Here is a 54,742-nt window from a genome sequence, read left to right on the forward strand (position 1 = left end):
GGCCCCTACCCCACCGAGGAGCAGGTCGACCCGGACCTGATCAACGCGGGCAAGGAGACGGTCACGGTCCTGCCCGGTGCCTCCTTCTTCGACTCCTCCCTGTCCTTCGGCATGATCCGGGGCGGGCTGCTCCTGGTGGAAACCGCGCCCGGAGTGGGCGTCGAGGAGATCGTCGCCAAGACCTCCGCCAAGGTGCGTATCCCGCAGGAGATCCAGCCATGAAGCGTGTACATCGTCCAGGACGTCTGCCTCGGCAACGCCGACGGCGCCGGCGAGGACAACCGCAACGTCGCCCGCATGGCCTCACACTCCATCGCCGTGGCCGGCGGGGTGGAGTCGATGACCCGCGCCCCGTACGTGCTGCCGAAGCCGGACCGGGCCTTCTCCGCCACACGCACCGAGCTGTACTCGACCACCCTGGGCTGACCCCGCCGACAGGATCGGACCACGCGGTCGATCAGGACCTCGCCGCCGATCTCCAGGTTGGCCCGTCACTGCAACGCCTATGCCGCCGATCCGGAGAAGATCGGTGAGGGCGTCCCCATCATCGGCGCCAAGACCTGGACCGCTGGTTCCGAGGCCGCCGAGGGCGAGCTCATCATGGGGATGGGAATGACAGGAGCCGTCTACAGCCAGGGCGGCAGTTGCGGCAGGGGGGCGCCCGTGCCGGTGCGGAGCCGAGGTGACTCCTCTCCTCGGGTGAGCCAGCGTGCGAGGTCGGCGGCGGGGCCTTCCACGCACGTGACGATGTCGTCGTCGCCGTGCGTCTTGCGGTCGGTGGCGCGGACGTCGATGTTCACCGCCTGAACACCGCGGCGGCGGTCGAGCGCGTCCTCGATCAGCGCGTCGGTGAAGGAGTCCGGGAAGTCCCTGAAGTCACCGCCGGACGGCAGGTCGCAGGCGTGGATCCACACCTCGCGGCCGCGCAGCCAGGGAATGGTGGCCGCCGGGACCGTACGGCCCTGCGCGGTGACGACCGGAGCGTCCCACCGGTCGTCGGCGATCCGGTCGAGCTCGTGGGTCAGCCGGTTCTGTTCCTCCACGACGAAGTCCCGCAGCCGGGGTACCGGCCAGGCGGCCCCGGCCTCGATCTCCTCTGCCCGGGCGGAGGTGCTCGGGTACATGGGTGTCGGCTCGTCCGTCGCCGCCCAGTGCGCCAGGCGTGCCAGCGCCCGGGCGTTGTGGCCCAGGTGGGAGAGGAGGTGCCTGCCGGTCCAGCCGGGCAGGCGGCTCGGTCCCTCCAGATCCTTGTCGGGGAGCGGCATCAGGCAGGACTGGAAGTACTCGTGTCCTTGGGTCATCCATTCCAGGTACGTCGATGGTGTCGCCTTCGTCACGACGTCCCGTCCCTGCGTACCAGGGTGACCAGTTCGCCGATGCCCTCGACGCGCGTGACGACGGTCTGGCCGTCCTTGAGGTAGCGCGGGGGTTTGCGGGCGTGTCCCACTCCCCCGGTGGTACCGGTGGCGATCATGTCCCCGGGGTTGAGGGTGATCATGGTCGACACGTAGGCGACGAGGTCCGCGGCGTCGAAGAGCAGATCGCTGATGGTGGACTTCTGCACCACCTCGTCGTCGATGGCGCAGCTGATCTCGGCGTCGGCGGGCAGTTCGTCCGGCGTGACCAGGACGGGGCCGAGGGGCGTCGTGGCCTCCCAGGTCTTGCCCTGGAGCCACTCCCGGGTGCGGAACTGCCAGTCGCGCAGGGTCACGTCGTTCAGGACGGTGTATCCGGCGATGGCCGCCTGGGCCTCGGCCCGGCCGGCGCGCCGGACGCTGCGGCCGACGACCACGACGAGTTCGGCCTCCCAGTCCACCGCGTCGGACTCGGGCGGCAGCGTCAGCGCGTCGTTCGGGCCGATGAGCGCCTCGGGGAACTTGGCGAAGAGCGTCGGGTACGCCGGCAGGTCGCGGCCCATCTCCGTGATGTGGGTGCGGTAGTTCAGCCCCACGCAGACGATCTTCCCGGGGTGCGGGACGACCGGTGCCAGCCGGGACGGCTCGACCTGGAGGACCGGGCCGTCGGCCGCCGCGGCCACGGCCTGCCAGTCCTCGCGGCGGAGCAGTTCCCCCACGTCTCCGGGGCCGATGTCGACGTATCCGTCGTTCTCGACGCGCGCCGCGCGCAGTCCGTCCTCGGTGCGTATGGTCGCGAGCTTCATGCCTGGGTGCCTTCCTGGTGGGAGCGGTGGAGGTCGAGTCGTTCGAAGACGGGTGCGTCGGTGAAGCGGAAGAGGTCCATGCCGGTCTCGGTCGCGAGGGACAGGGGCTGCCAGGAGGGCACGACGAAGAGGTCTCCGCGCTCGACGGTCCAGCCGGCCGCGCCGACGGTGACCCGGCCGGAGCCGTCGAAGACCTGGAAGACCGAGGAACCGGTCTCCTGACGGGGGGAGGTCTCGGTGTGGGGAGCGAGCCGGTGGAACTCCGTGCGCAGGGTCGGCAGGACGTCGCCGCCCGTGGTGGGGTTGGTGTAGCGGACTGCGGCGTGGCCGGGCTCCACGGTCACCGCGTGGCCGTCGGCCTCGAGCGCCAGTTGCTCGGACAGCGCGTGGTCGGTGTACTCCCAGCGGTAGGCCAGCAGCGGGGTCGACGGGGTGGGCCGCAGGTGGGTCAGCGGTCGCAGGCCCGGATGCGCCCACAGCCGCTCGGAGCGCGAGTGTTCCGGTGCCTCGCGGGTCTCCACCTCGTCCGGGCCGAACTCGAAGAACGTCGCCTCCGTGTAGTGCTGGAAGGGGATGTCGAGTCCGTCGATCCAGGCCATCGCGCGGTCGCTGCGGTTGTGGTGGCCGTGCCAGTTCCAGCCCGCCTGCGGCAGGAAGTCTCCGCGCCGCATGGCGACCGGGTCACCGTTGACCACCGTCCACACCCCTTCGCCCTCGACCACGAACCGGAAGGCGTTCTGGGTGTGCCGGTGGACGGGGGCGTCCTCGCCCGGGTTGAGGTACTGGATCGCCGCCCACAGCGTCGGGGTGGCGAACGGCCGGCCGCCGAGGCCCGGGTTGGCCAGGGCCATCGCCCGTCGCTCGCCGCCACGGCCCACCGGGACCAGCTCTCCCGCCTGGGCCGCCGCCGGCAGCAGGTCCTGCCAGCGCCACAGGTACGGCAAAGCCTTCGACGACGGCTGCGACGGCATGAGTTCGCCGATCTCCGTCCACAGCGGAATCAGCAGCTGCTTCTCGAACGTGCGGTAGAGGGCCTCCAGCTCCGGGGTGCGCTCGGGCTGGTCGGCGGCATCGGTGGCCCGGACGCGCACCGGTGAGGTGACCTGTGTTGTCATGCGTGTTCTCCCGCGATCCTGGCGTCGGTGGCTTCCAGCCTGGCGTAATTCTGTTCGGCGGGATAACTTTTTCTGCTGTGAAGAACGAACCGCCCTACCCGATCGCGTCGGTGGACCACGCGCTCCATCTGGCGATCCTGCTCCAGCAGGAAGGCCCCCTGCGGGTCAGCGACGCCGCCGACCGGCTGGGGGTGTCACCGTCTACGGCGCACCGGCTGCTCGCGATGCTGGTCTACCGGGGGTTCGCCGAGCAGCGGCCCGACCGGCGCTACGAGGCCGGCGACGTGCTCCGCCCGGCGGCGGCCACGCAGGCACCGGTGGCGCTGCTGCGCGAGGCGGCCCTGCCGCACATGCGGGAACTCGTGGAGCGGGTGCAGGAGTCGGTCAACCTCATGGTGCTTGCCGGAGCCCAGACGCGGTTCATCGCCACCGCGGAATCCGCGCAGGTGCTGCGCGTGGGAAGCAGGGCCGGACGCGTCCTGCCCGCGCATCTCACCTCGGGCGGCAAGACCCTCCTCGCGGCCCTGCCACCCCACGAGGTCACGGCCCTGTACGAGGGTGACACCGAGGTGGACCTCCCCCGACTGCGTCGGGAACTCGCCCTCGTACGCAGACGCGGGTTCGCGATCAACGACCAGCGCACCGAGACCGGGCTCACGGCACTCGCCGTCCCGCTACGGGCCCCAGACGGTTCGCCCCTCGCGGCCATCGCCCTCGCCCTGCCGAGCGCCCGGTTCCACCGGGACCGGGTGACGGAGTGGGTGAGCGCCCTCTCCGCGACGGCGGCGGCGATCACGCGGGCGCTCGACTGAGGCTTTTCCTGCCAAGGAGACGGTATCCGGCCTCATACACATCATTCGCATGTCGATCATTGCGATGACAACCATCACGACTGGCGTCCCAGCCGAATCAGCCGCTCGTTCAGGCCGTCTCGGACACACGTCCGCGGAGGAGCCCCGATGAATGCTCAAGTCCCCCTCGGCAACGGCAGGCTCGGCGCGGCGGCTTGGGCGGCGAACGGCTTCACCGCCCAGTTGTACCGCGACGACACCTTCCCGGACCGGAAGTCACCGGGCTGGGTCACCATCCCCGGCCTGAGCAGACTCGCCGGCGCCGCCGACTGCACCAGCCGGCTCGACCTGTCCGACGGGACGAGGGCAGATCTGTCACGGCTGCCCGCCATGGAGAAGCAGGGTCTGCGGGTCATCGCCGCCGACACCCTCCTCCAACAGGGCGCTGACGCCGGTCTCCTCCCGCGCCCTGGTCGCCCTTCTCCGCCCAGCGGGTGCTTCCGGCCCCGGCCTCAGTGCGCTTCCGGTACCGCTCCTGGGCGGCGGTAGACGTACGGGGGCGGTACCTGGGAGGAGCTGTGGTCGGCGAGTGTGCGGATGATGTGGTGGTCGGGGGACAGCCCGCACGCCGGGTCGGTGCGGGCGGCGTCACCGGTGAGGGCGTATGCCTGGCAGCGGCAGCCGCCGAAGTCCTCCTCCCGGCGGGGACAGCCGCCGCAGGGGCCGGTCATCCAGCCGGTGCCGCGGAAGCGGTTGAAGGCCGCAGAGTGGTCCCAGATCCAGGCGAGCGAACGGTCCCGGACATTGGGCGCGTCGAGGTCGGGCACGGAGGCGGCGGCCGGGCACGGCAGGACGGTGCCGTCGGGTGCGACGGTGAGCGAGACCGCTCCCCATCCACCCATACAGGGCTTGGCGACGCCGTCGAAGTAGTCGGGGACGACCCAGACCAGGTCGATGAGCCCGGCCAGCCGCTCCCTCCGGCGTTCGACGGTCTCCCGAGCACGGACCAGCTGGTCGCGTGCGGGCAGCAGCGCGGCACGGTTGAGCAGGCCCCAGCCGTAGAACTGGGTGTTGGCCAGCTCGATGCGGTCCACGCCCCAGGTCACGCCCAGCTCGATGAGGTCGTCGACGGCGTCGAGGTTGTCACGGTGGAGAACCACGTTGAGGCCGAGGGGAAGCCCGGCCCGGCGGACGAGGGCTGCGGCCCGCTCCTTGACGGCGAAGGAGGACGGGCGTCCGGCGATCCGGTCGTTGGCCCGGGGATCCGCGTGCTGGACGGAGAGCTGGACACTGCGCAGCCCCGCATCACACAGCGCGCTCAGCCGTGCCTCGTCCAGGCCTGTGCCGCTGGTGACCAGTTGGGTGTAGATCCCGGCGGCCTCGGCGGCGGCGACGATCTGTTCCAGGTCGGGGCGCAGCAGCGGTTCGCCGCCGGAGAGATGGGTGTGCACGACGCCCAGCGCGCCGGCCTGGCGCATCAGGTCCGTCCACTCCCCGGTGCTCAGTTCACCCGAGCGGCGTGCCAGTTCCAGCGGGTTGGAGCAGTACGGGCAGTGGAGCGGGCACGCGTGGGTGAGTTCGGCGAGCAGGGCCCAGGGGCGGGCCGGATCCGCGGTGTCGGGAGTGGTCACTTGAGCCAGCCCTCCTGGTGCAGGCGGTCGAGAAAGGAGGGGACCTCGGTGGCCACCGGGGCGCCCGGGTAGCGCTCGGCCAGTTCGTCGACGATCGCGCGTACGGTGCGCGTGCCGTCGCACAGGCCGACGATCTGGCCGGCGTGTCCTTCGAGGACGACGACGCGTTCGGGCAGGAGCAGCAGGTCCGTGCCGCGCACACTGTCGTGCCGCAGCATCAGGGCAGGGGCGAGGGCGGGACGCCATGGGCTCTCGGACTCCGGCATCACCTGCGCCCCCGTAGGCCGTCCAGCTCCGGCTGATCGTCCCGGTCCTGCTGCCCGGGCTGCTGCACGGCGTCGAGCAAGGCCCACAGCACGTCGCACTTGAAGGTCAGCGCGGCCACGGCCTTCTGCTGGTCCTCGCGGGTTCGGGCCCACTCCAGGACGAGTGCGAGGGCCTCGCCGCTGTCGCGCCGCCCCTGGTCGACGCGGGTGCGGAAGTAGTCGAGCCCGGACTGCTCGATCCAGGTGTAGTGACGCTCGAAGGCGTCGATGCGCAGGCGCATCAGGTCGGGAGCGTTCAGCTCGGTGAGCGATGCCGCGACCGCCTCCAGCGGCGGGCGTAGGCGGCAGAAGTTGACGTAGCCGTCCACCGCCAGCCGCACACCCGGCAGTACGGACTCATTCGCCTCAAGGCACTCGCGGTCCAGGCCGGCCGCCTCGCCGAGCCGCAGCCAGCGCTCGATACCCCCCTCGCCCTCCCGGCGGCCGTCGTGGTCCTCGATCCGCCTCAGCCACATCCGCCGCAGCCGCGGGGAGTCCAGTTTCGCGGTGATCAGCGCGTCCTTGACCGGGATGTGCCGCTGGTAGTGGAAGCGGTTGGCGATCCAGCGGCGCACCTCCGCCGGGCTGAGGTCGCCTTCGTTCATGCGGACGTTGAAGGGGTGGCGGTCGTGGTACCGCTCCTGGCCCACCGCGCGCAGGCGGGCCTCGAACTCGGCGGGGCTCCAGGGCTCCGTCAGGGCGGCGAGTGCCGTGGTCACAGCTCGATCACCATCTCGTCGTCGGCCACCTCGATGCCCAGTCCCGCGAGCCGCTTGTGCTGCGCCGCGGTGGGATCGACGAGGGGATTCGTGTTGTTGAGGTGCGTGTACAGGCAACGGGCGGACAGCGTGGCGAGGATGCCGGCGGTGCCGCCCGGTCCGTCGATGGGCAGATGCCCCATGCCGGTGGCGGTGCGGGAGGAGATACCGGTGCGGCGCGGTTCCTCGTCGTCCCAGAAGGTGCCGTCGACGATGACGCAGTCGGCCTCGGCGGCGACCCGGTGCAGCGCGTCGGACCACGCGGCCACGGCCGGAGCGTAGACCGCCGACCTGCCGGTGGCCGGATCGTACAGGCGCAGGGCCACCACCCAGGCGTCGTCCTCGGGAGCGTCGGCGGTGTAGCGGGGGCGCTTGGCGGACACGGGGACGGCGCTGATCCGCACGCCTCGGCCGGGCGGACCGAAGGCGTCGCCGCTCAGCGGCCGCGTTCCGTGGCACGGCAGGTCGTGCCAGGTCAGAGCGGTGTAGGGGCCCAGTACATCGCCGAGGCGGAGGCGGTCGTTCAGCGCCTGGCGGACCGGGGCCGTGGCGTGGATCTCCAGGCTCTCGGCCTCACGCAGCCGCGCGATGCCCAGGGTGTGGTCGAGTTCGGCGTCGGTGAGGACGACTCCGGCGATCGGTGTCTGCCGGGGGCCGGGCCCCGGGTGGAGCGCCGGGTGGGCTTCGATCTGGTCGCCGATGTCGGGGGTCGCGTTGACGAGGTACCAGCGGCCCTCGTCCGTGCGGACCGCGAGCGAGGCGTGACGGCGGCGCCGCTCGGGACGCGCGCGTGCCCCGGAGCACCCGGGGCACGCGCAGTTCCACTGCGGGACGCCGCCGCCGGCCGCGGTGCCGAGCACCTGCAGCAGCATCGCGGCGGACTAGCGGGTGGAGACGAAGTAGGCGGTGACCTCCAGTGCGGTGTCGACGACCGTGTACCCGGGCGTCTGCCAGGGAGCCTTGTCGGTCTGCTCCGTGATGGTCCCGGCCGACTGCTCCGGCTGCTCGATGGTGTCGGTCATGGTGCGTACCTTCCTTTCGGGGGTGGTGACTTCACTCCTGCGTCAGGAGTCGGTCGAGGGGGGAGGTCACTTGGTACTGATCCTGAGGATGCGGTCCTTGTCGTCACCGCGGTCGGTCGTGGCGAGCCAGAGCTCGTCGGCGCCGGGGACCTTGGCGATGGCCCGCAGCCGGCCGTAGACGCCGTTGTAGTACGACTTCGCCGTTCCGACGTCCTTGCCGGTGCTGTCGATCGGCAACGCCCACAGCCGCTGGCCCAGCAGCGTCGAGACGTAGATGACGTTGCCCTGGATCGCGATCTGGGCGGGCACGCCTCCCTGGTCCGGATGCCAGACCTTCTTGGGGTTGGTCATGCCCGCCTTGGAGCAGGACCCTTCGCAGGTGGGCCAGCCGTAGTTCGCGCCCGGGGTGACCAGATTGAGTTCGTCCCAGGTGGACTCGCCGATCTCGGTTTCCCACAACCTGCCCCGGTCGTCCCAGGCGAGGCCCTGGGGATTGCGGTGGCCCATGCTGTAGACGCGGTTGCCGAACGGGTTGCCGGGCGCCGCGGCACCGCTCTTGGTGATGCGCAGGATCTTCCCGTTGAGCGAGTTCTTGTCCTGCGCGAGACGCTCCTTCAGGGCGTCGCCGACGCTGACGTACAGGTAGCCGTCGGGGCCGAAGGCGATCTTGCCGCCGTTGTGGTCCCCGCCCCGGGCGATTCCGCCCAGTACGACGGTGTAGCCGCTGAGGGAGGTGCCGTCGAAGTGCATCTTCGCGACCCGGATGTCGGAGGCGGCCGTGTGGACGAAGAAGACGTCCCTGTCCGTGGTGCCGTTCCAGGTCGGCGAGGGGGCCACGCCGAGCAGTCCGCCGCTTCCGAGCCGGCGGGTGGGAGAGGGGGCCACGGTGTTCGGCACCGTGCCCACCTTCTTCTTGGACCCGTCACTGTGCTGAACCCACACCGTGGACGTGCGACGCTCGGTCACCAGGGCCTTCTTCCCGCCGGGCAGGAAGGAGATGGCCCAGGGCCTCGTCCACTTGTCGGAGAGGACGGACACGCCCGACGGGGCACGGCTGTCGGCCCGGGTGACTGTCCCGTCCGTCGTCTGGGATGCGGTGTTCTCCGCTACCGCGATCGCCGACGCCGGCTGCAGGACGCAGGCGCCGAGAAGAGCGGTGACGGCAGCGATAGCGGCTCTGCCCGGACGGATCCGATGCAGCGCCGAATGCGCCAAGCGTGACATGTGATGCCTTTCCTGTCGTGAAGACGGCGGGCCGAAATGCGAGAAGGAATCCGCTGCCGAATCGAGAAAGAGCGCGATGGGCATGGCGATGACTCCTGCAAGCAGTATCGATCACCGAATTTCGCGAGGGCCACTTGGATTCCCCCATCCTGCTGACGGACCGACATCACCCGATGGTGACTTTGAGGATGAGGTCCTTGTCGGTGCCGCGGTCGCTCGTGCCCAGCCAGAGCTCATCGGCGCCGGGGACCTTGACGAGCGCCCGCAATCGGCCGTAGTCGCCGCCGTAGTACGACTTCGCGGATCGGACGTCCTTGCCGGTGCTGTCGATCGGCATCTTCCACAGCCGTCGGCCGCGCAACGTCGACGCGTAGATGTCGTTGCCGACGATCGCGATCTGGGCGGGCACGCCTCCCTCGCTCGGACTCCAGACCTTTTTCGGGTTCGTCATCCCGGTGGCGGAGCAGGACCCCTCACAGGTGGGCCAGCCGTAGTTCTGGCCCGGCTCGACGAGGTTGAGTTCGTCGAAGGTCTCGTGGCCGATCTCCGTCTCCCACAGCTGCCCGTCGCTGTCCCAGGCCAGGCCCTGGGGATTGCGGTGACCGTAGCTGTAGACGCGGGTTCCGAAGGGGTTTCCGGGAGCCGGAGCACCGGTCCTGGTGATGCGCAGGATCTTCCCGTTGAGCGAGTCCTTGTCCTGGGCGAGCTTCGGCTGTTGCGCGTCGCCGGTGGTGACGTACAGATATCCGTCGGGACCGAAGGCGATCTTTCCGCCGTTGTGCTGCGTGTCCCTGCGGATTCCGGTGAGTACGGGGGTGTAGTCGCTCAGGGATGTCCCGTCGAAGCTCATCTGCACGACACGGTTGTCGGCGGCCGTGGTCTCCATGAAGAAAACGGCCCGGTCCGTCGTGCCGTCCCAGGTCGGTGACACGGCGACGCCCAGCAGGCCGCCCTTGTCCTGCGTCTCCTTGCTCCACACCGCGTTGGGCACGGCGCCGACCCGCTTCTTGGATCCGTCGAGCGCGGCCGTCCAGACCACGCCGGTGTTGCGTTCCGTCACCAGCGCCGACTTGCCGTCCGGCAGGAAGGAAATGCCCCACGGCGTCGTCCACTTGTCCGACAGGGTGCTGACGGCCGACGGCGCGGCGACCTCACGGGGGGTGCCGACTCCGGTGTCTCCCGTACGGGGTGCGGACGGTACCGCGGCCGTCGCCGACGACGGGAGCAGGCCGCAGGTCGCAACGGCGGTGACGGCTGCGATCGCGGCCAGGCCAGGACGGATTCGCTCCAGCGCCGAATGCGGCGAGGGTGACATGGTGATGCCTTTCCTGTCGTGAGGGACGACCGGCCGCATTCCGAAAGGGGATCAGCCGTCGAATCCGATTCACAGGTGCCCGTTGCTGCGCCGCATCGTGATGCACCCTCGGAAAGAGAAAAGGGCGAGGACCGAGCGTGGCAATGCCTCCTGCAAAACATATTGGTTGCCAACAGTCACACAGGCCACACCTGGATTCGGCCATTTTGCTGAAGGACCCAACCACCGCGACACCAATGTCCTGTTCCGGCCGGCGGATCGTCTGCGACGGGACAGCGAAATGGATCGCCGCGAGGGAGTGAGTGTCTGCGGCGACATGAACTGTCCGGCGCGCGGGAGTTGCTCCGGCCACCGCTCCCACCAGGCCGCCGTGACTCCCGGGCATGACCGGCGCCCGGCTCGTACCGACCCTCGTCCGACGACCGCCCCTCGTCGCGGACGCCCGCATCCAGGCCGCCGACGGCTCCCATCTCTCGCGACCTCGGACCACTTGCCAATCACGGGTCCTCCATGAATAGAATTATGAACATAATCCAATGAGCTTGGGAGACCGTGATGACAACAACTGGGCCGGTGGCACTCGTGACGGGTGCGTCCTCCGGTATCGGAAAGGCCGCCGCGCTCGCGCTCGCCGCAGCGGGTTTCGAGACAGTGGGAACGAGCCGGAAGACATCGGGCGTCGGCCGTCGCGACGGCGTGACGTTCCTCGCCCTCGACGTGACGAGCGACGCGTCGGTGACTGCCGCGGTCGGCGAGGTGATCGACCGGTTCGGGCGGATCGACGTCCTGGTCAACAACGCCGGCATCGGCTCCTCGGGCGCCGACGAGGAGAACTCCGTCGCGCAGGCCCAGCGCGTCTTCGACATCAACGTCTTCGGCGTGATGCGCATGACGAAGGCCGTCCTGCCGCACATGCGCGCCCAGGGAAGCGGGCGCGTCATCAACATCTCGTCCATCCTCGGGTTCATCCCCCAGCCCTACATGGCCGCCTACGCGGCGTCCAAGCACGCGATCGAGGGGTACACCGAGTCCCTGGACCACGAGATCCGCGAGCACGGGGTCCGGGCCCTTCTCGTCCAGCCGGCCGGCACCAACACCTCGTTCGAGGCGAACGCCGTGGAGCCCGACATGCCCCTGCAGATCTACGCGGAGCAGCGGCGCATCGCCGACCAGGTGGCGGCGGCGTTCAACGAGGACGGCGACGACCCCGCCACCGTCGCGAAGGCGATCGTCGCGGCCGCCACCGACTCCAAGCCGAAACTGCGGTACGGCGCCAGCCGTAACGCCCGGCGCATCAGCGCGGCGCGCCGCATCATTCCCGCCAGGGCCTTCGACGGACAGATCCGCAAGATCAACAAGCTGGCCGGCCGCTAGGACCTGTCCGGCCGGTCATGCCGCAGACGCGGGGTGCGGCGCTGCACAGGCACCGGGGTTGCCTGCGACTTGACCGGACGGACAGGTCCTGGGCGTGTTGCGAGAGTCCCGCCTGCCCCTGTCGTCGCCTTCGTCCTCATTCCCGAGTGAGGGTGCCGGGGGCTCCGAGTGCCAACGTCGCCGCGCCGTGGGCGTGTTGGCTGTCGTGCCAGGGGCGTACGACCACCTTCACCCGGTGTGCCGCGGTGATCGGACTCGTGCGCATGGTGTCGAGGAAACCGGGTTCCAGGCCGGGCCACAGGGCGTGGTTCTCGCCGATGACGGCGATGGTGGGCGTGCCGAGGAGATTCACGACGCCGGCCAGGGCTCGGCCGAGGATCACTCCGATGTCGGCGAGGAGGGACAGCAGGCCCTGGTCCCCGGCGACCGCCCTGGTGCGGATCTCCGCGATGTCCGTGTCCTCGGTGGCGAGACCCCGGCGACGCGCCTCACGCAGGATGCCCTGGTCGTTGGTGAAGGTCTCCAGACATCCGCGGGCGCCGCAGCCGCACAGCACTCCCGTGTCGCGGACCGGGCTGTGGCCGAACTCGCTGGACAGTCCGCCGGGGCCCCGGTGTACCCGGCGCTCCAGTACCGCTCCGAGGCCCACTCCGTCGCCGAGCGCGAGGACGAGGAAGTCGTCGTACTCACGGCCCGCGCCGTAGAGGAGTTCAGCGGTGGTGCTGGCGATGAGGTCGTTGTCGACGAGTACGGGGAGCGGGAGCTGGTCGCGCAGAAGTCGGCCGAGGGGGAAGTCGGTCCAGCCGAAGCGGGGGGCGAAGCGGAGATAGCCGGTGTCCGGGTCGACGGTGTCGGGGGTGGCCACGCCGACGGCCTTGAGGCGCGGGCTCAGCGCGGGGTCGTCGAGGTAGCCGCGGATGATCCGCAGGAGCTGGGCGATCGGGTCGGCGGCGGGGGCGGGATCGAAGGGGTGGACGTCGGAGGCCTCCATCCGGCCGTCCAGGCCGACCACCACCGCGACCACATGGTCCGTGGCGATGCGGATGCCGAGGGTGGCGGCGGCTTCGGGGACGATCCGCAGGGGGATGCGGGGGCGGCCGACGGTGCCGGACTGCGGTTCGAGGGCCTGGAGGTAGCCGGCTTCCAGGAGTCGTCTGGTGTGTTCGTGCACGGTGCCCACGCCCAGCTGGAGCCACTTGGCGATCTGCCGGCGGTCCAGCGGTCCGGCCGTGGAGAGCAGCGCCAGGATCTCGACGCGGGTGATGTCACCCCGTTCGGCGGAAGTGCCGGTGGTGCGGCGGGTCGGGCGGGCGGTGGGTTGCTCGGCGGCACGGCGCGGATTCATCGGGTGTCTTTTCGTCCAATCCCTTGACAGTGCCACACGGCAAGCCTACGTTCGCGCTAATTAAATCGGCCCTGAGCTTATTGACTGGAGCAGCGATGGGCAAGACCCCGGGAAGTAGCAGGACAGGTACGAATCGGACGACAAGAGCCCTGGTCACGGGGCTCGCCACGGTGGTCATCGGGGCAGGCTGCGTCGCGTGCGGCAGCAGCGGTCAGAGCTCTGGCGGCAGCCAGAAAGCCAACGGCGAGGTCACGCTCACCTGGTCGATGTGGGCCTCCGGCACCGACGACCGCAACGCCTGGCAGAAGGTGGCGGACGAGGTCACCGCGGAGAACCCGAAGATCAAGGTCAAGCTGGACACCTCCCCCTTCGCCGACTACTTCACCAAGCTCGGCACCCGGCTCGCCGGAGGCAGTGCGCCCTGCATCGTCTCCATGCAGAGCCTGCGGGCCGGCGGCTACACCGACGGGATGCTGCCGCTGGACGATCTCATCGCCAAGAACAAGCTAGACATCGGATCTTTCGACAAGTCGATCATGGAGGGGTTGGCGCCCGGCGGGAAGCAGTACGCGCTGCCGTACGACTTCGGCTCGCTGGTGGTCACGTACAACAAGGACATGTTCAAGGCCGCCGGTGTGCCCGCGCCGAAGGTCGGCTGGAGCATGGCCGAGTTCGAGGCGGCGGCCAAGAAGCTGACCCGTGACGGCAAGTACGGGTTCGCGGCGTATCCGGTGGACCTGTACATGTTCCCGATGCTGCTCTCCCGGACGGGGGCCGAGCCCGTCGGCGAAGACGGCAAGCTGGCGCTCACCGACAAGTCCATGGTCAGCGCCTTCGACTGGTACACCGGTCTGTCGGCCAAGGAGCAGGTGGCACCCAAGGTGCCGGGGGTGGACGACGCCTTCCCCGACACGCAGTTCCTCAACGGGAACGTGGCGATGTCGGTCAACGGGCCGTGGTCGGTGCTCTCGCTCAAGAAGCAGGCCAAGTTCGACGTCGGCCTGGCGACCATCCCCGCCGGGCCGGACGGGACGAAGACGTACTCGGCCGGGTCGGGGTTCGGGATCTCCAAGTCCTGCAAGTACCCGGACCAGGCGTTCCAGGCGATCAGGACCATGACCAGCGCCAAGGTGCTGGGCGAGCTGGGTGCCCTGGGGCGGGCCTTCCCGGCGCGTACGGCCGTCCAGGACCAGTGGTACAAGAACGCGTTCGCCGGGGCGCAGGAGGTCATCGACGCGGCCAACAGGTCGGCGACACCGTTCAGGACCACCAAGAACTGGGATCAGGTGACCAAGCTGCTCTCCCAGTACGGGATTGAGGCGTTCAACGGTCAGGAGTCCGGTGCGAGCGTCCTGAAACAGGTCGAGCAGCAGGCGGGGACGGGCTGACGTGCGGTCCGACACCGTACTCCGGCCGCGTCAGCCGGCGGCGGCCGAACGCCCCACCGGGCACGCCCGACGTCGGCGGCGGCGCGGTGACGGGCGCGCCGCCGCCTTCTTCGCCTCACCCGGCCTGGCCGGGCTGACGCTGTTCACGCTGTTCCCCATCGTGATGTCGCTGGTGATCGCGTTCTTCAAGTGGCCGGCGACCGGCACCCATGAGTTCACCGGGTTCGGCAACTTCACGACGCTCGTCCAGGACCCGGTCTTCCGGCGGGCGCTGTTCAACACCGTGCTGTTCGTCGTGCTCTACGTACCGCTGAACCTGGTGGTGTCCCTCGGGCTCGCGGTGTGGCTGACGCCGCGGATCAGGGGGCAGCGGCTGCTGCGGGTGCTGTTCTTCCTGCCGGTGGTGACGCCGATGGTCGCCAACGCCATCGTGTGGCGGCTGATCTACCAGCCGGGCGGGCTGATCGACGGCACCGTGAAGGCGGCCACCGGCAGCCATGCGCCCAACTTCCTCGGCGAGCAGGGCTGGGCGATGGCGGCGGTCGTGGCGATGAGCGTGTGGCAGGGCTTCGGCTACAACATGCTGGTCTTCTCCGCGGCCCTCGACGCGATTCCTCAGCAGCTCGTGGACGCGGCGCAGATCGACGGGGCCGGGCCCTGGCGGATGTTCCTGCGGATCCGGCTGCCGCTGATCTCGCCGGCGCTGTTCTTCGCCACGACGATGACGCTCATCACCTCGTTCCAGGTCTTCACCCAGCCGTTCCTGCTGACGGGCGGCGGACCGGGTATCGACACGGAGACGCTGATGATGTTCGTCTACAACGAGGGGTTCTCCGTCTTCCAGTTCGGGCTCGCCTCCGCCGCCGCGTGGATCCTGTTCGTACTGATCCTCGGGGTCACGGCCGTGCAGTTCGCGGGTCAGCGCAGGTGGGTGAGTTATGACCTCTGAACCCATGCGGCCGTATGGCCGTGGGCCCGGCCGCGCGAGGCTCGTCGTATCGCATGTGCTCGTCTATCTCGTCGCCGCGGCCTTCGTGTCGCCACTCGTCTACATGGTCGCGACCTCGCTCAAGCCGGCCGACGAGGTGTTCGGCTCCCCACCCCGGTTGTGGGGCTCGGTAGCGCGCTGGGCCAACTACCAGGAGGCGTTCACCTTTCTGCCGTTGGGCCGGTTCGTCCTCAACGGCTTTCTCGTGGCCGCCTGCGGCACGCTCGTGGTGCTGGTGGCGTCGAGCATGTCCGCGTACGCCTTCGCCCAGCTGCGCTGGCGGGGCCGGGACGGGGTGTTCGTCACGTTCCTGGCGACGCTGATGATCCCTCAGGAGATCCTGGTCGTACCGATGTTCCTGCTGATGCGCTGGTTCGGCTGGGTCGACTCGTACCAGGCGCTGATCTTCCCCTGGGCGTTCACGGCCTTCGGTACGTTCCTGCTGCGCCAGTTCTTCCTGACCGTGCCGGCGGAGATCGGGGAGAGCGCGCGGATGGACGGCGCGGGCGAGTTGCGGATCTTCGCGCAGATCATGCTTCCACTGGTGCGCCCGGCACTGGCGGTGCTGGCGGTGTTCACCTTCATCAACTACTGGAACAGCTTCCTGTGGCCGCTGATCATCACCAACTCGGTGGACCAGAAGGCGACCGTCCCGCTCGGCCTCCAGCTGTTCTTCGGGCAGCAGGGCACCCAGTGGAATCTCGTCATGGCCGCGTCCGTGATCTCCATGGCGCCCACGACACTGCTGCTCATCGTCCTCCAGAAACACCTAGTCCGAGGGATCGCGACCAGCGGCCTCGGCGGCCGGTAACGGAGCAACGGAAGGGACCACCATGTCCAACGCCTCCCCCACGGGCGACCACGCCTGGTTCGCCGAGTCCCGCTTCGGGATGTTCGTCCACTGGGGGCTGTACTCGCTCGCCGCCCGCCACGAGTGGGTGAAGAACCGCGAGCGCCTCACCGACGAGGACTACCAGCCCTACTTCGACCACTTCGACCCCGATCTCCACGACCCCGACGAGTGGGCGCGGCTCGCCCAGGCGGCCGGGATGCGCTACCTGGTGATCACCACCAAGCACCACGACGGGTTCTGTCTGTGGGACTCCGCGCACACCGACTACAAGGTGACCAACACCCCGTACGGGAAGGACCTGATCGCGCCGCTGGTGAAGGCCGTACGGGACCGGGGCATCCGGATCGGCTTCTACCACTCGCTGCTCGACTGGCACCATCCGCAGTTCCCCGTCGACGGGCACCATCCGCAACGCGACGACGAGGAGTTCAAGGCGGCGAACGCGGACCGTGACATGACCCAGTACACCGACTATCTGCACGCACAGGTGCGGGAGTTGCTCACCGGGTACGGCCGGATCGACTATCTCTTCTTCGACTTCTCCTACGAGGGCAGGCCCGACACCTGGAACGGGAAGGGCCGTGCCGACTGGCGCTCGGAGGAACTGCTGGCCATGGTGCGGCAGTTGCAGCCGGGGATCCTGGTCAACGACCGGCTCGACATCCCCGGCGACTTTGTCACCCCCGAGCAGTACCAGCCCGACGCGCCCCTGCGCGCCGCCGACGGTTCACCGGTGCCGTGGGAGGTGTGCCAGACGCTCAACGGGAGCTGGGGCTACGACCGTGACAACCTGGACGACAAGTCGCCCGACCTGCTCATCCGGATGCTCGTCGACACCGTCGCCAAGGACGGCAATCTGCTGCTGAACGTCGGGCCGACCGGGCGGGGGCTGATCGATCCGCGCGCGGAGCGGACCTTCCGGGCCATCGGTGAGTGGACGCGGCTGCACGGCCGGGCGGTGTACGGCTGCGGGCCGAGCGAGTTCACGGCTCCGCCCGACTGCCGCTACACACAGCGCGGTGACCGGCTCTATCTGCATCTGTTCGCGTGGCCGTTCGGGCATCTGCAGCTTCCGGGGCTGGCCGGGCGGGTGCGGTACGCGCAGTTCCTCCACGACGCCTCGGAGATCGCCGTGCAGAGCATCGCCGAGGGGCAGGCGCCGGACACCACACGGATGTCCGCGCCGCCCGCGGGGACCCTGACGCTGCGGCTGCCGGTGCGGCGGCCGGAGGTGGAGGTGCCGGTCATCGAGCTGTTCCTGACCTGAGGGACGGCCGGCCCGAAGCCCGTCATCAGCCGTCGGCGGCACCCGTGCTCGGCTGTCGGTAGGGCCGCACCGCGCGGCGCGCTATGGCGAAGCGGTGTGTCTCCGACGGGCCGTCGTAGATCCGGAACGGCCGTACCTCCCGGTACAGGCGGGCCAGCGGGGCGTCGGCGGCCGAGATGCCGAGGGCGCCGCAGATCTGCACCGCCCGGTCGACCACCCGGTTCACCGCCTCCGCCACGAAGGTCTTGGACACCGAGGTGAGCTGCGAGGCGGCGGCGGAGCCGGTGTCCAGCTCCCAGGCGGTACGCAGGATCAGGGCGCGGCTCGCCTCGATGTCGATCTCGGAGTCGGCCAGCATCTGCTGGACCATGCCGAGGTCGCCCAGGGCCGAGCCGAACGCCATCCGGCTCCCCGCCCGCTCCAGCGCGACGTCCTGGGCGCGGCGGGCCGCTCCCAGCCAGCGCATGCAGTGGGTCATCCGGGCGGGACCGAGCCGGACCTGGGCACCTTGGAAGCCGTGGTCCACCGCGCCGAGCACCTGATGCTCCCCCACCACGCACTCCTCGAAGACGATCTCGCTGTGCCCTGCGAACAGCGACTCGTCGAGGGTCTCGATGTTCCGGACGATGCGCATGCCGGGCGTGCCGGCGTCGACCAGGAACATGGTGGCGCCGCCCGGGTCGCCGGGGCTGCCGGAGGTCCGGGCCATGACGATGGCGAAGCCGGCTCCCTGGGCACCGGTGATGAACCACTTGTGCCCGTCGATCCGCCAGCCGCCGGGAACCCGGGTCGCGGTGGTCCGCAGGGAGCGGGGGTCGGCGCCCGCTCCCGGAGCGGGTTCGGTCATGGCGAAGCAGGAGCGTGTGTCGCCCGCGGCGAGCGGGCGCAGGTACTTCTGCTTCTGTTCCTCGGTGGCCACCTTCTCCAGCAGATGCATGTTGCCCTCGTCCGGGGCCGCGCAGTTCAGCGCCAGCGGTCCGAGCAGCGAGTAGCCCGCCGCTTCGAACACCACCGCCTGCCCGCGCAGGTCGAGCCCGTGTCCGCCCCACCGCGCCGGTACGTGCGGAGCGAACACACCCGCGTCACGGGCGGCTTTCTGCAGGGTTTCCCGCACTGCCGCGGGGGCGTCGTGCACGGACCCGCCGCACTCGCGCTCGGCCGGAATGACCACCTCGCGCACGAACTCGGCCGTCGAGGCGGCAAGTTGAGCGACAGCCGGATCGACATCGAACTGGATGGGCACGGGGCCTCCCGCCGACAGGCGTACGGGCATCGGCTCCCGTCGCGTCCTAGAAACTGTATAGCGTCTTCAGTATCTTGCCGGGAAGCACCCCGGACGGGAAGCACCCGGCGACGGGAAGACGACAGGAGAAACACCCATGAGCCCGACCGTGAGCACCGACCCGGTCCGGATCGTCCGCCACCCCGACGGAGTCGTCGAGCTGAGGCTGGACGACTCCGGGCGGGGCAACGCCCTGGATCTGGGGACGGCCGAGGCACTGCGGGACACAGCCCGCGAGGTGGCCGCGGACCCGGGCGGCGCGGTACTGCTGCGGGCGGCGGGCGGCAGCTTCTGCGTGGGTGGTGACCTGCGCGCATTCGCCGGTCGTGGCGCGGAGACCGGCACCTACGTGCACGCCGTGGCGAGCGCCGCGCACGCCGCGGTACAGGCCCTGTACGAACTGCCGGTGCCGTTGGTGACCGCCGTGCGCGGCGCGGCAGCGGGCGGCGGGATCGGTCTCGCCCTCGTCGGCGACATCGTCCTGGCGGCCCGGTCCGCGCGGTTCCGGCTGGCGTACACGGCGATCGGGCTCACGCCCGACTGCGGGGCGTCATGGTTCCTTCCGCGCCTGGTGGGCCCGCGCAGAGCGGCGGACCTGATCCTGACCAATCGGGTCCTGACCGGCGACGACGCCGAACGGTGGGGCCTGGTGTCGCGGTGCGTGGACGACGAGGAACTGGACGACGCGGCACACCGGACCGCGGCCGAACTGGCCGCCGGCGCCACCGGCGCCCTGCGCGCCGCGAAGGGTCTGCTGCGCGTCGGCGCCGGTGACGAGCTGCGCCGCCATCTCGCCGAAGAGGCGCGGTCGATCGCCGCCCTGGCGGACGGCCGGGAGGCACAGGACCGCATGGCGTCGTTCCTCGCCCTGCGGGGCCGCCCGAGGACGGATGACAGCCGGGGCGAGGCCAGGGAATCGGAAAGTGTTTCTTGAGTTCCTCTTCACTAACCAACCCGCCGGGGCGTAACCTCCGGGCAACACAGAACCGAGGAACCGGTCACCACAGAACCGGGGAAAAGGTGTGGCGATGCAATCTGCTGCCGTGGACCTTCCGGACGCATCCGACGAGCCCCTCACGGAAGCCGTCGTCGACCTCGTTCTGCGTGGTATGTGGCGCGGTCGGCCGGAGTCCGAGCACGGTCCGCTGGTCGACGCCGGGCTGGCGATGGTGAAGGGGCCGGTGGTGCTGCCGACCGAGCGTGCCAAGGCCGCCGCCGCGCAGATCCTGCGGGTTCCCGCCGGCTCCGAGCAGGAGGAGCGGATCACCGCGGCGTACGAGGCGTTCCTGCCGGTCAACCGGAAGATCCGGGACGTGTGCACGGCTTGGCAGTGCCGCCCGGACGGCACCGCCAACGACCACTCCGACGACGTCTACGACGCCGGGGTGCGCGAGTCGCTGGAAGACGTGCACGAGGCCATCCAGCCCGTGCTGCGCCGACTGGACCGGGTGCTCGCGGGCAGCGGACAGTACCTGACGGCCCTGGAGGACGCCCTCGACCGCTTCGACGACGGCGCGCCGGCGTGGCTGGCCTCGCCGCTGTGCGACTCGTACCACACCGTGTGGATGCGGCTGCACCAGGAGCTGCTGCTGGTGCTGGGGATCAGCCGGGCCGAGGACGAAGTCCGTGAAGAGGAGCTGGTCACCGGGGGCCGGGGTTGAGCGTCACCAACCGCGAGGCGGGCCCTCTCACACAGTCCGAGGCTCCCTCCGCCGCCCCCGGCCGGATCCTGGTGCCCTACGGGCAGGGACGGATCCGGGGCCTCGACGCCGACGAGCTGGGCGCGCACGGCGCGGCGATGGACCGGCTGGTGGCCCTCGGCCTGCCCGTCGTGCCGGGGCTCACCGTGCCCGCCGGCGCCGCCGCGTCGCTGTGCGAACCCGACACCGCCGAAGCCGCCGTGGCCCTGGTCGAACAGCTCTCGGGGCGGCGCATCGACGACACGGCCCGGCCGCTGCTGCTGCGCCTGTCGGCAAGCGCGCCGACCGAGATCGCCGGACTGCCGCCCGACCTGGCCTGTCTCGGTATCACCCCCTCCCGTGCCGACGACCTGTGCGCCGTCATCGGGCGAGCGGACGCGCTGCACGAGGTGTGGGCCGCCACCGTGCGGATGATCGCCGAGTACGCCCTCGACGTGCCCGCCGCGGTGCTCGACGACGCCCTCCTGGACACACCCGGGCCGCGGGCACGGGTGGAGGTGCTGCTGTCCCTGGTGGCGGAGCACGGCTCCCGGCCCTTCCCCGACGACCCGGCGCAACAGCTCGCACTGGCCGCCCGTGCCCTCCTCGGCCGCTGGGACTCGCCGCGTGCGCGCAGGTCCCGCCGGGCCCAGCGGCTCCCCGCCGAGCTGGCCGTCGCCCTGCATGTGCAGGCCCTGCGCATCGGCCCGGCGGACCACTCGGGCTACGGCACGGCGGTCAGCCGCGATCCCGAGACCGGCCGCCTCTCCCCACAGGGCTCCTTCTTCCGGGGTGTGCGCCGCAGCGCCCCGCCGCCGCACCCCGGTGAACCGCTGGACCGGCTCGCGGGCGGCACCGCGCTCCTGGAGCACTCCCTGCTCACCCTGGAGCGCCATCTGCGCGCGCCGGTGTCGGTCGACTTCGAGGTGCGCGACGACGAGATCTCCCTGCTCGCCGCCTCGGCGCAGCTCCGCCCGCCGCTTCGGGCCTCGGTGTGTCTGGCCGCGGACCTGGCCCGGGACGGGGCGCTCGGCCGCGAGGAGGCCGTACGGCGGATCACACCCGCGCAGGTGCAGGAACTGCTGCACCCCCAGCTCCGGCTGACCGGCGGGGAGGAGCTCCTGGTGCAGGGGCTGCCCGCATCGCCGGGGGCGGCGACCGGAGCGGTCGTGCTGTCCAGTGAACGTGCCCTCGAACTGGCCGCGGACGGTACTCGGGTGGTGCTCGTGGCCGCCGAGACGACCCCGGCGGACGTCCCCGGGATGCTCGCCTCCGTCGCCGTGCTGACCGGCAGCGGCGGTATCGCCTCGCATGCCGCCGTGGTGGCGCGGGGCGCGGGCAAGCCCGCGGTGTGCGGCGCCGAGGGGCTGCGCGTGGACCCGGCCACCGGGACGGTTCGCTTCGGGGAGCGGGTGGTGCGCGAGGGCGACCCGGTCTCACTGGACGGCCGTACCGGCGCCGTCTACGCGGGAACGCTGAGCGTCAGTGTCGCCGGACCGCCCCCCGAACTGTCCACCCTGCTGGAGTGGGCGGACGGCGTGCGCCGGCTGGGTGTGCGGGTCAACGCCGACACGGCCGCCGAGGTGGAGACCGCCCTCGCCCTGGGGGCGGAGGGTGTCGGGCTGTGCCGTACGGAGCACCAGTTCCTCGGCGAACGGCTGCCGCTGATCCGCCGGGTGCTGCTGGCCGCCGACCCGACCGCCCGCGACGAGGCGCTGGTGGCGCTGGAGCGCGCCCAGCACGAGGACTTCACGGCGCTGCTGACCGCCGTGGGCAACCGCCCGGTGACCGTACGCCTGCTGGACGCCCCGCTGCACGAGTTCCTGCCCGCCCCCGGTCAGGCCCTGGACGCGGCCGAGGAGCAGCGGGCCGCCGAACTGCGTGAGGCGAACCCGATGCTCGGGCTGCGCGGGGTACGGCTGGCGCTGCTGCACGAGCGGCTCTACCCGGCGCAGGCGGAGGCGCTGTTCACCGCCTGGGCCGAGGTCGCCGCCACCGGCGTCCGGCCGGAGCTGGAGGTGATGATCCCGCTGGTCAGCATGCCGGAGGAACTGGCAGCCGCGGCCGCGTACGTACGCGGTGCCGCCGACGCGGTCGCCGCCCGCACCGGGGTGGAGGTGCCGTACCGGCTCGGCACGATGATCGAGACCCCGCGCGCCGCGCTGCTGGCCGGCGAACTCGCCGAGCACGCCGAGTTCTTCTCCTTCGGCACCAACGACCTCACCCAGCTCACCTACGGGTTCTCCCGGGACGACGTCGAACGCCAGGTGCTCGCCAACTACCAGGAGCGCGGGTTCCTGACCGCCAGCCCGTTCGCCCGGCTCGACCCGCACGGGGTGGGCGCCCTGGTCCGCCTGGCGGCCGAGCGGGCACGGGAGGTACGGCCCGGCATCAAGCTGGGCGTGTGCGGTGAGCACGGCGGGGACCCCGAGTCGATCGCCTTCTGCGACGACCTCGGTCTCGACTACGTCTCCTGCTCCGCGCACCGCGTGCCGGTGGCCCGGATGGCGGCAGCACACAGTGCCCTGCGGAAGCGGCGCGACGAGAGCGGGAGCACACGATGACAAGCACCGCGACCGACGGCACGGCCCTGTCGGACACCGAGCTGGAGGATCTGCGCGAGACCGTTCGGTCGGTGTGCGCGGACGCCGGCGGCACCGCCGCGGTACGCCGGCTGTCCGAGGAGGCCCCCGGCATCGACGCCGGGTTGTGGGACGCCCTCGGCCGGCAGGTGGGCCTCGCGGCCCTCGGCCTGCCCGAGTCGGCGGGAGGCATCGGCGGCCTCGCCGGGATCGCCGTCGTCTGCGAGGAGTTGGGCAGGACACTGGCACCGGTACCGCTGCTGTCCTCCACCGTGCTGGCCGGACAGGTGCTGGCCGGCTGCGGTACGGCCGACAGGACGCTGGCCGACCTGGCGGAGGGAACCGTGCATGCCCTGGCGGTGGCCGCGCCCGACGGGACGTGGCGGGCCGACGCCGTGCCGGTGGCCGTCTCCTGGCAGGGCAGTGTCCCCCTGCTGGACGGCACCACGCCGTTCGTCCTCGACGGCGCCGACGCCGAGGCGCTGGTGGTGGCCGCGGCCGGAACCGACGGCGTCGACCTCTTCCTGGCCGACCCGCGCGAGCCGGGGGTCACGGTGCGCCGGGTGCCCACCCTGGACCTCAGCCGGGGGCAGGCGGTGGTCACCTTCCGCGGTGCCCGGGTCCGGGCGCTGACCGCCGGCGGCGAGGGGGCGGATGTCGTCTCCCGCGCCCTGGACGTGGCCCTGGTGGCGCTGGCCGCCGAGCAACTGGGCGGCGCACAGGCCGCGTTGGACATGACGGTGGCCCATGTGCGCGACCGTACCCAGTTCGGCAGGGCGATCGGCGGCTTCCAGGCGGTCAAGCACGCCTGCGCCGACATGCTGCTCCAGGTCGAGGCCGCACGGTCGGCCGTGGTGCGCGCGGTCCTGGCGGACGGCTCGCCGGACGCGCTGGCCGAGGCCGCGGCGGTGGCACAGGCGTGGTGCGGCGAGGCGTTCGTCTCCGTCGCCGCCGAGTGCGTGCAGCTCCACGGCGGGATGGGCTTCACCTGGGAGCACGACGCACACCTGTACTTCCGGCGCGCCCAGTCGGACGCGGTACTGCTGGGCGGCGCCGCACACCATCGGGAACGGCTGGCCGGCCTGCTGGGCTGGTGACGTGGAAAAGAGGGACGGAACGTGACCACCAGGCTCATCGACGAGTCGTTGTTCGAGAGCGGGGAGTGCGACCAGGGGAATCCACCGCGTCTCGTGGGCGCCTGCTGCTCAGGGTGCGGCACCGTCGTCTTCCCCCGGCAGGAGTCGTGCCCCAGGTGTCCGGACGGGGCGATGTCCATGCGGGTGCTGCCGGTGAGCGGGCGCGTGTGGTCGTGGACGCTCCAGGCGTTCCCGCCGAAACCGCCGTACCGGCCGCCGTCCGGCGGCCACCGGCCGTACCACGTGGGCTATGTCGACCTCGGTGAGGTGCTGGTCGAAGCGCGGCTGGCGGTTCCCCGCGGGGAGATCCGGATCGGACTGCCGGTCCGGCTCACCACGGTGCCCGCGTACGAGGACGAGGACGGAACCGAGGTGGTGACCTTCGCGTTCCGCCCGGAGCAGTTCCGCCCGGAGCAGTTCCGCCCGGAGCAGTTCCGCCCGGAGCAGTTCCGCCCGGAACGGGAAGGGGAGCGATGAGCCGGCCCGACGACGTGTACGTGGTCGGATGCGGGATGCGTCCCTTCGGGCGCGACGAGAGCGTCAGCGGAATGGACATGGCCGAGCGTGCGATACGCGAGGCGCTGGCCGACGCCGGTGTCGGCTGGGAGGACATCGGCTACGCGGCCGGCGGCTCCGACGTGTCCGGCAAGCCCGACACCCTGGTGGGCCGGCTGGGCCTGACCGGAGTGCCGTTCGTCAACGTGCAGAACGGCTGCGCGACCGGTGCCTCCACCGTGCTCGCGGTGGCCAACGCGCTGCGCGCGGGCGAGGCCTCCCTGGGGCTGGCGGTGGGGTTCGACAAGCATGAGCGGGGCGCGTTCCATGTCTCCGCGGCCCGCTACGGCCTGGGTGAGTGGTACGCCGAGACCGGCATGATGCTCACGACCCAGTTCTTCGCGCTGAAGACCCAGCGGTACCTGTACGAGCACGGAATCTCGGAGCGGGCGCTGGCGAGGGTCGCCGCGCGAGCCTTCCGCAACGGCTCGCACCATCCCCTGGCGTGGCGGCGCAAGCCGCTGACGGAGCAGGAGATCCTCGACTCCGCCGAGGTCAGTCCCCCGCTCACCCAGTACATGTTCTGTTCGCCCGGACAGGGCGCCGCGGCCTTGGTGCTCGCGCTCGGCGACCGCGCGTTCGACCTGTGCGAACAACCGGTCAGGCTGGCGTCGTTGGCATTCCGCACCCGGCGGTTCGGTTCGTTCGAGGTGTTCTCGCCCTGGCTGCCGCCGGGACCGCACCACAGCCCCAGCGTCGACGCCGCGGAGGCGGCCTTCCGCACGGCGGGGGTACGGCCCGCCGACGTACAGGTCGCCCAGTTGCAGGACACCGACAGCGGCTCGGAGCTGATCCACCTGGCGGAGACCGGACTGTGCGGCCACGGCGAGCAGGAGGAGCTGCTGGCCGACGGGGCCACCGATCCCACGGGCCGGATACCGGTCAACACCGACGGCGGCTGTCTGGCCGGCGGGGAGCCAGTCGGCGCCTCCGGGCTGCGTCAGTTCCACGAGGTCGTACGACAGTTGCAGGGCCGGGCGCCCGGTGTACAGGTGCCGGGTGCTCCCCGGGTGGGCTTCACCCATGTGTACGGGGCGCCCGGGATCAGCGCGTGCTCGGTCCTGACGGTGTGAGAGGCGGCGGGCGAACCATGCGGCAAGACGGCAGAAGCGCACTCGTGACCGGCGGGGCACGCGGAATCGGTCTGGAGATCGGCCGACAGCTCGCGCACCGGGGACTGCGGGTCCTGGTCGGGGCGCGAGAACGGGAGGCGGCGGAGGAGGCGTGCCGTGCCATCGGCCCGGCGGCACTGCCGCTGGCCCTGGACGTGACCTCCGCGAAGAGCGTCGGTGAAGCGGTCCGGGAGGCACGGGAGCTGACCGGCGGGATCGACGTCCTGGTGAACAACGCGGGAGTGTCCCTGGACGGGGAACTACGGCCCCCGTACGTCGATGAGGACATCCTGCGCGCGACCCTGGACACCAACCTCACCGGCGCCTGGCGCGTGGTGGAGGCCGTCGTCCCGGGCATGGTGGAAACCGGCTACGGCCGGGTCGTGAACGTCACCAGCTCCTACGGTTCGCTGTCACTGATGGACTCCGGCCGGCACCCCGCCTACCGGATCTCCAAGACGGCGCTCAACGCCCTGACCCGTATGCTCGCGGCCGAGCTGGCGGGCACGGGCGTGCTGGTCAACGCCGCCGACCCCGGCTGGACCCGCAGCGGCATGGGCGGCCCGTCCGCCCCGCGCGGGCCGCAGGAGGGTGCGGACACCCCGGTCTGGCTGGCGATGCTTCCCGAGGGCGACGGGACGACGGGCGGGCTGTTCGCCGACCGCAGGCCACTGCCCTGGTGAAGGGCTTCAGGTGGCCGGCTTCTGCTCGGCGGCGACGATGCGCAGCGCCAGCTGCCTGACCGCCTCCAGCACCGACCGTGAGGGCAGCTGGGACAGCGGTCCCCCCTCCGCCCGCAGCGCGGTGACGAGCATGGTCGTACTGATCAGCGTGCGGACCGCGAGCGCCTGTGCCGCGTGCCGGGCCTTCGCCGCGCGGGGGCTGCGTGTGGTGCCCTCGGGCAGATAGTCGTAACCACGCTGGATGTGCCGCTGCTCGAACTCGTCCCGCAGCACCTTGACGTTGCCGTTGGCGGAGGCGAACTGGACCTGGTAGAGCCGGGCCTCGTCCGGGTTCTGCTCCACCCACTCCCACACGGCGTCGATGACGCGGACCAAGCCCTCCGCGTCACCCGGCGCGGACTCCGGCCGGGCCGCCTCCACGACCGCGTTCAGCTGGTCGAAGACCCGGCGCATGGCGAGTTCGAGCAGCTCTTCCTTGCCGTCGAAGTGGTAGTAGACGGCCGTGGGCACCACCTGTGCCTCGTCGGCGATGTCCTGGATGCTGGTCTCCGCGAAGCCGTTGCGACCGAACACCCGCACGGCGGCGGTGATGATGTGCTGCCGCCGCGAGGGCCGGTGGGCGGGCTGCTTGCCGTTCTTCGTGGTGGCCATCATGCTCCCTGCCGGCTGCCGTGAACCCCCGCGTCCGTGGGCCCTGCGTACTGACCAGTGTATCCAGTAACTCCAACCGTCCGTCCGCGTAATTCCTGCTGTACATGGGAGTCCGGGACGCTCGGATCCCGGCATACTTGACACCATGACGACCTCCCGGACCCGCGCGGCTCACCGTCCCTCGCGCAAGCAGTGGGTGATCGAGGCAGCCACGGAGCTGTTCGCCACGCAGCCGCCGGACGAGGTGACGGTGGCCGACATCGCCGCTCGCGCGGAGATGACCTCGGCGGCGGTGTACTACCACTTCTCCTCCAAGGACCAGGTCCTGGCGGAGGCCATGCGGGCGTTCGCCGCCGCGCTGCGCGAGCAGTTGCAGGCGATCAGGGAGGCCCACGAGCCCGGCTCGGACATCGGAGCGGCGGTCACCACGCTGCTGGCCTGGATGGGCGAGCACCGGTCCGCCGCCACCGTGTTCTTCGTGTCGTCGGCCGGCATGAGCCAGGACGCGGAGGCGCTGCGCCAGGAGAGCCGTACGGAATTCCTGGACGAGCTGATGGGGTTGATCCGCAAGGCCCACGCGTCCGTCTCCGACGCCGAGGCGGCGGTGACCGGCCTGGGCCTGCTGGCGCTGCTGGAGAGCGCGGCGATCTCGCAGGTCCGGGGCGACGACGTCTACCGGTCGCTGGGGCACCGCTCCTTCGTCCGCGAGGTCGGCGATCTCGCGGAGCGGATCGCCGACCCGGCGGCACAGGCCTCATAGACCGCGGCTCACACCAGCAGGCGGAGGGGCTTGCTCAGCAACTCACCGACCGTGCGCAGATACTCGGCGGCGGGTGCACCGTCGACGGCACGGTGGTCGAAGGTGAGGCTCAGGGTGAGCACCCGCGTCCGCAGCGGCCGGTCGTCCACCCACTCGACGCCGTCCCTGAGCCTGCCCACGCCGAGGATCGCGACGTTGCCGGGGTTGATCACGGGGGTGAAGAAGTCGACGCCGTATCCGCCGAGGGAGGTGACCGTGAAGGTGGCCCCTTCCAGCTGGGCGGGGGAGATCCGCCCCTCGCGCGCGGCCTGGGCAAGGGCCCTCGACCGGCGGGCGATCTCGGGCAGCGGCAGCGCCACCGCGTCCTCGATCACGGGGACCATGAGGCCGCCCGGAACGGCCACCGCGAAGCCCAGGTGAACGCCGTCGAGCAGATGGATGCCGTCCTCCCGCACCGTCGCGTTGAGCAGGGGGTGTTCGCGCAGGGCGAGGGCCGCGGCCTTCAGCAGGAAGTCGTTGAGGCTGGGCACCGGCAGTTCGCTGTCGGCCCACTCCTCCTTGAGCCGGTCCCGCAAGGACACCACGGCGTCCATCCGCACCTCGTAGCCGTGCGTCAGCTGTGCCATCTCCTGGAGGCTGGCGTGCATCCTGCGGGCGATGGTGGCGCGCATCCCGGTGAGCGGGATGACGTCGCCGGGCTGAGGGGCCGCGTTCCGGCGAACCGGCGCCTCAGTGACGGCGTCGAGGTCGGACCGGCGGATCCGGCCGCCCGGCCCGGTGCCGTTCACCTCGGAGAGGTCGATGCCCCTTTCCTTCGCCAGCTTGCGGACCAGCGGCGAGGAGGGGGTGCCGTCCGGCGGCACCGGCACGACGAGGTCACCGGGGAGGGCCGCGAGGAACTCCTCCACGTCCTCGGAGACGATCCGGCCGGCCGGCCCCGTGCCGCGTACGGCGGTGAGGTCGACGTCGGCGGCCGCGGCGACCCGCCGTGCGTTCGGCGAGGACAGCAGCCGGCCGCCGGTGCCGTTGACGGTGGGGGCCGCGGCGGCACCGCCGGTGCCCACGGAGGGCGTCGCGGCGGCACCGCCGGTGCCGGTGAGGGCAGGCAGGGCGCCCGTACTCGTGGGCATCGGCGCACCCGCCGCCGCCTCCGGTGGCCGTTCGCCCTCGGCCAGCAGCCACCCGATGAGAGCCCCGGCCGGCACGGTCGCCCCCGCCGCGACCACCGGGTGGAACAGTCCCCCGGCCTCCGCCTCGACGTCCACGTCGACCTTGTCGGTGGCCAGCCGCAGCAGCGCGTCGCCCTCCGCGACGGCCGCGCCGGTGGGCACCAGCCATTCGTCGATCGTGCCTTCCTGCATGGTCAGGCCGATCTTCGGCAGCAGAACCTCGACCGCCACGTCGGTCACGACCTTTCGAGGAGGCGCCGGCAGCCCTGGGCGATGCGGGCGCGATCGGGCACGTACGCCTTCTCCAGGACCGGGGAGAAGGGCACCGGGGAGAAGGGGGCGCCGATGCGCAGGACCGGCGCGTCCAGGTAGTCGAAGACGGTGTCCTGGATCTGGGCGGCGATCTCCGCTCCGAGCCCGCCGAAGGTGACGGCCTCGTGCACCACGAGCACCCGGTTGGTGCGGCGGACGGAGGCGAACATCGTCTCGGTGTCCAGCGGCTGCACGGTGCGGGGATCGATCACCTCGATCTCCACGCCCTCGGCCGCGAGGTCGTCGGCCGCCGCGAGGGCCTCCCCCACCATGCGGCCGAGGGCTATCACGGTGACGTCGGAGCCCTGCCGCGCGGTGTGCGCCTGGCCCAGCGGGATGCCGTAGATCTCCTCGGGCACCTCGCTCGTGCTGCCGAGCAGGACCTTGTTGAGCATGACGACGACCGGGTTGTCGTCCCGGATGGCCGAGACGGTCAGCCCCTTGGCGGTGTACGCGTCGCACGGCATCACCACCTTGAGGCCGGGCACGTGCGCCAGCCAGGCCTCCAGGCTCTGGCTGTGCTGGGCCGCGGCGCCGAGGCCCGCGCCGGAGGCGGTGGTGATGGTGAGCGGCACGGACAGCCCGCCGCCGAACATGTACTTCATCTTCGCCGCCTGGTTGACGATCTGGTCGAGGCAGACGCCGATGAAGTCCATGAACATCAGGTCGACGACGGGGCGCAGACCCCGGGCGGCGGCTCCCACCCCGAGGCCGACCAGGGCGGCTTCGGAGATCGGGGTGTCGATCATGCGGCGGGGGCCGAACTCGTCGAGCAGGTTGTCGAACATGCGGAACACGCCGCCGTATCCGGCCACGTCCTCGCCGGCGACGAAGACGTTCTCGTCCTCCCGCATGGCCTGCGCGAGCCCCTCGTTGAAGGCCTTGACGTAGGTGAGTTTGCGCGTGGCGACGGCCTGCGCCTCGGTGGTGGTGGTCATGGCGGTCATCCCGAGTAGACGTTGAGCAGCAGGTCGGCGGGGTCGGGCAGCGGGCTCGCCTCGGCGTATGCGATGGCGGCTGCGATCTCTTCGCGCGTGCGCTGCCATACGGCGTCCAGTTCGGCGCGGGTCGCGGTGCCGTCGGCGACCGCCCGGGCCTCGATGAGGTCGATGGGGTCGCGGGTCCTCCACTCGGCGACCTCCTCGTCCGAGCGGTAGGGGTGCCGCAGGCCCTTGACGCCCTGGTGGTCGAAGAAGCGGTAGGTCTTGGCCTCGATCATCATCGGGCCCGCGCCGGCCCGGGCCCGTTCGACGGCTTCGGCGGCGGCGCGGTGGACGGCGACCGCGTCCATGCCGTCGACGATGACGCTGGGCATGCCGTAGGCGGCGGCCCGGTCGGCGACGTCGGTGAGCAGCATGTGCCCGGACTGCGGGGTGAACTCCGCGTAGCCGTTGTTCTCGCAGACGAAGACCACGGGCAGGCCGAGGATCGCGGCCATGTTGGCGCCCTCGTGGAAGGCGCCGATGTTGGTGGCGCCGTCGCCGAAGAAGGTCACGGCGACGCTGTCCTCGCCCTTGTACCGGGCGGCGAAGGCGGCGCCCACGGCGATCGGGACGCCGGCCCCGACGATGCCGTTGGCGCCGAGCATGCCGCGGGTGAGGTCGTTGATGTGCATGCTTCCGCCGCGGCCGAGGCAGGCGCCGGTGACCCGGCCGTACAGCTCGGCGTACATCTCGCGGAAGCCGACGCCCTTGGCCACGGCGTGCCCGTGGCCGCGGTGGGTGGAGGTGATCTGGTCGTCGTCGCGCAGGGCCGCCATCACTCCGGCGGCCACGGCTTCCTGGCCGACATAGAGGTGCAGGAAGCCGGGCAGTTTGCCGGCCTCCATGAGCTTTCCCGCCTCGGTCTCGAACAGCCGGATGCGCACCATGCGTTCGTGCAGGTCCTTGATGACCTGCGCGCTGACCTGCGTGGATTTCTTCGACGCCGTTGACGCTCGTTGAGCCATCGTCCGCCCCTTCGCCCGAGGGAGGTTGCCAAGCAATCGGACTTACTTGTGCCGGTCTACAGTAACCAGCCACGGGCACCTTACTGAACAGCGTCTCTAATTACTATGCCCCGGGCCCGGGTCGTGACCGCGCTCGTCCACCAACTCGACGACGTTGCCCTCCGGATCCGCCCAGAAGCTGATCCGCCGGCCGCGCGCCCGGACGACGACCGGGTCCGACAGGGGCCGGGCGTCCGCGGCCGGCAGCGCCGCCACCACCGGGTCCAGGTCGTCGAGGTGGAAGGTGAGATACGACAGCCCCGGACGCCCTGCGGGCAAGGGTGCCGCAGGCGCCGACACCGGGGCCGACCGGGGAAGGATCAACTTGACGCACCCCCCGGAGGGCACCCGCAGCCAGACGACCGCCAGCTCGCCGCCGAGCCCGGCCGGGCCGCCGATGGACTCGGGTACGCGTGAGCGGTGCTCGGCGCGGCACCCGATGACGTCGCAGTAGAAGCGCTCCATCAGCTCCAGGTCCCGCACCACCACACCCACCTCGAACGGCCGCGTCATGACCATCACACCCACCCCCACGGGACACCGAGTGGCAACTTCGACACTTTCTATTGACAGACCACACTAAGTCCTGTTGTGGTTTCGGACACAACCCAGCCGTCGCATTCCGAAGCCGGTCACCGGCTCGCGGCTGGGAGGATTGTGAGGACATCGTGGTCCAGACCAGTTCGCCGGAGGTTCGGGAGACAGGCGCCGAGCGCGGGTCGTCGGCCTCGGCCCCCTCGACCCCCGAATACTCGTCGTGGATCAGCCAGGACCGGTCCACCGACGCCGCGTCCGAGACGATGCGGCGGGAGGCGGCCGAACTCGTCGAGCGGGTGATGGCGCACTACCGCGACAACACCACGCACGAGGCGGACGGCCAGTGGACGGAACCCGTGGCCAACTACCTCGACGCCGACCGCTGGCAGCGCGAGACGGACGCCGTCCACCGGAGCGTCCCGCTGCCGCTCGCCATGTCGTGCGAGCTGCCCGGGCCGAACACCTACAAGGCGATCGACGTGCTCGGCATCCCCGTGCTGATCACCCGCGACCGGCAGGGCACCGTGCACGCGATGATCAACGCATGCCGGCACCGGGGGGCCAAGCTCCTCGAACCCGGCTGCGGGGTCTCGAAGCGGATCACCTGCCCGTACCACTCCTGGTCCTACGACCTGGCCGGGGAGCTGCGGGGCGTGTACGCCGAGAAGACCTTCGGCGAGGTTCCGCGCGAGGGCCGCAGCCTGGTCAGGCTACCGGCCGGGGAACGCGCGGGGATCGTCTTCGTCTCACTGGACCCGGCGGCCGAGCCCGACCTGGACGGCTGGCTGGGCGATCTGCTGCCGCTGCTGGAGGGCCTCCGGCTCGCCGAGTGCCACCACTACTCCACCAGCGCGCTGACCAGTCCCAACTGGAAGGTCACCCTCGACGGGTATCTGGAGACGTACCACTTCGCCTCGCTGCACCCGAAGACGGTGTTCGAGACGAACCTCTCCAACATGATGGCCCACGACACCTGGGGCCCCCACCAGCGCATCGCACCGGCCCTGCGCCCCATCGCGCAGGCGGTCGACCTGCCGCCGGACCAGCGGGACCCCGGGGAATGTGTCGGCCCCATCTACTGGCTCTTCCCCGGCCTCGCCATCGCCGGCGGCTGGCGCCAGAAGATCGCCGTGTCCCTGGTCCTCCCCCGGACAGCGACCGAGTCGGTGACCCAGCAGATCATCCTGCTGCGGGAACCGGCGGTCACCGAGGAGGAGCGCCAGGCCGCCGACCGGTTCGGCGAGTGGTTCCACGAGGTGGTCCGTGACGAGGACTACGCGACCACCTACGGAGTCCAGCAGGGCCTGAAGGCCCTCGACGGGACCGACTTCGTCTTCGGACGCAACGAGCCCGGACTCCAGCACCTCCACCGCACCATTCACCAGCACCTGGACAGGGGCGCCACAGCAGCCCCCGGAGCCACCAGGTGAGCAACCAACAAGACTCGCGGGAGAACACCATGGTGGCTACGGGCAGCCTCGACGGACGTGTCGCGGTGATCACGGGCAGCACGCGCAGTATCGGCCGCGCCATCGCCGAGGCCTTCCTGGCCGACGGCGCCACGGTCGTCGTCAGCGGCCGTTCGGAGATCAAGGGCAAGCAGGCCCTGGAGGAGATGGGCGCCGGGGACCGGGCCGTCTTCCACCCCTGCGACGCCAACAGCCAGGAGGACATCGAGGGCCTCGCCGACTTCGCCGCCGAGCGCTTCGGCAGGCTCGACATCTGGGTCAACAACGTCGGCGGCAGCTCCGGCTTCGCCCCGATCCACCAGCTCAGCGACGAGGCGTGGCACGACGCCCTCAACCTGAACGTCAACGGCTACTTCTACGGCACCCGCCGGGCGCTGCCGAAGATGCTGGACGGCGGCTGGGGCCGCATCATCAACATCTCGTCGGTGGAGGGCAAGCAGGCCAACAAGCCCGCGATCAGCCACTACATCACCAACAAGCACGCCATCCACGGCCTGACCAAGGCGACCGCCTTCGAGTACGGCACCCAGGGCATCACCTGCAACGCCATCTGCCCCGGCGCCGTCGACACCGACCTCATGCGGGCCGCGGGTCCCGCCGCGGCGGAGGCCGAGGGCATCTCGTACGAGGAGTGGCTGGGCCGGTTCGCCGAGCACGCCGCCACCAAGAAGATCACCACCGTGGAGCAGGTCGCGGCGGTCGCCTCGCTGCTGGCGAGCGAGGCCGGGGCGGGTATCACCGGCGCGTTGATCAGCGTCGACGGCGGAACAGCGCAGTGGTAGGCACGGGACGGGCAGGCACCGGCACGGACAGCGGGAGATCTCGGTCATGAAGAGCTGGATCACGGACTGGCAGCGCAGTGAGCGGCTGCCGCACTACACCCGGGCCAACGCGGGCGAGACCCTGCCGGACCCCGCCAGCCCGCTGGGCTGGACCCTGGTCTGGGGGCGGGGCCTGAAGGGCTGGCGGCACGGCTTCGTCGGGTTCGGCATCTACCGCGAGGAGGAGGTGGCCGGCCCCCGACCGCCGTTCGTCGGCATGTTCGGCGGCCACTTCTACCTCAATCTGTCCCACATGCGGCTGTTCGGCATCCGTATGGGCCAGACGGCGGACCAGATCGACGCGGCCTTCGTCGGCCAGCGCTCCGACACCCCGGTGTACGTGGCGCACCCGGACGACCAGGACGAGGAGCTGACCGGGAAGGCGGGCGCGACCCTTCAGCGGATGCTCGGCCAGGCCGGCTTCCCGGAGGCCGATGCAGACCGGGAACGGCTGCGCGCCCTGCGCCGCTCCCGACCGGACCTGACGCAGCTGTCCGACGCCGAACTGGTGGCGTACGCACGGTCGTTGCTGGACGAGGTGGAGACGACGTTCCAGCGGCACGTCGAGTCGTCGCTGCCCGCGTCCGTCGGACCGGCGATCCTCGGCCCGCTGTGCGCGAGCGTGGACCGCCCCGGCGCCATGCTCGACCTGATCGGCGGTCTCGGCGCCGTCGACTCCGCCTCCCCCTCGACCGGGCTGTGGACGCTGTCCCGCCAGGTGGCGGCCTCGGCCGAGCTGAGCGCGCTGTTCGACCGGGGTCCGGCCGCGGTGGAGCAGGCACTCGACACCGCCACCGGGGACGTGAAGGCGTTCCGTGACTCCTTCGAGGAGTTCCTGGCGGAGTCCGGCGACCGCGGCCCCAACGAGTGGGACATCCACGCGCTGTCCTGGGAGGCGGCGCCCGTCCAGGCGCTGGCCCTGGTCGACCGGATCCGGCACAGTCCCGACGGCGACTCCCCGGCCGCCCGCGCGAAGCGGCTGGCCGAGGGGCGTGAGCGGACGGCGCGGGAGATCCGGGCCGCGCTGCCCGAGGAGACGCGGCCCATGTTCGACGCCGGCATGCACGCCTCCCAGGTGTGGATCCCGGCCCGCGAGCGCACCAAGGCGAACTGCGTCACCGTCGTCAACGAGATCCGTATGGCCGTACGGGAGCTCGGCCGCCGCGGCGTCGAGGCGGGGCTCTTCGCGCGGCCCGAGGACGTGATGATGCTCCTGGACAGCGAACTCGACGACTATGTCGCCGCCCCGGAGTCCTTCGGCCCGGTGATCGCGCGGCGGCTCGAGGAGTACGCGGGCCTGCACGACCTGGAGCCGCCGTTCTTCGTCGCCGACGACACGCAGACGGAGATCGACACATGGGCGCGACGCGCCGAGGAGCGGACCCCCGCGGCCGTCGAGGGTGATGTGCTCGGTGGTGTGGGAGGCAGCCAGGGCACGTACACCGGCAGGGTGCGGGTGGTCACCGACCCGGCCTCGTGCGAGGCGCTGGAGCCCGGCGAGGTGCTGGTCGCACCGATCACGGACGCGGCCTGGACCCCGCTGTTCCTGGTCGCCGGAGCGGCCGTCGTGGACGTGGGCGCGCTCAACAGCCACGCCGTGGTGGTCTGCCGTGAGCTGGGCATCCCGGCGGTCATCTCCGTGGAAGGCGGTACACAGCGACTGCGGGACGGCATGGTGATCACGGTCGACGGCGACAAGGGCACGGTCACCGTGGACAGTGTGCCGGCCACGCTCGGCGTCTGAGAAACGCGTGGGCCCGCCGCTCCCCCTGACGGAGCGGCGGGCCCACGGCCATGACCGCGAAGGGAACACGCCATGGAAGAGAAAACGGCAGAGGAAGTCATCGTCGCCGGCTGGATGGACTACGAGCCCGGCGACCGCGACAGGATGCTGGAGCATCTGGTCGCACTGGGACACCGGACCCGTGAGGAGGAGCCGGGCTGCCTGGACTACGCGATGACCGCGGACCCGGGCGACGAACAGCGGATCCGCGTGTACGAGCGGTGGGCCTCACAGCAAGCCCTCGACGAGCACTTCGCCACCCCGCACATCAAGGACTTCCGGGCGGCCGTGGCCGGGCTGACGCGGGTCGGGGTCTCCTTGCAGGCCCATACCGTGGCCTCGTCACGAGACATGCGTTGACTCTCCCAGCCGCACCAGCATCTTGCCGACGTTGCCGCCGCCGAGCAGGGACAGCAGCGCCCCCGCGGCGTTGTCCAGGCCGTCCACGACCGTCTCACGCGCGGTGATCCGGCCCTCGGCGAGCCAGCCCGCGACCCGCTGCTCGAACTCCGGCCGCAGGTCGTCGTGGTCGCGGACGATGAAACCGCGCAGCGTCAGCCGCTTGAGGACCGCCTGGATCAACTGGTTGATGTCGGCCGAGCGCCGGTCGCCGCCGAACTGCGACATCATGCCGCACAGGGCGACCCGGCCACCGGTACGCAGCGCGTGCAGCGCGGCGGCGAGCTGTTCACCGCCGACGTTGTCGAAGTACACGTCGATGCCGTCGGGCGCCATCCGGGCCAGCGCGTCGCGCACCGGCTCGGCACGGTAGTCGGCGGCGGCGTCGTAGCCGAACTCCTTCACCAGCAGGGCGCACTTGTCCGGCCCTCCGGCGGTCCCGAGGACGCGGTCCGCGCCCAGCAGACGCGCGAACTGGCCGGCGGAGGTGCCGACGGCGCCGGCCGCCGCCGACACGAGGACGGTGTCGCCCGGACGCAGCTGAGCGATCCGGGTCAGGCCCACGTACGCGGTGAACCCGGTCTGGCCGAGCAGGCCCAACCAGGTCGGCAGCGGGGCGAGTCGGGGGTCGATGCGGCCCGCGCCGTCGGTGTGCGCCGCGTCCAGCACGGCCCGCTCCCGCCAGCCGAGCTGATGGCGTACGTACGTGCCCGGCGGCACCGAGGCACAGCGGCTCTCCTCCACGACACCGAGGGCACGGCCGTCGAGCGGCGAACCCGGCGTGAAGTTGTGCGTGTAGTGCTTCTCGGTGCTCTCCAGGCGCCCGCGCATGGACGGGTCGACGCTCATGTAGAGGTTGCGCACGAGCAGTTGCCCCTCCCCCAGGGGCGGCAGCGGGCGTTCCTCGACGGCGAAGTCACCGGGGAGCGGTTCCCCGTCGGGCCGGCGCACCAGGCAGACCACCCGGGTGGTACGAGGCGTCACGGTGTCACCGCTCCGGCTGCGGGGGCGTACGCCGCTGGGCGAGGCGGCCCACCCAGCCGGCCATCTGGAGGTCCGCGTGGCGCAGTTCGCCCGACTGCCACCGGGCCTGGAAGTCGAAGACGCCCTGCGCCCCGGTCCCGGGATCGGTCACCTCGACCAGTCCGTCCTCGGTGAGCCGGTACACATGCCCGGTCAGTGGGTGGATCACTTGCTTGGCCATGGAGGGCCTCACTCCTGCACTCGGCGGCGCACGCCGCGCTTGGTCACGGTCACCGGGCCCTCGACCCTGAGCCGGCAGGCGAGCCGGGTCAGGCCGTCCACCGGCCTGCGCAGGGCCTCGATGCCCTCGCGTTCCAGCGGGCCCACCGGGGAACAGTTCTCGGCGCCCTCCTCCACCTGGACGAAGCAGGTACGGCAGGTGCCCTTGCCGCCGCAGACGGTGGGCCAGCGGTAGCCGAGCCGCTGGGCGGCGGTGAACAGGTCCTCGCCGTCGAGGACTTCGAGCTCGACGCCCAGGGGCCCGACCGCCACCCGGTGGGTCACTTCTCCATCCACTGGTCGAGCGTCCGGTTGAAGTGGCGGATGCGGCTCTCCTGGTAGTTGGCCAGGGTGATGCCCGGCTTGCGCATCGCCTTCAGGCCCTGCTGGACGTAGGGCAGGTTCTCGCAGTCCTGGTCGAAGACCGGCCCGAGCACACCCAGTTCGGGGATGTCGGCGAAGAGCATGTCCTCCGGCACCCAGCGGATCTTCGCCGGGGGCGGCGTCTCGCCGGGCTGCTTCGGGGACGACATGAAGATGATCTCGGCTGTGCAGGAGTCGGGGTCGAGGCCGTTGGGCCGGAACCGGTAGATGATGTTCGACTTGGCGCCGCCCCAGGGGTTGAAGTTGGGGAACAGCAAGTAGTTGATGGCGTCCAGCAGTTCGGTGTCCGGGGTCTCCGAGAAGTCCTGCTGCGCGGTGGCCGCCAGTTGGGCGCGCATCCGCTCGGCGAGCACCTGACGGGCGGTGCCGCCAGGCGGGATCGCCGGCATTTCGTCGCCCTCCTGCATCACCAGGTCACGGCCCTGGGCGGCGGCGTAGAACGCGCGCGAGTCGTAGAAGGTCGCCAGGACGTCCTCCTCCGTGACGGAGTCCGCCACGTGCGGGCTGGGCGCGCCCTGGATGTTGATCATCCGGTTCCAGTTCGGCTGGTCCGCCATGACGTCGTACTGCGAGTTGGCGTCGGCGAGCCACGGCAGCATCTGCGGGTGGGTGGCGATCACATGGAAGGACTCGATGAACGCGTCCTGTGCGATCTTCCAGTTGCAGGGCAGCACCTTCCCGATGTGCAGCGACTTGTAGCGCTTCTCCAGCGGCCAGATGTAGTAGTCGTCGAAGGTGCCCCGGTAGCTGTCGAAGGACTCGGCGCAGGGGTCCATGTTGATGAAGACGAAGCCGCGCCAGGTGGCCACCCGGGCCTCGGGAAGCGCGAACTTCTCCGGGGTCACGTGCGGGAAGTCCCAGGCGCACGGCGGAGTCCGCATCGTGCCGTCGAGGTTCCAGGCGAAGCCGTGGAACGAGCAGCGGAACTCGCTGACGTTGCCGCCGCCGGTGCGCAGTTTGCGTCCGCGGTGCAGGCAGACGTTGACGAAGGCGCGGATCTCGCCGGGGGCCGTGCGGACGACGATCAGGGAGTCGTCGCCGATCTCGTAGACCTCGTGGTCGCCGACCTCGGGAATCTCGCTCTCCAGGCAGGCGAACTGCCACACGCGCCGCCAGACCTGCCGCATCTCGCGTTCGGCCCACTCGCGGGAGGTGAAACGGGCGTGGTCGATGTCCTCGCTGCCGAGGTGGTCGTTGCGCTCGAACCTCAGGGCGGGGGGAACGGGGCGGCTGTCCTGGTCGAGGTAGTCCTGGACGCTGGGCCCGGGGCACCGCGCAGTGGCCGGCTCCGACGTTTCGTCCATCATCTCTCCTCCGGCAGAAACTTTATAGCGAGTGTAGTTACCAGTCACGGCTGGGAGCAACACTCACGCCGGCGAACGAACCCGCACCTTCCGAGGTCACCGCGCGATTCAACCGTGAGTCTGGAACTTTTTGCGGCGACCCTCTCCCCAAGCCCGCTGCGGCATGTCACACTCCGACCCACTTGAGGCTGTAGTGCCTCATAAGTTTCTCCGTAGGTTCCTGAATCGATCCGCCTGACCGGAGCCGACCGCCGTGGACGCGAGAGCGACGCCGGTCGCGGCAAGCAGGCGTCACACCACGGGAGTACTCAACGATGAGTTCCAGACCCCGTCGCGCGGTCCGCCGCGCTCTCACCTCGATCGTCCCCGTCACCGCCCTGCTCGCCCTGGCGGCGTGCGGCACCGACACGACCCCGGCCGCCGACTCCGCCAAAGCGGCCGCCTCGGACTCCCCCGGCCTGGTCGCCGCCCGCAAGGTCGTGGAGAAGTACTCCGAGCACCCGGCCCGGATCCCGGTCACCGAACCGGTGGGCGAGAAGATCCCCTCGGACAAGACGATCGACTTCATTCTGTGCGGCGTGCAGTCCTGCCAGGACCTGGCCAACTTCTTCACCGCGGGCGCCAACCAGCTCGGCTGGAAGGTGAAGCAGATCGCCACCCAGGGCACGCCCGAGTCCGTCCAGTCCGCCTACGAACAGGCGCTGCGCGACAAGCCGGACGCCGTCGTCTCCTCCGGATTCCCGCGCGCGGTGTACGCCAAGCAGCTGGCGAAGCTCAAGGCGGCGGGTATCCCCGTCATCCAGTCGAACGCCGACGACGTGGTGGGCGACGGCCTCTCCCTGCTCAAGAACGGGCCCGAAGACGTCGCCGTCCAGGGCGAGATGCTCGCCTCGTGGGTGGTGTCCGACAGCGGCGGACAGGCCGACACCGTCTACTTCGACCTGCCCGCCTACACCATCCTCAAGCCCGTCAAGGACACGTTCGCGGCCAAGTACAAGGAGTGGTGCGAGGGCTGCGGGCTGGACGCCGTCGACGTGCCGATCACCTCGATCGGCAAGGACATGCCGGACCGGGTGGTGTCGTACCTCCGTTCGCACCCGAAGGTGACCCACGTCGTCTTCTCGCTGGGCCTGCTCAACGTGGGCGTCCCGGCCGCGCTGAAGACCGCCGGCATCACCGGCAGGCACATCGCCGTGAACGTCGGTGACGCGCAGAACTACCAGTACATCGAGAGCGGCCTCAGCGACGCGGCGATGGCACTGAACTCGCACGAGGCCGCGTGGCTCCAGGTCGACGCGCTGGCCCGCCACTTCACCGGCCAGTCCATGGACGTGGACCAGAAGGCGGTGCTGCCCAACATGCTGATCACCAAGGACAACCTCCCGAAGGCCATCGGTGACTTCCCGCTCGTCGAGGACTACGAGGCGCAGTTCAAGGCGCTGTGGGGACTGAGTTGACCGGGCCGGTGCTGCGGGTGGCCGCCCTGTCGAAGAGATTCGGCGGCACCCAGGCCCTGAAGGACGTCGATCTCGAGGTGTCGCCCGGTGAGATCCACGCCCTGATCGGGCCCAACGGCTCGGGCAAGTCCACCCTCATCAAGATCCTCGCCGGCTACCACCACGCGGAGCCGGGTGCGGTGGCCGAACTCGACGGCGAGCCCTTCGACCTCGGCCATGTCACGGCCTCCCGCCACGACCGGCTGCGCTTCGTCCACCAGGAGCTGGGGCTGGTGGGCGAGCTGAGCGCCATCGACAACCTCGCGCTCAGTCACGGCTTCGCCCGCACGGCCTTCGGCAACATCCGGTGGCCGGAGATGGAGCGGCGGACGAGTGCCCTCGTCGAACGGTTCGGCCTCGGCATCGACGTGCGCCGGCCGCTGGCGACGGCGACCCCCGTCCAGCGCACGGTGGTGGCCATCGCCGCCGCGCTGCAGGGCTGGGAGGGCCGCCGCGGTGTCCTGGTGCTCGACGAGCCCACCGCCGTGCTGCCGCCCGGCGAGGTGGCCCGCCTGTTCGACATCGTGCGGGAGGTCCGTGACGCCGGCGCCGGCGTGCTGTACGTCTCGCACCGGATGGACGAGATCTTCGCGCTCGCCGACCGGGTCACCGTGATCCGCGGCGGACGCCGGATCGCCACGCGCCAGGTCGCCGAACTCACTCCGCGTTCGCTGGCGGAGCTGATGGCGGGCGAGGAGACGGAGACCGATCACCGTCCCACGCCTCCCTCCCGCCCTTCCGGCCCTGCCGACCCCGTGCTGGAGGTCCGCGACCTGTGGGCCGGGCCACTGCGGGGAGTCGGCTTCGACCTGGCCAGGGGCGAGCGCCTGGGCGTCACCGGTCTGGTCGGCTCCGGCCACGAGCTCGTGCCGTACGCGGTGTGCGGGGCCCATGCCGGGCGGGTCAGCGGCAGGCTGCGGCTGCCGGAACGCTCCGAGCGGTGGACCGAGGCGCGTGACGCCGACGGCCTGGGCCTTCCCCTGGTCCCGGCGGACCGGGCCGGCGAGGGAGTGATCGGCGATTTCTCGGTCGGCGAGAACCTCACCCTGCCGCTCCTGGACCGGCTGCGCGCCCGTTCCGGGCGGCTGCGCCGACGCCGCGAGTCCACCCTGGCGGAGGACTGGATCCGGCGGGTCGGCGTGCGTACGGGCGACCGCCGTCCAGCCGGCGCCAGGATCACCACGCTGAGCGGCGGCAACCAGCAGAAGGTCGTCATGGCCCGCTGTCTGGCCCAGCGTCCGCCGGTGCTGATGCTGTGCGAGCCCACGGCGGGCGTGGACATCGCCACCCGGCTGCAGCTGTACGACCTGATAGAGCGCCAGGCGGACGAGGGCATGGGCGTCATCGTGTCCTCCTCCGACACCCAGGACCTGCTCTCGCTGTGTACCCGCGTCCTGGTGGTACGGGACGGCCGGATCGCACGGGAGATCAGCGGCCGGGACATCACCGAGTCCGCGCTCGTGCACGCCATGGAAGGAACCGAGTGATAAGCCCTGGAAGGAACCGAGTGACATGACGTCCACCCCGACCCGGGCGGCGGAGGTCCCGCCGTCCGCACCGGAGAGATCCAATGTTCTGGCACCGGGGACAGCGGTCCGACGGGCGGCGGCGGCCCTGTCGTTCCGCAACATCGGCGCCGTGTACGTGTGGCTGGTCATCGTCGTGCTCTTCTCCGTGTGGGCGCCGGACACGTTCCCGACCACCATCACGGTCAAGCAGGTGCTGAACGGCAACGCCGTGGCGGGCCTGGTTGCGCTCAGCGTCGTACTGCCGCTGGCCGCCCGCGTCTTCGACCTGTCGGTCGCCTACACCATGTCCCTCACCAGTGTGCTGACCGCCCACTTCCTGGTCTCCACGGGCCTCGGCCCCTTCGCCGCGATCGCCCTGGCGATGACCGCGGCCCTGCTGGTCGGGGTGGTCAACGCCATCGTGGTGGTGATTCTGCGCGTCGACTCGTTCATCGCCACCCTGGCCACCGGCGCGCTGATCCAGTCCCTGATCACCATGGTCACCAACGACAGCTCGATCACCGGTGTGCAGCTGCTCGCCAAGCCGTTCGCGAGCATCGCCCAGCTGGACGTGGGCGGCATCACCCTGCCGGTGCTGTATCTGCTGCTCGCCGCCCTCGCCATCTGGTTCCTGCTGGAGCACACCGCCACCGGGCGGCGGTTGTACGCGACCGGTTTCAACGCCGACGCGGCCCGGCTGCAGGGGGTGCGCACCGACCGGCTGCGCTTTCTGACCCTGGTGGCCTCCGCCCTGCTCGCCGGTTTCGCCGGCGTCGTCTTCGCGTCCTCGGTCGGATCCGGATCGCCGACCGCGGGCACCCCGTACCTGCTGTCGGCCTACGCCGCCGCGTTCGTCGGGGCGACCCAGTTGCGCGCGGGCCGCTTCAACGCCTGGGGCACGGTGTTCGCGGTCCTCCTGCTCGGCACGGGCATCACGGGACTCGGGCTCGCCACCAGCGCGCAGTGGGCCGCGAGCCTGTTCACCGGTTCGGTCCTCATCGTGGCGCTGGTCCTCACGGGTGGCCGGATCGCCCTGCCCGCCGTACTGCGCCGCAGGCCGGCTCCGACTGCCGGCAAGGAGAGATGAGGATGAAGGCTGTTCAGTACCGGCGGGTGGGACACGCCCCCGAGGTCGTGGAGGTCCCGGTGCCCGAACCCGGCCCGGGGCAGGTGCTGTTGCGGGTGACGGCGGCGGGGATCTGCCACTCCGATCTGGCGGTGATGGGCTGGCCCGAGGAACAGTTCCCCTACGCCCTGCCGATGACACTCGGTCACGAGGGTGTCGGGACCGTCGCGGCAGTGGGCACCGGCGTCACCGCCGTCGCTGAGGGCGAGGCGGTGGCGGTGTACGGCCCGTGGGGCTGTGGGCGCTGCCCCAAGTGCGCCGAGGGCAAGGAGAACTGCTGTCCGCACTCCGCCGGGCTCGGCATCCTGCCGCCGGGGCTCGGCTCCCCCGGTGCGCTCGCGGAGTACATGCTGGTGGACTCGCCCCGCCATCTGGTTCCGCTGAACGGGGTCGACCCGGTCCAGGCCGCGCCCCTCACCGACGCCGGACTGACCCCGTATCACGCCCTGCGCAGGTCGCTGCCGAAGCTGCTGCCCGGCAGCACGGCGGTGGTGATCGGCGTCGGCGGTCTGGGGCATCTCGCCGTGCAGATGGTGCGCGCGCTGACCCCGGCCCGGGTGGTCGCCCTCGACGTGAGCAAGGAGAAGCTGGAGCTGGCAGCCAGGGTCGGCGCCCACGAGGCACTGCTCTCCGACGGTGAGGCGGCGGCACGGATCCGGGAACTCACCGGCGGTACGGGGGCGGAGGTCGTCCTGGACTTCGTCGGGGCGGAGGCGACTCTGGCGGTCGCCGCCGCGTCGGTGGCGGTGGAGGGCGATGTCACCGTCGTCGGCCTCGGCGGGGGCACCCTGGCCGTCGGCTTCGGGGGCGGGCTGCCGTTCGAGGTGTCGGCCTCCTTCCCCTACTGGGGCAGCCGGACGGAACTCATGGAGGTCCTGGAGCTCGCGCGGCAGGGTCTCGTGTCCGCCCACGTCGAGACCTTCACGCTGGAGCGGGCGCCCGAGGCGTACGAGCGTCTGCACGCCGGTGACATCAACGGACGCGCGGTGGTACTGCCGCACGGTTGACCCGCGACGCGTACAGGGCCGGCGCCCGATGCACTCAGGCGCCGGCCCTCTCCGGCGTATCCACCACCCGCTGCACACACCTCCGGAGCACCGTCAGGAACTCCGGTGTCTCCCACGGCCCCACGTCCACGCGCCCGGTGTCGTCCACGCCGAGGTCCTGCACGTCGTAGCGGCCCCGGCAGTGGCCGAGGGTGAAGTAGCAGACCTCGCCGAGGCCGTGCCGCTTGAGATACAGCACCGGTCGGGGCGCGCTGTCGCGGGCCGCCGTGTCGCCCTCGGCGAAGCCGCGGCAGGGCCCGGTGTACTCGGTGTGCAGCAGCACCTCCAGCTCTCCGTGCAGCTCGCACACGTACAGCTCGTCGGTGACCGTGAACGGCCCGATCCCGGCGACCAGCGGATGGTCGGGCCGGGTCACCCGCACCTCGTACGGCTCGATCGGCGGGTGCGCCAGGAACTGGCTGCCGAGCACCTGAGCCAGTTCCCCGAGGAGCCGTGGAGTCGTGAACACCCGCGGCCCGCCATCCGTCGACGGTTCGATCACCGAGTTGGTGCCGTGCAGGGCGAGCCAGCGCCCGCCCCGCTCGACGAACCGGGCCAGGGCGGCCCGCTGCACCGGGCGGGGCCGGACGTCGCAGGTGTAGGTGACCAGCAGGTCGGCCCTGTCCAGGGCGGCCACGCAGTCGTAGTCCTGGTACACCGTGGTGCGCACCCGCGGATGCTCACCGAGCAGCTCCAGCAATCGCAGCCGCGCGTGGTCGAAGTCGTGCCACCGGCCGCCGCAGACGAGTACGGCGTCCAGGCGGCCGGCCGGGCCCGCCACGGCTCAGTACTGGACGCGGGTGAGCAGCCCGCCGTCCACCACGAGGTTGACCCCGACGCAGAAGGAGCCGGTCCGTCCGAGCAGGAACGCCACCGCCGCGGCCACGTCCTCCGCGGTGCCGTAGCGGCCGATCGGCAGCTTGGCGAGCACCTCCTCGTACACCTCCGGGCGGCTGGTGCGGATGGTCTCCCAGGCTCCGCCGGGGAAGTCGATCGGGCCGGGCGAGACGGTGTTGACGCGGATGCCCTTCGGCGCGAGGGCGTGCGCGAGGGCGGAGGCGTGCTGGACGACGGCCGCCTTGAGCGCGGAGTACGAGTTCGCTCCGGCCGGGCGCGCGGTGTCGGAGGCGTTGGTGGTGCCGATGGCCACGACGGCGGCCCGGTCGGAGGCCTCCAGATGAGGAAGGGCCGCCTCGACGAGTCCCGCGAACGGGATCAGGTCGCCGCGCAGGCTGGCTTCCCAGGACTCGGGGCCCTTCACGTTGCCCGCCGACACATTGGACACCAGCAGGTCGAGGCCGCCGAGTTCACCGGCCGCCCGCTCCACGAAGCCCGCGAGGGCGGCCGGGTCGGTGACGTCGACCGCCTCCGCGAACACGGTGGCCCCCTCGGCCCGCAGTTCGGCGGCGGCCTTGGCCAGCCCTTCCTCGCCCCGGGCACACAGGGCCAGTGCGCAGCCCTCGGCCGCCAGGGTTTCGGCAATCGCCCGGCCGATGCCCCGGCTCGCACCGGTCACCAGCGCCTTCGCGCCTGTCAGTCCCAGATCCATCGAGGTCACTCCTTTGTGAGAAAGCCACTCAGTTGCCGGGAAGCTGTGAGAACGGCGCCCGGTCCGCCCGTGGCTCCGGCGGCAGTTTCAGCACCCGTTCGCCGATCAGGTTGCGCTGGATCTGGTCGGTGCCTCCGGCCAGCCGGTAGCCGGGGGCGCCGAGGAGATGCCGGGTCCAGGCGAAGGTGCCCGGTTCCCCGGTGTCGGCGCTGATCCGCGCTCCCATCAGCTCGGCGGCGACCTGTCCCGTGCGGGTGAGCAGGTCGGATGCCATGAGCTTGGTCAGCGACGCCTCGGGACCCGGCCGTCCCCCGGCGGCGCTCGTCCTGGCGACGCGGTCGACGGTGGCCGCGCGCAGGGCGGCACGTACGTACAGGTCGGCGAGGCGCTGGCGGACCAGCGGGTCGGCGGTGCGGCCGAGGGAGCGGGCGAGCGCGAGGACGTCCGAGAAGGTGCCGCCCTTGCGGCGGTTGCCGCTGCCGGAGGCGGTCCGTTCGAAGGCGAGGGTGGTGGTGGCGACCTCCCAGCCCTGGCCGGGCCGCCCGATCCGGAGCCGGTCCGGGACACGTACGCCGCTGAGGAAGACCTCGTTGAAGGAGGCGCCGCCGCTCATCTGACGGATGGGGCGCACCTCCACTCCGGTGGCGTCCATCGGGACCAGGAAGGCGGTGATGCCGGCCTGTTTGACGACGTCCGGGTCGGTGCGGGCGAGCAGCAGACCGTAGTCGGCGAACTGGGCGCCCGAGGTCCACACCTTCTGGCCGTCGATCACCCACTCTTCGCCGTCCTGCCGGGCGCGGGTGCGCACGGCCGCGAGGTCGGACCCGGCGCCGGGTTCACTGAAGAGCTGGCAGGCCAGCAGGTCGGTGCGCAGGAACGCGCGGGCGTGCTCGCGGAGTTGCTCTGTCGTTCCGAACAGGGAGACGGCCATCGCGACCAGGCGCACGGTGACGCTGATCAGCTCGGTGGACGGCGGCACCTCGAAGGCGGACTCCTCCTCGGCGAAGACGGCCACGTGGGCGGCGCTCAGACCCGCCCCGCCCTTGTCCGCGGGAAGGGTCAGCGCCTGGAAGCCGGCGTCGAAGCGGGCCCGCTGGTAGGCGCGGCAGCGCTCCAGCAGCAGGCGTTCCTCGTCCTGCGGGAGGTTGTGGAACACGGCGAGGTCGGCGGCCTCTCCGGCGGACTCCGGCGAGCGCGCCGGTTCGAGCACGGTGGCCAGCCACTGCCGGACCTGTGTGCGCCATGCGTCCGGATCGGGCTGGGACATGGCTCCTCCTCGGGCACTTACCAGACGACAGATTCAGTAACGGGGAGTGGGATGTGTGTCCCTGACCGCTGAAACATGCGGGAATGCCTCCGTCTGGGACCAGAGTGTTCCGTACTTTCTTGATAAACGCTACAGTCTCGGCATCCCCTCTCCCCGCGAATCGGGAGAGGACCCAGGAGCCGCCGGAGGAGCCATGTCGCTGCTGCCACTCGATCGTCGCGCCCAGGAGACACCCGATGAGGTCGCCCTGGCGGACGACCTGGGCGTGCTGTCCTGGGCCGACCTCGCCGACCAGGTGGCGCGGGCGGCGGCCCGGCTGCTGGAGTTCGCGCCCGGCCCCGCCGACAGGGTCGCCGTCCTCGGTGACAACGCGATCCCGACGCTGGTGGCCCATCTGGCGGGTCTGCGGGCCGGAGTGGGGACCGTGGCCACGTCCCGCAGCCTTACCTCGGGCGAGCTCGTCGACCAGATCATCGACGCGGGCGTGACCGGGATCATCGCCGGACCCGCCGGCGCGGGTGCCGCCCTCGACGCGGCCCGGGAACTGGGTCTGCCGGTCGTGACGCACGGAACCCCGGAGGCCGGGCACGCCTTCGACTGGGACCTGTGGCTGGCCGCCGCGCCCGCCGGGCGCACCCTCCCGACGGACCGGCCCGCCCGGCCTCCGCTCGTCTACACCTCGGGCACCACCGGGCGGGCGCGCGGCACCGAGGTGCGCTGGGTGAGCGGCCCGGTCGCCGACAGTTGCGCCTACCTCGCCGCGATGTCCGCCCGGCCAGGATTCCCGCCGGGACCGCACCTGGTGTGCGGCCCCCTGCAGCACAACGCGCCGCTGACCTCGCTGCGGCACCTGGCGGCCGGTCAGCCGGTGGTCGTCCTCGGCAGATACGACGCGGAGACGTTCCTCTGCCGGGTGCAGAAGTGGCGGGTCTCCTCCACCGTGATGGTGCCCACCCACTTCCAACGGCTGCTCGCCCTCCCGGAAGAGGTCCGCACCCGGTACGACGTCTCCAGCCTGGCGCAGGTCTCCCACACCGGCTCCGCGTGTCCGCCGGATGTGAAGCGAGCCATGATCGACTGGTTCGGTCCGGTGCTGACCGAGTCGTACGGCGCCAGCGAGGCGGGAACCGTGGCCCGTATCAGCAGCACCGAGTGGCTGGCGCATCCGGGCTCGGTCGGGCGCGTCCGGCCCCCGTTCGAGGTCCTGGTCACGGACGACGACGGCGGTCAACTGGCTTCCGGCGAACGCGGGTTGCTGGCCTTCCGGGCGCCCGACGACCAGGGCGTCCGCTACCACGCGGACCCGGACAAGACCAAGGCCGCCTATCTCTCCCCCGGCGTCTTCACACTCGGCGACATCGGCTACGTCGACGAGAACGGCTACATCTTCATCACCGACCGGGCCGCGGACGTCGTCGTCTCCGGCGGCGTGAACCTGTACCCGGCCGAGAGCGAGGCGGTCCTGCGGCAGCACCCGGCGGTCGCCGAGCTCGCGGTGATCGGCGTGCCCGACCCTGACTTCGGCGAGGCGCTGCGGGCGCTGGTCGTGGTGGCGGGGGACGAGCCGCCGGCCGGCGAGCTGGACCGGTTCTGCCGCGAGCACCTCGCCGCCTACAAGTGCCCGAAGTCGTACGAGTTCGTTCCCGAGCTGCTGCGCAACGCGATGGGCAAGCTCGACAAGCGCGCGATGCGCCGCCCCTACTGGACTTCGGAACGGACCATCGCCGGCTGAGCCGGCCCGCCCCCTCCCCTCTGTACGAAGGATCGTCCATGACCGAACTCCTCCTCGTCCGGCACGGCCTCCCCGTGGCGGGCGTGTTCGACCCGGGGCTGTCGCCGGAGGGCACCGCCCAGGCCGAGCGCCTCGCCGCCTGGCTCGGACCCGAGGACCTCGACGCCCTGTACGTCAGCCCGTTCCGGCGGGCCCGCGAGACGGTGGCGCCCCTGGAACGGCTCACCGGTATGACCGCCACCGTCCTCGACGACCTGCGCGAGTGGGACACGGACGTGTCCCAGCCCTACACGCCACCGGAACAGATCGGCGCGGCCGATCCCCGGGCGGCGGCGCTCGCCGAGGGACGCTACGAGGACTTCGTGCCCGACCTGGACTGGGACGCCTTTCGCGCACGTGCCGTGCGGGCCATGGACACCATCCTCGACGCCCATCCCGGCGGGCGGGTCGCGGCCGTGTGCCACGGCGGCATCACCAACACCTACCTGGCGACGGTGCTCGGCCTGCCCTCGATGTTCTGGTTCCACCCCGGCTACACGTCCGTCAGCCGGGTGCGGCGTATGCCCGGCGGCCGGATCGTTGCGCACTCGGTGAACGAGACGGCCCACATGATCGCCGAACGTGCCGTCGACGCGGTCGCCTGACCCCGTCCCACACCCCAGGAGGTCCCGGTCATGCCCGGATCCGTCATCGTCGCCGGCGCCAGGACGCCCATCGGCAAACTGATGGGCGCCCTGAGCACCCTCTCCGCGGTCGACCTCGGCGCCCACGCCGTCGGCGCGGCCCTGGCCACCGTCCACCTGGACCCGGCGGCCGTGGAAGCCGTCGTCATGGGCCATGTCGTGCAGGCCGGGGCCGGCCCCAACCCGGCCCGGCAGGCAGCGGTCCGCGCGGGAATTCCGTTCTCCGTCCCCGCGAGCACCGTCAACAAGCTCTGTCCGTCCGGTCTGCACGCCATCGCCCTGGCCGACCTCATGATCGCCTCCGGCCGTCACGAGGTGGTCGTCGCGGGCGGCATGGAGTCCATGTCCGGCGCCCCGCACCTGCTGCGCGGATCACGCACCGGCTGGAAGTACGGTTCGGCCGCGGCGGAGGACGCCCTCGACCGCGACGCACTCGTCTGCGCCTTCGACGGCGTCTCCATGGGCGCGGCCACCGAGCGCTACCAGCAGCCGTTCGCGCTGACCCGGGAGGAACAGGACGAGTACAGCGCGCTGTCCCATCAACGGGCCGCCCGCGCCCAGGAGTCGGGCGCGCTGTCCGAGGAGATCGCCCCCGTCACCGTGGCCGGACGCCGGGGCGAGACAGTGGTGGACACCGACGAGGGCGTACGGCCGGGCAGCACCGCCGAGAGCCTGGGGCGCCTGAAGCCGGCCTTCTCCGGCACGGGCACCATCACCGCGGGCAACTCGTCACAGCTCTCCGACGGCGCCGCGGCCGTCGTCGTGATGAGCGCGGAGCGCGCCCGGCGGGAGGGCCTGACACCGCTCGCCGAGATCGGCGCCTACGGTACGGTCGCGGGCCCCGACCCCTCGCTGCTCGTCCAGCCGGCCGGCGCGGTCCGTGACGCCCTGTCCCGGGACGGCCGGCTGAAGGCCACCGACCTGGACCTGTTCGAGATCAACGAGGCGTTCGCCGGAGTGGCCCTGGCTTCCGTACGGGAGCTGGACCTCCCGCTGGACAAGGTGAACGTCAACGGCGGAGCGATCGCGCTCGGGCACCCGGTCGGCATGACCGGAGCCCGGCTGGTGCTGACCCTCGCGGCGGAGTTGCGGCGGCGCGGAGGCGGCAGCGGAGCGGCGGCCCTGTGCGGGGGCGGCGGCCAGGGCGACGCGCTGTTGCTGCACGTACCGACGCAGGCCTGAAACCCGGAGCCGAATCACCATGAACGACCAACTGCCCACGGTCGACACGACCCTTGCCGTGGCGACCCGCACCCTCGCCGCCGACGGAGTCGTCTCCCTCACCCTGCGCCGCCCCGACGGCGGGATGCTCCCCGCCTGGACGCCGGGCGCCCATATCGACGTACTCCTGGACGGCGAGGAAGGCGGGGACCTGATCCGTCAGTACTCCCTGTGCGGGCACCCGGCCGAACGCGGGGCCTGGCAGATCGCCGTGCTGCGCGAGCCGGGGGGCCGGGGCGGCTCCGCGTACGTCCACGACCACCTGCGCGAGGGCGCCACCGTGCGGGTCCGAGGGCCGCGGAACAACTTCCCGCTGCGGCCCGCCGCACGCCATCTGTTCATCGCCGGCGGCGTCGGCATCACGCCCGTCCTTCCCATGGTCGAGGCCGCCGAGGCCGCGGGGGCCGACTGGCGTCTGCTGTACGGCGGCCGCACCCGGACCTCCATGGCGTTCCTGGACCGCCTCGCCCCGCACGGGGACCGGGTGCTCGTCCGTCCGCAGGACGAGTACGGCCTGCTGGACCTCGCCGCCCACCTCGGCGTGCCCGAAGAGGGCACCCTGGTGCACGCCTGCGGTCCCGAACCCCTGCTGCGGGCGGTTCAGGAGCAGTGCGCGGGCTGGCCGCCGGGGACGCTGGGCGTCGAACGGTTCGCCCCGGTGGGGACGGCCGGGACCGGCCCGGCCGAGGCCTTCGAACTGGAGCTCGCCCGTTCCGGGCTCACCCTCACCGTGCCGCCGGGCCGTTCGGTGCTCGAAACCGTGGAGGCGGCCGGCGTCGCGGTCGACTTCTCCTGCCGCGAGGGCACGTGCGGCACCTGCGAGACCGACGTCCTCGACGGTACGCCCGACCACCGCGACTCCCTGCTGACCGAGGACGAACGGGCCGCGGGCGACACGATGCTGGTCTGCGTCTCCCGTTCACGCGGGCCGCGCCTGGTCCTCGATCTGTAGAGGAGCGCTGCCCCACCGCGTGTGCACGGCTCAGGCCTGGCGGGCGTGGCTCGCGAGGCGGTCGGCGAGCGCGACCACGAGGTCGCGCAGTTCGTCGGGGCGTTCGATGACGAACGGCCGGTCGAGGGAGGCAAGCACCGGCGGCAGCCAGTCGAGCCGCTCCGCCCGTAGTTCGACGAGCAGCCAGCCCTCGGTCGTCTCGGTCGCGGGATCCGCGTCTGGCGCGGACGCGGGCTCCTCCACGCTCGCGACGCCGACGGGAAGCCGGGCCCGGATCTGCTCGACCGTCCCGTGGATCCGCAGGGTCACCTCATGCCGGTATGCCGCCGTGGCGAACCCGGACAGGACACGCTGCGCCGGGTCCGGTCCGGCGTGTGCCTCGAACGACCCGGGCAGGGCCCTGGCGTCGGTGATCCGGTCGAGTCGGAAGGTCCGGTCCTCCCTGATGTCGGGGTCCGTGCCGGTGACGTACCACCGGCCCGCATGGGCCACAACGCCGTACGGGTGCAGCGTGCGGGCGCTGCGCCGACCGTCGCGGTCGGTGTACCTGATCGAGACCGGTCGGCGGTGGCGTACCGCATCGGCGATGGTGAGCAGGACCCCGGCGTCGGGGGTGGCGAACTCGCCGGGCGGTTCCGTGAAGGCGAGGGACTCCAGGACGGTGTCGACCCGGCGGGCGAGGCGCTCGGGCAGCACCCGGCGGATTTTGGCCGCTGCCGTCTCGCTCGCGGTGGCCGTCGTCGTCATCAACCCCGCTCGGCGGCCCGCGACAAGGCCGAGCAGCACGGCGATCGCCTCGTCGTCGCCGAGCATGAGCGGAGGCAGGCGGTAGCCGGGTGCGAGGCGGTAGCCGCCGAAACGGCCGCGCACTGCCTCGACCGGCACGTCGAGGTCGATCAGCTGGCCCACGTACCGCCGCACGGTGCGTGCGTCGACGCCGAGCCGCTCGGCGAGTTCGCCCATCGTCCGGGTGCCGCCCGACTGCAGCAGTTCCAGGAGGGTGAGCACACGGCCGGTGGGTCGGGACATGTTCCGAGCCTAACGCGGATACTGGACCGATTCTGTCCACTATTCGTTCTAACGTGCGAGGTGCAAGGGCTCCACGAACTTAGGGAGAACATCATGGACTTCGTCTCGATCCGGATCATCACCGGCGACGCCGCACGCCTCGTCGAGTTCTACGAGAAGGCCACCGGGGTGCCGGCGACCTGGTCCACCGAGGACTTCGCCGAACTCAGGACCCCCAGCGCCACCCTCGCCATCGCCAGTACCCGTACCGTCCCGCTGTTCGCGCCGGGCTCCTCCCACCCGGCCGACAACCACAGCGTGATCATCGAGTTCCTGGTCGACGACGTGGACCGCGTGCACGAGAACCTGACCGGCTTCGTCACCGACTTCGTCAACGAGCCCACCACCATGCCCTGGGGCAACCGGTCACTGCTGTTCCGCGACCCCGACGGCAACCTCGTCAACTTCTTCACCCCGGTCACCGCGGCGGCGATCGGGAAGTTCGCCCGTTGACACCGGAGGCATGGCTCATCCCCTCGCGTGCCCGCCGCCCGACAGGGTCCGCAGCGCCGAGGTCACCGTGTCGGTCATCGCCCGGCGCGCCGCGGTGAGGGCCGGCCGGGGATCGACGGCCGTGGGCGCCGCCGCGAGTGTGTCGCGGACCGCGCCGGTGAAGGCGGCGTTCAGTGCCGTACCGATGTTGACCTTGACCATGCCGGCCGCCACCGCCCGCCGGAGCTCCGCGTCGGGCACGCCCGTCGAGCCGTGCAGGACCAGTGGCACGGGGACCGCCTCCGCGAGGCGGGCGATGAGGCCGTGGTCCAGCCGCGCGGTGCGCGTGGTCATCGCGTGGGAGCTGCCGACCGCGACGGCCAGTGCGTCGACCCCGGTGGCGGACACGAAGTCGCGCGCCTGATCGGGATCCGTACGTGCCGAGGGTGCGTGCACTCCGTCCTTGCCGCCGATCTCGCCCAGTTCCGCCTCCACCCACAGCCCCTCGGCGTGCGCCCACCGCACCGCGGCGCGCGTGGCGGCGACGTTCTCGGCGTGCGGCAGCGCGGACGCGTCGACCATGACGGATCCGAAGCCGCAGTCGGCGGCCCGACGCAGCAGCGCTTCGTCGGTGACATGGTCGAGGTGCAGCGCCACGGGGACGGCCGCCGCTTCGGCGAGCGCGGCGGTGGCGCGGGCTATCGGGGCGAGCCGGCTGCCGTGGAACCGCACGGCGTTCTCGCTGATCTGGCAGATGACCGGGCAGCCCGCGGCTTCCGCCCCGGTGACCACGGCCTCGGCGTGCTCCAGGGTGATCACGTTGAACGCGCCGACGGCCCGTCCGTCCCGGCGCGCGGAGTTCACCACATCGGCGGTGGGAGTCAGCGGCACGGACGGCCTCCGATCGCGGTGTGCGCCGACGGCAAGGACGACATGCGAAACGTGCAGGATCTTGCTCGTTTGGAGACCATAAAACACCCAATCAAGCGCTGTGGTTTCATGGAGGTGCGCATATCGTGGCGCACACCACCGACAGGAAGTTGTGAGACATGGCGGCACCGCAGGCCCGGTGGAGCGCGCTGCTGGAGATGCTGACGCGCGACGGGCGGATCGAAGTCGAGCCCGCTGCCGAGGAGTTGGGCGTCTCCGCCGCGACGATCAGGCGCGACCTCGACGAGCTGGCCCGCCAGCAGATGGTCACCCGCACGCACGGTGGAGCCGTGATCAACGCGATCGCCTACGACCTGCCGCTGCGCTACAAGGCCGCGCGCAAGGCTC

55 protein-coding genes and 2 pseudogenes (1 of these 57 cut by a window edge) are annotated in these 54,742 nt (G+C 71.3%); 31 read left to right on the forward strand and 26 right to left on the reverse strand.

Annotation, left to right across the window (positions count from 1 at the left end; translation table 11 throughout):
- Positions 1 to 168, forward strand: a pseudogene (locus ACFPIH_RS06935) (CoA-transferase); the annotation flags it as partial.
- Between the two features lie 66 nt (positions 169 to 234).
- Positions 235 to 423, forward strand: a pseudogene (locus ACFPIH_RS06940) (3-oxoadipyl-CoA thiolase); the annotation flags it as partial.
- Positions 424 to 626: 203 nt separating this feature from the next.
- Here the strand turns inward: ACFPIH_RS06940 and ACFPIH_RS06945 are convergent.
- Genes ACFPIH_RS06945 through ACFPIH_RS06955 form a run of 3 tightly spaced genes read right to left on the reverse strand, consistent with a single transcriptional unit; the run spans position 627 to position 3,276 of the window.
- Entirely contained in the window at positions 627 to 1,301 is a 675-nt protein-coding gene (locus ACFPIH_RS06945) for a maleylpyruvate isomerase family mycothiol-dependent enzyme (protein ID WP_381169235.1), read from the reverse strand.
- 32 nt (positions 1,302 to 1,333) lie between these two features.
- On the reverse strand, positions 1,334 to 2,161 hold the full coding sequence (locus ACFPIH_RS06950; RefSeq protein ID WP_381169237.1) for a fumarylacetoacetate hydrolase family protein: 828 nt from the start codon (positions 2,159 to 2,161) through the stop codon (positions 1,334 to 1,336).
- The gene (locus ACFPIH_RS06955) at positions 2,158 to 3,276 is read right to left on the reverse strand and encodes a cupin domain-containing protein (RefSeq protein WP_381169239.1); all 1,119 of its coding nucleotides are present in this window, start codon (positions 3,274 to 3,276) and stop codon (positions 2,158 to 2,160) included. The genes ACFPIH_RS06950 and ACFPIH_RS06955 overlap by 4 nt, the downstream gene beginning before the upstream one ends.
- Positions 3,277 to 3,353: 77 nt before the next feature.
- On the opposite strand from ACFPIH_RS06955, the gene ACFPIH_RS06960 reads away from it, so the two are divergent.
- Entirely contained in the window at positions 3,354 to 4,088 is a 735-nt protein-coding gene (locus ACFPIH_RS06960) for an IclR family transcriptional regulator (protein ID WP_381169241.1), read from the forward strand.
- A 147-nt stretch (positions 4,089 to 4,235) separates the two neighbouring features.
- Positions 4,236 to 4,616 carry a hypothetical protein gene (locus ACFPIH_RS06965; RefSeq protein WP_381169243.1) on the forward strand — a complete coding sequence of 127 codons (381 nt, stop codon included), beginning with the start codon at positions 4,236 to 4,238 and terminating at the stop codon, positions 4,614 to 4,616.
- On the opposite strand, the gene pqqE is transcribed toward ACFPIH_RS06965, so the two are convergent.
- The 7 genes from pqqE to ACFPIH_RS07000 form a co-directional block, all read right to left on the reverse strand.
- Positions 4,580 to 5,707, reverse strand: a complete 1,128-nt coding sequence (gene pqqE, locus ACFPIH_RS06970) for a pyrroloquinoline quinone biosynthesis protein PqqE (protein ID WP_381169958.1) — start codon at positions 5,705 to 5,707, stop codon at positions 4,580 to 4,582. The genes ACFPIH_RS06965 and pqqE overlap by 37 nt on opposite strands.
- A complete protein-coding gene (gene pqqD, locus ACFPIH_RS06975) occupies positions 5,695 to 5,964 on the reverse strand; it encodes a pyrroloquinoline quinone biosynthesis peptide chaperone PqqD (protein ID WP_381169245.1) in 270 nt (89 codons plus the stop codon). Before pqqD ends, pqqE begins: the two co-directional genes overlap by 13 nt.
- Positions 5,964 to 6,722 (reverse strand): pyrroloquinoline-quinone synthase PqqC, encoded by a 759-nt coding sequence (pqqC, locus tag ACFPIH_RS06980; protein ID WP_381169247.1) that lies wholly within the window; start codon positions 6,720 to 6,722, stop codon positions 5,964 to 5,966. Before pqqC ends, pqqD begins: the two co-directional genes overlap by 1 nt.
- Positions 6,719 to 7,633 (reverse strand): pyrroloquinoline quinone biosynthesis protein PqqB, encoded by a 915-nt coding sequence (gene pqqB / locus ACFPIH_RS06985; RefSeq protein ID WP_381169249.1) that lies wholly within the window; start codon positions 7,631 to 7,633, stop codon positions 6,719 to 6,721. The genes pqqC and pqqB overlap by 4 nt, the downstream gene beginning before the upstream one ends.
- Before the next feature lie 9 nt (positions 7,634 to 7,642).
- Positions 7,643 to 7,783, reverse strand: coding sequence for a pyrroloquinoline quinone precursor peptide PqqA (pqqA, locus tag ACFPIH_RS06990; RefSeq protein ID WP_381169251.1), 141 nt, complete (start codon positions 7,781 to 7,783; stop codon positions 7,643 to 7,645).
- A gap of 66 nt (positions 7,784 to 7,849) precedes the next feature.
- On the reverse strand, positions 7,850 to 9,007 hold the full coding sequence (locus ACFPIH_RS06995; protein WP_381169253.1) for a PQQ-dependent sugar dehydrogenase: 1,158 nt from the start codon (positions 9,005 to 9,007) through the stop codon (positions 7,850 to 7,852).
- 166 nt (positions 9,008 to 9,173) lie between these two features.
- Positions 9,174 to 10,322 carry a PQQ-dependent sugar dehydrogenase gene (locus tag ACFPIH_RS07000; protein WP_381169255.1) on the reverse strand — a complete coding sequence of 383 codons (1,149 nt, stop codon included), beginning with the start codon at positions 10,320 to 10,322 and terminating at the stop codon, positions 9,174 to 9,176.
- A 555-nt stretch (positions 10,323 to 10,877) separates the two neighbouring features.
- Here ACFPIH_RS07000 and ACFPIH_RS07005 point away from each other — a divergent pair.
- Complete coding sequence (locus tag ACFPIH_RS07005; protein ID WP_381169257.1) at positions 10,878 to 11,696, forward strand: oxidoreductase; 819 nt, start codon at positions 10,878 to 10,880, stop codon at positions 11,694 to 11,696.
- A gap of 136 nt (positions 11,697 to 11,832) precedes the next feature.
- Here the strand turns inward: ACFPIH_RS07005 and ACFPIH_RS07010 are convergent, their stop codons facing one another.
- Positions 11,833 to 13,041: an ROK family protein gene (locus ACFPIH_RS07010; protein ID WP_381169259.1), complete on the reverse strand. Its 1,209-nt coding sequence runs from the start codon at positions 13,039 to 13,041 to the stop codon at positions 11,833 to 11,835.
- 95 nt (positions 13,042 to 13,136) lie between these two features.
- On the opposite strand from ACFPIH_RS07010, the gene ACFPIH_RS07015 reads away from it, so the two are divergent.
- From ACFPIH_RS07015 to ACFPIH_RS07030, 4 genes are read left to right on the forward strand one after another with little or no spacing between them, the layout of a single operon-like run.
- Positions 13,137 to 14,429, forward strand: coding sequence for an ABC transporter substrate-binding protein (locus ACFPIH_RS07015; protein WP_381169261.1), 1,293 nt, complete (start codon positions 13,137 to 13,139; stop codon positions 14,427 to 14,429).
- Between the two features lies 1 nt (position 14,430).
- Positions 14,431 to 15,378: a carbohydrate ABC transporter permease gene (locus ACFPIH_RS07020; protein WP_381169263.1), complete on the forward strand. Its 948-nt coding sequence runs from the start codon at positions 14,431 to 14,433 to the stop codon at positions 15,376 to 15,378.
- The gene (locus ACFPIH_RS07025) at positions 15,368 to 16,228 is read left to right on the forward strand and encodes a carbohydrate ABC transporter permease (protein WP_381169265.1); all 861 of its coding nucleotides are present in this window, start codon (positions 15,368 to 15,370) and stop codon (positions 16,226 to 16,228) included. Before ACFPIH_RS07020 ends, ACFPIH_RS07025 begins: the two co-directional genes overlap by 11 nt.
- Positions 16,229 to 16,250: 22 nt before the next feature.
- A complete protein-coding gene (locus ACFPIH_RS07030; RefSeq protein WP_381169267.1) occupies positions 16,251 to 17,537 on the forward strand; it encodes an alpha-L-fucosidase in 1,287 nt (428 codons plus the stop codon).
- 25 nt (positions 17,538 to 17,562) lie between these two features.
- Here ACFPIH_RS07030 and ACFPIH_RS07035 read toward each other — a convergent pair whose 3' ends face one another.
- The gene (locus ACFPIH_RS07035) at positions 17,563 to 18,780 is read right to left on the reverse strand and encodes an acyl-CoA dehydrogenase family protein (protein WP_381169269.1); all 1,218 of its coding nucleotides are present in this window, start codon (positions 18,778 to 18,780) and stop codon (positions 17,563 to 17,565) included.
- A gap of 136 nt (positions 18,781 to 18,916) precedes the next feature.
- Here ACFPIH_RS07035 and ACFPIH_RS07040 point away from each other — a divergent pair, with 136 nt between their 5' ends.
- The 7 genes from ACFPIH_RS07040 (at position 18,917) to ACFPIH_RS07070 (ending at position 26,566) form a co-directional block, all read left to right on the forward strand.
- Positions 18,917 to 19,753 (forward strand): enoyl-CoA hydratase/isomerase family protein, encoded by an 837-nt coding sequence (locus ACFPIH_RS07040; protein WP_381169271.1) that lies wholly within the window; start codon positions 18,917 to 18,919, stop codon positions 19,751 to 19,753.
- Positions 19,754 to 19,847: 94 nt separating this feature from the next.
- Complete coding sequence (locus ACFPIH_RS07045) at positions 19,848 to 20,480, forward strand: hypothetical protein (protein WP_381169273.1); 633 nt, start codon at positions 19,848 to 19,850, stop codon at positions 20,478 to 20,480.
- Positions 20,477 to 23,062 carry a putative PEP-binding protein gene (locus tag ACFPIH_RS07050; protein ID WP_381169275.1) on the forward strand — a complete coding sequence of 862 codons (2,586 nt, stop codon included), beginning with the start codon at positions 20,477 to 20,479 and terminating at the stop codon, positions 23,060 to 23,062. Before ACFPIH_RS07045 ends, ACFPIH_RS07050 begins: the two co-directional genes overlap by 4 nt.
- On the forward strand, positions 23,059 to 24,177 hold the full coding sequence (locus ACFPIH_RS07055; protein WP_381169277.1) for an acyl-CoA dehydrogenase family protein: 1,119 nt from the start codon (positions 23,059 to 23,061) through the stop codon (positions 24,175 to 24,177). Before ACFPIH_RS07050 ends, ACFPIH_RS07055 begins: the two co-directional genes overlap by 4 nt.
- Before the next feature lie 21 nt (positions 24,178 to 24,198).
- Positions 24,199 to 24,693, forward strand: a complete 495-nt coding sequence (locus ACFPIH_RS07060) for a Zn-ribbon domain-containing OB-fold protein (RefSeq protein ID WP_381169279.1) — start codon at positions 24,199 to 24,201, stop codon at positions 24,691 to 24,693.
- Positions 24,690 to 25,844: a thiolase family protein gene (locus ACFPIH_RS07065; RefSeq protein ID WP_381169281.1), complete on the forward strand. Its 1,155-nt coding sequence runs from the start codon at positions 24,690 to 24,692 to the stop codon at positions 25,842 to 25,844. Before ACFPIH_RS07060 ends, ACFPIH_RS07065 begins: the two co-directional genes overlap by 4 nt.
- Before the next feature lie 44 nt (positions 25,845 to 25,888).
- The gene (locus ACFPIH_RS07070; RefSeq protein WP_381169283.1) at positions 25,889 to 26,566 is read left to right on the forward strand and encodes an SDR family NAD(P)-dependent oxidoreductase; all 678 of its coding nucleotides are present in this window, start codon (positions 25,889 to 25,891) and stop codon (positions 26,564 to 26,566) included.
- A 6-nt stretch (positions 26,567 to 26,572) separates the two neighbouring features.
- Here ACFPIH_RS07070 and ACFPIH_RS07075 read toward each other — a convergent pair whose 3' ends face one another.
- Positions 26,573 to 27,217, reverse strand: a complete 645-nt coding sequence (locus ACFPIH_RS07075; RefSeq protein ID WP_381169285.1) for a TetR/AcrR family transcriptional regulator — start codon at positions 27,215 to 27,217, stop codon at positions 26,573 to 26,575.
- Positions 27,218 to 27,362: 145 nt separating this feature from the next.
- Between ACFPIH_RS07075 and ACFPIH_RS07080 the strand changes: the two genes are divergently transcribed.
- Positions 27,363 to 27,977, forward strand: coding sequence for a TetR/AcrR family transcriptional regulator (locus ACFPIH_RS07080; protein ID WP_381169286.1), 615 nt, complete (start codon positions 27,363 to 27,365; stop codon positions 27,975 to 27,977).
- 8 nt (positions 27,978 to 27,985) lie between these two features.
- Here ACFPIH_RS07080 and ACFPIH_RS07085 read toward each other — a convergent pair whose 3' ends face one another.
- From ACFPIH_RS07085 to ACFPIH_RS07100, 4 genes are all read right to left on the reverse strand, one after another.
- Positions 27,986 to 29,386, reverse strand: coding sequence for a dihydrolipoamide acetyltransferase family protein (locus ACFPIH_RS07085; RefSeq protein WP_381169288.1), 1,401 nt, complete (start codon positions 29,384 to 29,386; stop codon positions 27,986 to 27,988).
- Complete coding sequence (locus ACFPIH_RS07090; protein ID WP_381169290.1) at positions 29,383 to 30,396, reverse strand: alpha-ketoacid dehydrogenase subunit beta; 1,014 nt, start codon at positions 30,394 to 30,396, stop codon at positions 29,383 to 29,385. The genes ACFPIH_RS07085 and ACFPIH_RS07090 overlap by 4 nt, the downstream gene beginning before the upstream one ends.
- Before the next feature lie 5 nt (positions 30,397 to 30,401).
- Positions 30,402 to 31,406: a thiamine pyrophosphate-dependent dehydrogenase E1 component subunit alpha gene (locus ACFPIH_RS07095; protein ID WP_381169292.1), complete on the reverse strand. Its 1,005-nt coding sequence runs from the start codon at positions 31,404 to 31,406 to the stop codon at positions 30,402 to 30,404.
- A gap of 96 nt (positions 31,407 to 31,502) precedes the next feature.
- On the reverse strand, positions 31,503 to 31,958 hold the full coding sequence (locus ACFPIH_RS07100) for a VOC family protein (protein ID WP_381169293.1): 456 nt from the start codon (positions 31,956 to 31,958) through the stop codon (positions 31,503 to 31,505).
- Positions 31,959 to 32,113: 155 nt separating this feature from the next.
- Here ACFPIH_RS07100 and ACFPIH_RS07105 point away from each other — a divergent pair, with 155 nt between their 5' ends.
- The 4 genes from ACFPIH_RS07105 to ACFPIH_RS07120 all read left to right on the forward strand — a co-directional run bounded on the left by ACFPIH_RS07105 (position 32,114) and on the right by ACFPIH_RS07120 (position 36,415).
- Entirely contained in the window at positions 32,114 to 33,412 is a 1,299-nt protein-coding gene (locus ACFPIH_RS07105; protein ID WP_381169294.1) for an aromatic ring-hydroxylating oxygenase subunit alpha, read from the forward strand.
- Positions 33,409 to 34,233, forward strand: a complete 825-nt coding sequence (locus tag ACFPIH_RS07110) for an SDR family NAD(P)-dependent oxidoreductase (protein ID WP_381169295.1) — start codon at positions 33,409 to 33,411, stop codon at positions 34,231 to 34,233. The genes ACFPIH_RS07105 and ACFPIH_RS07110 overlap by 4 nt, the downstream gene beginning before the upstream one ends.
- Before the next feature lie 46 nt (positions 34,234 to 34,279).
- On the forward strand, positions 34,280 to 36,016 hold the full coding sequence (locus ACFPIH_RS07115) for a PEP-utilizing enzyme (protein ID WP_381169297.1): 1,737 nt from the start codon (positions 34,280 to 34,282) through the stop codon (positions 36,014 to 36,016).
- 72 nt (positions 36,017 to 36,088) lie between these two features.
- The gene (locus tag ACFPIH_RS07120) at positions 36,089 to 36,415 is read left to right on the forward strand and encodes a putative quinol monooxygenase (RefSeq protein ID WP_381169299.1); all 327 of its coding nucleotides are present in this window, start codon (positions 36,089 to 36,091) and stop codon (positions 36,413 to 36,415) included.
- Here ACFPIH_RS07120 and ACFPIH_RS07125 read toward each other — a convergent pair.
- Genes ACFPIH_RS07125 through ACFPIH_RS07140 form a run of 4 tightly spaced genes read right to left on the reverse strand, consistent with a single transcriptional unit; the run spans position 36,398 to position 39,384 of the window.
- Entirely contained in the window at positions 36,398 to 37,438 is a 1,041-nt protein-coding gene (locus ACFPIH_RS07125) for an NADP-dependent oxidoreductase (protein WP_381169301.1), read from the reverse strand. The genes ACFPIH_RS07120 and ACFPIH_RS07125 overlap by 18 nt on opposite strands.
- Before the next feature lie 4 nt (positions 37,439 to 37,442).
- Positions 37,443 to 37,658: a transposase gene (locus ACFPIH_RS07130; protein WP_381169303.1), complete on the reverse strand. Its 216-nt coding sequence runs from the start codon at positions 37,656 to 37,658 to the stop codon at positions 37,443 to 37,445.
- An 8-nt stretch (positions 37,659 to 37,666) separates the two neighbouring features.
- On the reverse strand, positions 37,667 to 37,993 hold the full coding sequence (locus tag ACFPIH_RS07135) for a 2Fe-2S iron-sulfur cluster-binding protein (protein WP_381169305.1): 327 nt from the start codon (positions 37,991 to 37,993) through the stop codon (positions 37,667 to 37,669).
- Positions 37,978 to 39,384, reverse strand: coding sequence for an aromatic ring-hydroxylating oxygenase subunit alpha (locus ACFPIH_RS07140; RefSeq protein WP_381169307.1), 1,407 nt, complete (start codon positions 39,382 to 39,384; stop codon positions 37,978 to 37,980). Before ACFPIH_RS07140 ends, ACFPIH_RS07135 begins: the two co-directional genes overlap by 16 nt.
- 314 nt (positions 39,385 to 39,698) lie before the next feature.
- Between ACFPIH_RS07140 and ACFPIH_RS07145 the strand changes: the two genes are divergently transcribed.
- Genes ACFPIH_RS07145 through ACFPIH_RS07160 form a run of 4 tightly spaced genes read left to right on the forward strand, consistent with a single transcriptional unit; the run spans position 39,699 to position 44,521 of the window.
- Complete coding sequence (locus ACFPIH_RS07145; protein ID WP_381169309.1) at positions 39,699 to 40,841, forward strand: substrate-binding domain-containing protein; 1,143 nt, start codon at positions 39,699 to 39,701, stop codon at positions 40,839 to 40,841.
- Complete coding sequence (locus tag ACFPIH_RS07150) at positions 40,826 to 42,367, forward strand: sugar ABC transporter ATP-binding protein (RefSeq protein ID WP_381169311.1); 1,542 nt, start codon at positions 40,826 to 40,828, stop codon at positions 42,365 to 42,367. Before ACFPIH_RS07145 ends, ACFPIH_RS07150 begins: the two co-directional genes overlap by 16 nt.
- 25 nt (positions 42,368 to 42,392) lie before the next feature.
- Positions 42,393 to 43,475: an ABC transporter permease gene (locus ACFPIH_RS07155; protein ID WP_381169313.1), complete on the forward strand. Its 1,083-nt coding sequence runs from the start codon at positions 42,393 to 42,395 to the stop codon at positions 43,473 to 43,475.
- A gap of 2 nt (positions 43,476 to 43,477) precedes the next feature.
- Entirely contained in the window at positions 43,478 to 44,521 is a 1,044-nt protein-coding gene (locus ACFPIH_RS07160) for an NAD(P)-dependent alcohol dehydrogenase (protein ID WP_381169315.1), read from the forward strand.
- Between the two features lie 34 nt (positions 44,522 to 44,555).
- Here the strand turns inward: ACFPIH_RS07160 and ACFPIH_RS07165 are convergent, their stop codons facing one another.
- Genes ACFPIH_RS07165 through ACFPIH_RS07175 form a run of 3 tightly spaced genes read right to left on the reverse strand, consistent with a single transcriptional unit; the run spans position 44,556 to position 47,376 of the window.
- Entirely contained in the window at positions 44,556 to 45,341 is a 786-nt protein-coding gene (locus ACFPIH_RS07165; RefSeq protein WP_381169317.1) for a ThuA domain-containing protein, read from the reverse strand.
- A gap of 3 nt (positions 45,342 to 45,344) precedes the next feature.
- The gene (locus ACFPIH_RS07170; RefSeq protein WP_381169319.1) at positions 45,345 to 46,109 is read right to left on the reverse strand and encodes an SDR family NAD(P)-dependent oxidoreductase; all 765 of its coding nucleotides are present in this window, start codon (positions 46,107 to 46,109) and stop codon (positions 45,345 to 45,347) included.
- 28 nt (positions 46,110 to 46,137) lie between these two features.
- Positions 46,138 to 47,376 (reverse strand): acyl-CoA dehydrogenase family protein, encoded by a 1,239-nt coding sequence (locus tag ACFPIH_RS07175; RefSeq protein ID WP_381169321.1) that lies wholly within the window; start codon positions 47,374 to 47,376, stop codon positions 46,138 to 46,140.
- A 193-nt stretch (positions 47,377 to 47,569) separates the two neighbouring features.
- On the opposite strand from ACFPIH_RS07175, the gene ACFPIH_RS07180 reads away from it, so the two are divergent.
- The 4 genes from ACFPIH_RS07180 to ACFPIH_RS07195 are packed head-to-tail and all read left to right on the forward strand — an operon-like array spanning position 47,570 to position 51,964.
- Positions 47,570 to 49,108: an AMP-binding protein gene (locus tag ACFPIH_RS07180; protein WP_381169323.1), complete on the forward strand. Its 1,539-nt coding sequence runs from the start codon at positions 47,570 to 47,572 to the stop codon at positions 49,106 to 49,108.
- 38 nt (positions 49,109 to 49,146) lie between these two features.
- Complete coding sequence (locus ACFPIH_RS07185; protein ID WP_381169325.1) at positions 49,147 to 49,752, forward strand: histidine phosphatase family protein; 606 nt, start codon at positions 49,147 to 49,149, stop codon at positions 49,750 to 49,752.
- A 30-nt stretch (positions 49,753 to 49,782) separates the two neighbouring features.
- Positions 49,783 to 50,973, forward strand: a complete 1,191-nt coding sequence (locus ACFPIH_RS07190; RefSeq protein ID WP_381169327.1) for an acetyl-CoA C-acyltransferase — start codon at positions 49,783 to 49,785, stop codon at positions 50,971 to 50,973.
- A gap of 19 nt (positions 50,974 to 50,992) precedes the next feature.
- On the forward strand, positions 50,993 to 51,964 hold the full coding sequence (locus ACFPIH_RS07195) for a PDR/VanB family oxidoreductase (RefSeq protein WP_381169329.1): 972 nt from the start codon (positions 50,993 to 50,995) through the stop codon (positions 51,962 to 51,964).
- A 30-nt stretch (positions 51,965 to 51,994) separates the two neighbouring features.
- Here the strand turns inward: ACFPIH_RS07195 and ACFPIH_RS07200 are convergent, their stop codons facing one another.
- Complete coding sequence (locus tag ACFPIH_RS07200) at positions 51,995 to 52,993, reverse strand: helix-turn-helix transcriptional regulator (RefSeq protein ID WP_381169331.1); 999 nt, start codon at positions 52,991 to 52,993, stop codon at positions 51,995 to 51,997.
- Positions 52,994 to 53,086: 93 nt separating this feature from the next.
- Here ACFPIH_RS07200 and ACFPIH_RS07205 point away from each other — a divergent pair, with 93 nt between their 5' ends.
- Entirely contained in the window at positions 53,087 to 53,485 is a 399-nt protein-coding gene (locus tag ACFPIH_RS07205) for a VOC family protein (RefSeq protein WP_381169333.1), read from the forward strand.
- Between the two features lie 15 nt (positions 53,486 to 53,500).
- Here ACFPIH_RS07205 and ACFPIH_RS07210 read toward each other — a convergent pair whose 3' ends face one another.
- Positions 53,501 to 54,355, reverse strand: coding sequence for a class II fructose-bisphosphate aldolase (locus tag ACFPIH_RS07210; protein WP_381169335.1), 855 nt, complete (start codon positions 54,353 to 54,355; stop codon positions 53,501 to 53,503).
- A gap of 158 nt (positions 54,356 to 54,513) precedes the next feature.
- On the opposite strand from ACFPIH_RS07210, the gene ACFPIH_RS07215 reads away from it, so the two are divergent.
- Positions 54,514 to 54,742, forward strand: partial view of a DeoR/GlpR family DNA-binding transcription regulator gene (locus ACFPIH_RS07215; RefSeq protein ID WP_381169337.1) — the start only. The gene runs 560 nt beyond the window's last position; 229 of the gene's 789 nt are visible here — the first part of the coding sequence; its start codon is at positions 54,514 to 54,516; its stop codon lies off the right edge, out of view.

It is taken from the genome of Streptomyces vulcanius, assembly GCF_042653945.1.
In the GTDB taxonomy this organism is placed as follows: domain Bacteria; phylum Actinomycetota; class Actinomycetes; order Streptomycetales; family Streptomycetaceae; genus Streptomyces; species Streptomyces mangrovi.

Coding starts and splice junctions, on each gene's coding strand:
- ACFPIH_RS07190 (WP_381169327.1), top strand. CDS start 49,783: ATGCCCGGATCCGTCATCGTCGCCGGCGCCAGGACGCCCATCGGCAAA.
- ACFPIH_RS07175 (WP_381169321.1), bottom strand. CDS start 47,376: ATGTCCCAGCCCGATCCGGACGCATGGCGCACACAGGTCCGGCAGTGG.
- ACFPIH_RS07170 (WP_381169319.1), bottom strand. CDS start 46,109: ATGGATCTGGGACTGACAGGCGCGAAGGCGCTGGTGACCGGTGCGAGC.
- ACFPIH_RS07140 (WP_381169307.1), bottom strand. CDS start 39,384: ATGGACGAAACGTCGGAGCCGGCCACTGCGCGGTGCCCCGGGCCCAGC.
- ACFPIH_RS07185 (WP_381169325.1), top strand. CDS start 49,147: ATGACCGAACTCCTCCTCGTCCGGCACGGCCTCCCCGTGGCGGGCGTG.
- ACFPIH_RS07075 (WP_381169285.1), bottom strand. CDS start 27,217: ATGGCCACCACGAAGAACGGCAAGCAGCCCGCCCACCGGCCCTCGCGG.
- ACFPIH_RS07040 (WP_381169271.1), top strand. CDS start 18,917: ATGAGCCCGACCGTGAGCACCGACCCGGTCCGGATCGTCCGCCACCCC.
- ACFPIH_RS07200 (WP_381169331.1), bottom strand. CDS start 52,993: ATGTCCCGACCCACCGGCCGTGTGCTCACCCTCCTGGAACTGCTGCAG.
- ACFPIH_RS07120 (WP_381169299.1), top strand. CDS start 36,089: ATGGAAGAGAAAACGGCAGAGGAAGTCATCGTCGCCGGCTGGATGGAC.
- ACFPIH_RS06995 (WP_381169253.1), bottom strand. CDS start 9,007: ATGTCACGCTTGGCGCATTCGGCGCTGCATCGGATCCGTCCGGGCAGA.
- ACFPIH_RS07130 (WP_381169303.1), bottom strand. CDS start 37,658: ATGGCCAAGCAAGTGATCCACCCACTGACCGGGCATGTGTACCGGCTC.
- ACFPIH_RS07065 (WP_381169281.1), top strand. CDS start 24,690: ATGAGCCGGCCCGACGACGTGTACGTGGTCGGATGCGGGATGCGTCCC.
- ACFPIH_RS07025 (WP_381169265.1), top strand. CDS start 15,368: ATGACCTCTGAACCCATGCGGCCGTATGGCCGTGGGCCCGGCCGCGCG.
- ACFPIH_RS07205 (WP_381169333.1), top strand. CDS start 53,087: ATGGACTTCGTCTCGATCCGGATCATCACCGGCGACGCCGCACGCCTC.
- ACFPIH_RS07095 (WP_381169292.1), bottom strand. CDS start 31,406: ATGGCTCAACGAGCGTCAACGGCGTCGAAGAAATCCACGCAGGTCAGC.
- ACFPIH_RS07100 (WP_381169293.1), bottom strand. CDS start 31,958: ATGACGCGGCCGTTCGAGGTGGGTGTGGTGGTGCGGGACCTGGAGCTG.
- ACFPIH_RS07155 (WP_381169313.1), top strand. CDS start 42,393: ATGACGTCCACCCCGACCCGGGCGGCGGAGGTCCCGCCGTCCGCACCG.
- ACFPIH_RS07030 (WP_381169267.1), top strand. CDS start 16,251: ATGTCCAACGCCTCCCCCACGGGCGACCACGCCTGGTTCGCCGAGTCC.
- ACFPIH_RS07145 (WP_381169309.1), top strand. CDS start 39,699: ATGAGTTCCAGACCCCGTCGCGCGGTCCGCCGCGCTCTCACCTCGATC.
- ACFPIH_RS07195 (WP_381169329.1), top strand. CDS start 50,993: ATGAACGACCAACTGCCCACGGTCGACACGACCCTTGCCGTGGCGACC.
- pqqA (WP_381169251.1), bottom strand. CDS start 7,783: ATGACCGACACCATCGAGCAGCCGGAGCAGTCGGCCGGGACCATCACG.
- ACFPIH_RS07160 (WP_381169315.1), top strand. CDS start 43,478: ATGAAGGCTGTTCAGTACCGGCGGGTGGGACACGCCCCCGAGGTCGTG.
- ACFPIH_RS06950 (WP_381169237.1), bottom strand. CDS start 2,161: ATGAAGCTCGCGACCATACGCACCGAGGACGGACTGCGCGCGGCGCGC.
- pqqD (WP_381169245.1), bottom strand. CDS start 5,964: ATGCCGGAGTCCGAGAGCCCATGGCGTCCCGCCCTCGCCCCTGCCCTG.
- ACFPIH_RS07015 (WP_381169261.1), top strand. CDS start 13,137: ATGGGCAAGACCCCGGGAAGTAGCAGGACAGGTACGAATCGGACGACA.
- ACFPIH_RS06965 (WP_381169243.1), top strand. CDS start 4,236: ATGAATGCTCAAGTCCCCCTCGGCAACGGCAGGCTCGGCGCGGCGGCT.
- ACFPIH_RS07080 (WP_381169286.1), top strand. CDS start 27,363: ATGACGACCTCCCGGACCCGCGCGGCTCACCGTCCCTCGCGCAAGCAG.
- ACFPIH_RS07180 (WP_381169323.1), top strand. CDS start 47,570: ATGTCGCTGCTGCCACTCGATCGTCGCGCCCAGGAGACACCCGATGAG.
- ACFPIH_RS07010 (WP_381169259.1), bottom strand. CDS start 13,041: ATGAATCCGCGCCGTGCCGCCGAGCAACCCACCGCCCGCCCGACCCGC.
- ACFPIH_RS07005 (WP_381169257.1), top strand. CDS start 10,878: ATGACAACAACTGGGCCGGTGGCACTCGTGACGGGTGCGTCCTCCGGT.
- ACFPIH_RS07090 (WP_381169290.1), bottom strand. CDS start 30,396: ATGACCACCACCACCGAGGCGCAGGCCGTCGCCACGCGCAAACTCACC.
- pqqB (WP_381169249.1), bottom strand. CDS start 7,633: ATGCTGCTGCAGGTGCTCGGCACCGCGGCCGGCGGCGGCGTCCCGCAG.
- ACFPIH_RS07055 (WP_381169277.1), top strand. CDS start 23,059: ATGACAAGCACCGCGACCGACGGCACGGCCCTGTCGGACACCGAGCTG.
- ACFPIH_RS06945 (WP_381169235.1), bottom strand. CDS start 1,301: ATGACCCAAGGACACGAGTACTTCCAGTCCTGCCTGATGCCGCTCCCC.
- ACFPIH_RS06955 (WP_381169239.1), bottom strand. CDS start 3,276: ATGACAACACAGGTCACCTCACCGGTGCGCGTCCGGGCCACCGATGCC.
- ACFPIH_RS07045 (WP_381169273.1), top strand. CDS start 19,848: ATGCAATCTGCTGCCGTGGACCTTCCGGACGCATCCGACGAGCCCCTC.
- ACFPIH_RS07115 (WP_381169297.1), top strand. CDS start 34,280: ATGAAGAGCTGGATCACGGACTGGCAGCGCAGTGAGCGGCTGCCGCAC.
- ACFPIH_RS07000 (WP_381169255.1), bottom strand. CDS start 10,322: ATGTCACCCTCGCCGCATTCGGCGCTGGAGCGAATCCGTCCTGGCCTG.